We start from the raw sequence: 57,671 nt of genomic DNA, 5'->3' as shown, positions 1-57,671 counted from the left end.
TACCCGGAATACCGCGACTATGCCGGCGTCGACGAAGGCATGACCGGGCTCTCCACCCGCTTCGCCTTCAAGGCCCTGTCCAAGGTGTTCAACTTCGACCACCGCGAAGTCGCCGCCAACCCGGTGCACCTGATGTACGTACTCGAACAGCAGATCGAGGCCGAGCAGTTCCCGCCCGAGACCGAAGCGCGCTACATGGGCTACATCAAGGAGTACCTGGCGCCGCGCTACGCGGAGTTCATCGGCAAGGAAATCCAGACCGCGTATCTCGAAAGCTATTCCGAGTACGGCCAGAACATCTTCGACCGCTACGTGACCTATGCCGACTTCTGGATCCAGGACCAGGAGTTCCGCGATCCGAACACCGGCGAGATCCTCGACCGCTCCGCGCTCAACGACGAACTGGAGAAGATCGAGAAGCCGGCCGGCATCAGTAACCCGAAGGACTTCCGCAACGAAGTCGTGGAACTTCGTGCTACGCGCCCGCGCCAAGAACGACGGCCGCAACCCGAGCTGGACCTCCTACGAGAAGCTGCGCGCGGTGATCGAGAAGAAGATGTTCTCCAATACCGAGGACCTGCTGCCGGTGATCAGCTTCAACACCAAGGCCAGCGCCGACGAGCAGAAGAAGCACCAGGACTTCGTCGACCGCATGATCGAGAAGGGCTACACCGAGAAGCAGGTGCGCCTGCTGTGCGAATGGTATCTGCGCGTACGCAAGTCTTCGTGAATCCGTGCGGATGAGGTGCGCGCCCGTCATGGCGCGCACCCTTGCCGGCTTCGGCCCGAGGAGGAGGCATGGTCCGCATCATCGATCGACGCTTCGACAGCAAGAACAAGAGCACGGTTAACCGCCAGCGCTTCATGCGTCGCTTCAAGCAGCAGATCCGCAAGGCGGTGTCCGGCGCAATCGAGGGCCGTTCGATCCGCGACCTGGAGAACGGCGAGGAAGTCGCCATCCCCGCGCGCGACCTGTCCGAGCCTTCGCTGCATCACGGCCGGGGCGGCATCTGGGAACAGGTCTTCTCCGGCAACGACCAGTTCAGCGCCGGCGACCTCATCAACCGCCCGCTCGGCGGCGGCGCGGGCGGCTCCGGCCAGGGCAAGGCGAGCAACGAAGGCGAGCACGAGGACGATTTCGTCTTCCAGCTCTCGCGCGAGGAATTCCTCGACCTGTTCTTCGAGGATCTCGAACTGCCGCGCCTGGTCCGCACCCAGTTGGCCAAGGTCACCGAATACAAGACCCAGCGCGCCGGCTTCACCGCCGACGGCGTGCCGGCGAACATCAACATCATCCGCTCGATGCGCAGCGCGCTCGGCCGCCGGCTTGCGCTCGGCTCGCCCTACGCCGGCAAGCTGCGTGAACTCCAGCAGCAGCTCGACGAACTCCTGGCCCGCTGCAGCGGCGAAGAAGCCTGCGGGGACAGCGAGGAGGCCCGCGCGCTGCGCGAGGAAATCGCCAGGCTGCGCGAGAAGATCGAGCAGATCCCCTTCATCGAGCGCTTCGACCTGCGCTACAACAACCGCATCCGCGTGCCCTGCCCCACCACGCGGGCGGTGATGTTCTGCCTGATGGACGTCTCCGGCTCGATGAGCGAGGAGCGCAAATCCACCGCCAAGCGCTTTTTCATGCTGCTCTACCTGTTCCTGACGCGCAGCTACGAACATATAGAAGTCGTCTTCATCCGCCATCACACCGTGGCCAAGGAAGTCGACGAGGACGAATTCTTCCACTCGCGCGAATCCGGCGGCACCGTGGTATCCAGCGCGCTGCTGCTGATGCGCGACATCCTGCGCCAGCGCTACGCCAACGGCCAGTGGAACATCTACGGCGCGCAGGCCTCGGACGGCGACAACTGGGACAACGACTCGCCGCTGTGCAGCCAGTTGCTCACCCGCGACATCCTGCCCAGTTGCCAGTACTTCGCTTACATCGAGATCACTGCCGGCGAGCCGCAGAACCTGTGGCGCGAATACGCCCGCATCGCCGACGAACAACCCCACTTCGCGATGCAGCGGATCGAATCGCCGGCCGACATCTACCCGGTGTTCCGCGAACTGTTCAAGAAGACGATCCTATGACGGCCACCACCACCCGCAAGCTCGAACCGCTGCCGCGCGGCTCGGAATGGTCGGTCGAAAGCATCGACCGCTACCACGGCGAAATCGCCCGCGTCGCCGCCCACTACGGGCTCGACACCTATCCGGTGCAGATCGAGATCATCACCGCCGAGCAGATGATGGACGCCTACGCCTCGGTCGGCATGCCGGTCAACTACCACCACTGGTCCTTCGGCAAGCACTTCCTCGCCACCGAGAAGGGCTACCGCCGCGGCCAGATGGGGCTGGCCTACGAAATCGTCATCAACTCCAACCCCTGCATCGCCTACCTGATGGAGGAAAACACCCTGACGATGCAGGGCCTGGTGATCGCCCATGCCGCCTACGGCCACAACAGCTTCTTCAAGGGCAACTACCTGTTCCGCACCTGGACCAACGCCGACGCCATCATCGACTACCTGATCTTCGCGCGGAACTACATCGGCGAATGCGAGGAGCGCCACGGCGAGGAGGAGGTCGAAACCCTGCTCGACGCCTGCCACGCGCTGATGAACCTCGGCGTGGACCGCTACAAGCGCCCGCCCAAGCTCTCGCTCGCCAAGGAAAAGCTCCGCCAGCAGGACCGCGAGAACTATCTGCAGAGCCAGGTCAATGAACTCTGGCGCACGCTGCCGGCGCACGACATCCATGCCCGCGCCGAATCGCCGAGCCGCTTCCCGCTCGAACCCGAGGAGAACCTGCTCTATTTCGTCGAAAAGAACGCCCCGCTGCTCGAACCCTGGCAGCGCGAGATCGTGCGCATCGTGCGCAAGATCGCGCAGTACTTCTTCCCCCAGCGCCAGACCCAGGTCATGAACGAAGGCTGGGCCACCTTCTGGCACTACACCCTGCTCAACCACCTGTACGACGAAGGCCTGCTCGCCGACAGCTTCATGCTCGAGTTCCTGCAGTCGCACACCAACGTGGTGTACCAGCCGCCCTACAACGCCGCCTGGTACAACGGCATCAACCCCTACGCGCTCGGTTTCGCGATGTGGCAGGACATCCGCCGCATCTGCGAGCACCCGGACGACGAGGACCGCCGCTGGTTCCCGGAGATCGCCGGCAGCGACTGGCTCGAGACCTTCGACTTCGCGATGCGCAACTTCAAGGACGAGAGCTTCATCGCCCAATACCTGTCGCCCAAGGTCATGCGCAACTTCCGCATGTTCGCGGTGCTCGACGACGACCGCCAGAACAAGCTGAAGGTCTCGGCCATCCATGACGACGAAGGTTTCCGCCACGTGCGCGACGTCCTCTCCGACCACTACAACCTCGGCGCCCGGGAACCCAACGTCCAGGTCTGGAACGTCGATCTGCGCGGCGACCGCTCGCTGACGCTGCGCCACCAGCAGCACAGCCGCCGCCCGCTGGGCGACTCCACCGGCGAAGTCATGAAGCACCTGGCCCGCCTGTGGGGTTTCACCGTCCGCCTGGAGACGGTCGGGGCAGAGGGCCAGATCGAACTGCACACCGAGATACGCAGCGACAAGCGCCGCATCGGCGACGCCGGCTGAAGCTCGCCCGCTTGCGACTTTTCGCCGTCGGGCTTGTTTATCTCGGCCTCATTGACAATAATGATTCTCATTACTTGAAAATGACCGCGCAACGGCCACATGCCACCTCACCTCGACCGCAAACAGCGCTGGCTCTGGGCCGCGATCCGCATCCGCTGCGCCCTGCAGCCGGACGAGCCGCGCCTGATCCCGCACTACCTCGCCGAAGCCGACGCCCTGGTACGCCGCATGCGGCTGTCGCCCTGGGAAGCCGCATGGCGCGCAGCCGAGCTGCTGGCCGGTACCGCCGCGGACCGCGCCCTGCCCGGCCACTGGCGCCACCTGTGCCTGGATCATCTGCATCAGCCGCTGGCTCGACTGGCCTGCTGCGCCTTCACTCCTCAACAGCAGGCGCGGCTGGCCGCGCTGCGCTGGCGCGTCGCCAACCTGGACCTGTCCTCATCCATGCAGCTCGACGGCCCGGACTCGCCTTTTGCCTGAAAAGCCTTTCTCCAGCTCATCCGCTCGAGGCGGCGCCGGCGCGCGCCCGCCTTCCACCTCACCAACAGGAGCCTCCTCCATGAGCACACGCCAGGAATACGACACTTTCGGCCCGATCGACGTCCCCGCCGACCGCCTGTGGGGCGCGCAGACCCAGCGCTCGCTGATCAACTTCGCCATCTCCACCGAGCGCCAGCCCACCGAACTCATCCACGCCCTCGCCCTGGTCAAGCGCGCCGCCGCGCGGGTCAATCACGGCCTGGGCCTGCTGCCCGCGGAAAAGGCCGACGCCATCATCGCCGCCGCCGACGAAGTGCTCGCCGGCAAGCACCCGGACGAATTCCCGCTCGCCGTCTGGCAGACCGGCTCGGGCACGCAGACCAACATGAACGTCAACGAAGTGCTCGCCAACCGCGCCAGCGAACTGCTCGGCGGCGAACGCGGCGAAGCGCGCCTCGTCCACCCCAACGACGACGTCAACCGCAGCCAGTCGAGCAACGACGTCTTCCCCACCGCGATGCACGTCGCCGCCACGCTGGCGATCGTCCAGAAACTGCTGCCGGCGCTGGCCCGGCTGCGCGCCACACTGGAAGACAAGTCCCGCGCCTTCGCTGACATCGTCAAGATCGGCCGCACCCACCTGCAGGACGCCACGCCGCTCACCTTGGGGCAGGAAATCTCCGGCTGGGCCGCGCAACTCGCCCACGGCGAGCGCCACCTGCGTGCCGCCTTGCCCCACCTGAGCGAACTGGCGCTGGGCGGCACCGCGGTCGGCACCGGGCTGAACGCGCCCAAGGGCTACGCCGAAGCCGTCGCCGCCGAGATCGCCCGCCTCGGCGGCCAGGAATTCGTCACCGCGCCCAGCAAGTTCGAGGCGCTGGCCAGTTGCGACGCGCTGGTGCACGCCCATGGCGCACTCAAGACCCTCGCCGCCAGCCTGATGAAGATCGCCAACGACGTACGCTGGCTCGCCAGCGGCCCGCGCAGCGGCCTGGGCGAAATCTCGATCCCGGAAAACGAGCCCGGCTCCTCGATCATGCCGGGCAAGGTCAATCCGACCCAGAGCGAAGCGCTGACCATGCTCGCCGCCCAGGTCATGGGCAACGACGTCGCCATCAACATCGGCGGCGCCTCGGGCAACTTCGAGCTCAACGTCTTCCGCCCGATGGTCATCCACAACTTCCTGCAGAGCGTGCGCCTGCTCGCCGACGGCATGAACAGCTTCAACGACCATTGCGCCGCCGGCATCGAGCCGAACCGCGCCCGCATCACCGAACTGGTCGAGCGCTCGCTGATGCTGGTCACCGCGCTGAATCCGCACATCGGCTACGACAAGGCTGCGCAGATCGCCAAGAAGGCGCACAAGGAAGGCAGCAGCCTGCGCGAGGCCGCACTGGCGCTGGGCCATGTCTCGGCGGAAGACTTCGACCGCTGGATCGACCCGGCGAAGATGGTCGGCTGAGCGCAAAGACCCGAACGGCCGGCCGCAAATGCGCGCCGGCCGCCCCGACGACGCAAGGCGTGCCGAGCGCCGCTCATCCACACGAAGGATCCGATGTAAAACCATCATGCCTCATCCACGTCACGACCATCCCTGGATCGCGTTTCCCGCCTGTTTCCGCTCGGCCTGAGCCGTGCGGCAGCGGCAGGCCGGTCGATGTCCCGACCGGCCTCGATGGACGCATTCATGGAGACGCAGATGAAGGCAACGCACGGTTTTCCGCGTACCCGGCAACGGGCCTGCACCCTCGGCCTGCTGGCCGCGGCATTCGCCCCCCACGCCCTGGCGCAAGACGAGAGCCCCCCCACGACGGCGGCCGAGCTGCCGGAAGTACGGGTGACGGCGACCCGCATCGACTCGGACATCGACAGCATCGCCGGCACCGTGACGGTGATCGACAGCGAACACATCCAGCGCAACCAGGCCCACGACCTCGAAAGCCTGTTCCGCTACGAACCCGGCGTGTCGGTGCGCGTGGCGCCCTATCGCCCCGGCGCCGCCCTCGGCACCACCGGCCGCGCCGGCAACGAAGGCATCAACATCCGCGGCATGGAAGGCAACCGCGTGCTGCTGCAGACCGACGGCGTGCGCCTGCCGGCCAGCTTCACCCACGGCGCCCAGTTCTCCGGGCGCGGCGACTACCTGGACGTGGAAGGCTACAGGACGGTGGACGTGATGCGCGGCCCCGCCTCCACGCTGTACGGCAGCGACGGCCTGGGCGGCGCGGTGTCCTTCCGCACCAAGGACGTGGACGACCTGCTCACGCTGGGCAAATCGCAGGAATTCGGCCTGAAGGCCGGCTACGCTTCGGTCAACGACGGCTGGCTGCTGTCGCCCTCGTTCGCCGCGCGCGGCGAACGATTCGAAGGCATGGTGCTGGGCGCTTTCCGCAGCTACGGCGAACCCGGGAACATGGGCGGCAATTCCGCCCGGGACGCCAGCCGCGACAAACCCAACCCGCAGGACAACGATTCGTCCTATCTGCTCGCCAAGCTGGGCTGGCAGGCCGACGCCCGCCACCGTTTCGGCCTCACTTACGAACGCCTGCGCCGCGACATCGACGGCGACGTGTATAGCGGGCGCACCGCCACGGTATCGGATCTCGGCACCCGCGACCGTGTCGAACGGGACCTGCTGCGCCTGAACTGGCGCTTCGACGACGCCAGCCACCGCTGGGTGCAGAACGCGCGCGTCAGCGTGCACTACCAGGACAGCAGCAACCGCCAGTTCTCCGACGAGCGCCGCCCCACGCTGGGCGACCGCACGCGCGACGCCTGGTACGAAGAGCGCCTGCTCGGCCTCAGCGCCCAGTTCGAAAGCCGGATCGGCGACCGCCACCGGCTGAGCTACGGCATCGACATCGACCAGATGGAGATCACCAACCTGCGCAACGGCACACCGGCTGCCGGCACCTTCCCCGAGAAGGCCTTCCCCGACACCGACTACCGCATCATCGGCGCCTTCGTCCAGGACGAGATCACTGCCGGCAGCCTGCTGATCATTCCCGGCCTGCGCGTGGACCACTTCGTGCTCGACCCGAAGCGCAACGATCCGCTGTACAAGGGCCTGAGCCCGGAGAAACTGTCCGACACCGAGCTGTCGCCCAAGCTCGGGCTGATCTGGCAAGCCCATCCGGCGCTGATGCCCTATGCGCAGTATGCGCACGGCTTCCGTGCGCCCACGCCGTACGACGTGAACAACGGCTTCGTCAATCTCAGCAGCCCCTTCTTCGCCTATCAGACCATCAGCAATCCCGACCTGAAGCCGGAAACCAGCCGCTCGGTGGAAATCGGCCTGCGCGGCCGAGTCCAGGGCCTGGCCTACGCCCTCAGCCTGTACCGCAACATCTACCGCGACTTCATCGAGAACGCCACCGTCGGCGGCACGGGCATACCCTCGGACCCGCTCATCTACCAGTACGTCAACCGTTCGCGGGCCCGCATCCACGGCTTCGAACTGAGCACCGAGTGGGCGATCGACAGGCACTGGACGCTCGCTGCGAGCTATGCCCGCAGCCAGGGCAAGAGCCGGCAGGACGACGACTGGGTGGCGCTCGAAACCATCGACCCGGCCAGGGCGGTGATCGGCCTGCAATACGCCGAACCCGGCCGCTACGCCCTCGAAGCCGTGCTGACCGCCGTCGAACGCAAGAAGCGCGCACACGACGACACTGCCTACCGCCCCTCGGGCTTCGCCGTGCTCGATCTCACCGGCCACTACCAGTTGAACCGCCATGCACGCATCGACGTCGGCCTGTTCAACGTCTTCGACCGCAAGTATTTCCACTGGGCCGACACCCGCTCGCTGAGCTCGACGAGCAGCGTCATCGACGCCTACAGCCAGCCCGGACGCAACTTTGCCGCCAGCTTCAGCTATCGCTTCTGACCCGCTGCCCCCGCTTCGGCGGGGGACACTGACACCAACGCCCAGCACGCGCCGGACAGGGCAACGTCCGGAGGCATGGCGTACCGCGCATGGTCACCAATGCGGGAAGTTGCGGTGTGCGGCTTGTGTCTCATCAAACGCCAGCCTGTATATCCTCCCGTCACCGGTCAAGTGCTTCCCTGGCACGGCGCAGTTCGTCGCGTGCCTCGGCAAGCTTGGCCTCGCGCTCGGCGATCTTGTCCGCGCCCTTACCTTCCGCGTGTGCCTCAGCCAGTTCGCGCTGGCGCTCGGCGACTTTCTCCGCTGCCTCGGCAGCATCTCTCTCACGCGCCTGCAGCAGCGCGCTCCGGCGTGCAGTTGGCCTCCACCGCAGCAAGCGCTCTTTCCAGCCCTGCCAGGCGGTCGCGGTTGCCATGCGCACGGGCATGCTCCATCTGGCTTTCGATCTCACGGCTCTTTTCCAGGCATGGATCGCTCTCCGCTGCGATCGATGTCGCAGGTGCGAAAGCAGCGATAACGACCAGCAGCATCGGGATGGTTTTTCGTTTCATGGCTTCATTTCCTGTGTCAGGCTCGAGTTTGGAATCGTCGCATGCAAACCTGCGGATCGGGAACGAACACCTTGCCCCGCAAGTTGGCACATCTGTATCAAATGCCCATAAAATGATAAGAATTATCATTAACAAATCGTCCGGTGCCCCTCACGTGTCGTCCCCAAGCCCCTCCGTTGCCGAAGCCCTCACGCACTACCGTGAACTGCGCCGCTTCCTGACCCGCAAGCTCGGCAACGGCACCGACGCCGACGACATTGCCCAGAGCAGCTTCGAACAGCTCCTGCTCAGCGTGCAGCGCAAGCTCGACGTCGCCATCGAGTCGCCGCGCGCCCTGCTGTTCCGCATCGCCCACAACCTCTGCATCGACCACCATCGCCGCCAGCAGACTGCCAGCAACTGGGCAACGCAACATGGCGCGGCCCAGGCTCGCCAGGCCGCGCCCGCAGCCGACTACGTGGTCGCCCAGCGCCAAGTCATAGAGCGGGTCGTTGCTCAACTGATGAGCCTGCCGCGGGTTCGGCGCGAGGTGTTCATCCTGTTCCGCGCCTATGGCATGAGCCGGGCCGAAATCGCCGCCCAGCTCGGCATCCAGGAAAGCACCGTGGCCAAGCACGTGGTTCGCGCCGCGCTCGACTGCAGCCGTGTCTTCGCCGAACTGCAGGCAGAACTGCTGGAGCATGTCGAGCCGGCCGGCGGCTATGTGGACTTCGATCAGCAGCCATCGGGGCGGGACGCCTGATGCATGCCCGTGCGGACGAACGCCTGGTCGAGAAAGCGCTGCGCCTGATCGCCAAGGCCGCGGTGGAGCGGCCCGATGCGGCGGCCCGCGCCGAAGCCGAGCTTGCACGCTGGCGGGTCCGCTCTCCGGCCAATGCCGCAGCGGCAAGCGAAGCCTGGCAACGCTGGCAGATGCTCGGCAACCTGGCGCCCGAGCTGCGGGAACACTTCGCCCCGGCGACCTCGGGAAATCCCTCGCCGCGCCGGCGCCAGATGCTCGCCTTGTTGCTGACTGGAGGCGGCGCCGGCGTTTTCGGCGGCGGCGCCTGGCTGTACCGGCAGCAGACCGTGCAATTCGCCCGGCAATACCGCAGCGACGGCTTCGACACCTTGCTTGCCGAACTGCCCGATGGCCCGGACGGCACCCCCGGCAGCCGACTCCAGCTTGCGCCCGGCACCGTGCTCCACGCCAGCTTCAGCCGTGCTGCGCGCCATGTCGAACTGGCCGGAGGCGAAGCGTATTTCGCCCTTGCCCGCGACGCTGGCCGTCCTTTCCGCATCGACACGCCGGCGGGCCGCATCGAAGTGCTCGGCACCGCCTTCAACGTCGCTGCCCGAGGTGGAGTGCTGGAGATCGCCGTCGAGCACGGCCACGTCCGCTTCACGCCGCGTGCTGAAGGCCTTGCCCGGCTGCCCATGTTCGGCCCGCCGGCCATCGACTTGCGCGGCGGCGAGGCGCTGAAGGTGAGCAATGGCCGTCCCGAAACCATCCGTCCGATCCGGCCCGAGCAGGTCGCTGCCTGGCGCGACGGCTGGCTGCTCTTCGACGACGTGCCGCTGGCCGATGCCTTGCCCGCCATCAACGCCTACCGCCGGCAGCCCATCGTGCTCGCCGACGCCCGCACCGCCGCGCTGCGCCTGAGCGGCCGCTTCCGCGCCGAGGATCAGCGCAGCCTCGTCCAGGCGCTGCCCGCCATCCTCCCGCTGCGTGCGGAAGTGCTCGACGATGGCAGCATCCGTCTGGCGGCACGCTGACCCCGAAACGCAGCGACGAATCGAAAATCGCTTCGCCCCTGTCTCCGTTTTTCTCTCCCGAACGTCTCCTGCCCTGAAGCGCGCTTCCTGGTCGAAGCACGCATGTCCACGAACAGGAGCCGACATGTCGTATCGCAAGCCGAGCAGCTTCCGCCTGCTGCCCATCACCGCTGCTCTGTGCGGCACTTTTGCCTTCGTCATCGAGCCAGCGCCGGCTCTGGCCCAGCACGCCGTGCAAGAGGCGGCACGAGGCTTCGACGTCGAACTGGCTGCCCAACCGCTGGGCAGCGCGCTGAACGAACTCTCGCGCCAGACCGGCGTACAGATCTTCGCCGACGGCGCATTGCTCGGCGGCCGCCAGGCGCCCGCAGTCTCCGGCCGGATGAACGTCGAGCAGGCCCTGAGCCGCCTCCTCGCCGGCAGCGGCCTGAGTGCCCGGACCAGTGGCGGTAACGGTTTCGCCATCACGCCGACCCCGGAAGCACCCACGCGGGAAGCAGTGCTGCCTGCCGTCACCATCTCCGGCAAGGCATTCGGCTCCACCACCGAAGGCACCGGCTCCTACACCACCTGGTCCACCAGCAGCTCCACGCGGTTGAACCTGACGCCGCAGGAAACCCCGCAGGCGGTCACGGTGCTGACCCGGCAGCGGCTGGAGGATCAGCGGCTGGACACCCTGGTCGACGTACTCAACGCCACGGCTGGCATCTTCGTCCAGCAAAACACGGTCGGGCAGGATAGCCCCAACATCTATGCGCGCGGTTCCAGCGTGGGCAACTTCCAGATCGACGGCGTGCCGACCTCCACCAGCATGAGTCCCTTCCTCGCCAATACGGCCGCCTACGACCGCGTGGAAGTGGTGCGCGGCGCCACGGGGGTCATGAACGGCCTCGGCACGCCGGCGGCCACGGTCAACCTGATCCGCAAGCGGCCGACCGCCGACACGCGGCGCACGCTCACGCTGCAGGCCGGCAGTTGGGACCGCCATGGCGCCGGGGCCGACGTATCCGGCGCCATGAACGAAAGCGGCACGGCGCGCCTGCGCCTGGTCGGCGACTACAAGCAACAGGGCGCCTGGGTGGATCGCTTCAAACAGGAGAGCCTCGCACTCTACGGCATCGGCGAGTTCGACCTGAGCGAACACACGCTGCTCACCGTCGGCTTCAACCATCTGCGGCAAGATACCGACTCCGCCATCGTCAGCCGGCCACTCTATTTCAGCAATGGCCAGCGCATCCCGCTGTCGCGCTCGGGCAATACCAGCCAGAAGTGGCGCTACTACAAACACGACATGGATGGCATCTTCGCCTCGCTGGAGCACCGCTTCGGCGCCGGGTGGGTCGGCAAGGTGGAGTACAGCCATACTCGCTATGACTACGATGGCCTGCTCGCGAGCTTCCTCGGCGAGGCCGACCCGGCAACCGGCGCTGGCATGACGGTGCGCCCGAACCGCTGGAAACACCAACACAAGCAGGACAACGTCGATGCCTATGTTTCCGGCGTGTTTCCACTGTTCGGCCGCGACCACGAGTTGATTGCCGGCGTCACGCTGTCGAAACTGAAGTCGGAAGGCCCGGCCTACACCCTGGATGCGGGCTACCCTGTTTCGACCACCGTCCATGAGTGGGCGAATGCACCGGCTCCGACGTTTGAAAAGACCGGCAGCTCCCGTGGAGAAGAGCGCAACTACGGCGCATTCGTCAACGCCCGCTTCACGCTCAGCGATGCCACCAGCGTGCTGCTGGGCGGGCGCACGACCCGCTGGACGCGCGATTACGACGAAACCACCGTGCTGTGGGGAGATTACGCCACCCGCGAGCGCAAGAGCACCTTCGTCCCGTATGCCGGCATCGTGCATGCGCTGAACGGCACCTGGTCGGTCTATGCCAGCTACACCAAGATATTTCGCCCGCAGGATTCCTGGCTCAGCGACTACATCCCCACGGCGCTGAAACCGGAGGAAGGGGTCAGCTACGAGGCGGGGGTCAAGGCCGGTTTCCATGACGGGCGCCTGACGGCCAGCCTGTCGGTATTCCGCAACGAAGTGACAACCTTGCCGTCTGGAACAATGACGCGTTCACCTACGACCTGCTGGGCAATACCCGCGCTCGTGGGGTCGAACTGGAGTTCAACGGCGAACTGGCGCCGGACTGGCAGCTTTCGGCAGGCTACACCTATGCGACCACCGAAGATGGCGACGGCGAACGCGTGCTCACCTACGTTCCCCGGCAGACACTGAAGCTGTTCACCAGCTACCGCCTGCCCGGCGCATGGGAGAAACTCACGCTGGGCGGCGGCATCCAATGGCAGAACGCCACGACCAGCGGCAGCGGGATCAACCATGAACAAGGCAGTTTCGCCCTGGTCAGCCTGATGGCGCGCTACCAGATCGACCGAACCCTGTCCGTTTCCCTCAACCTGAACAATGCGCTGGACAAGCACTACTTCAGCAGTATTACGAGCAACAACGGCACTTACGGCGCCCCGCGCAACTTCATGGCCTCGCTGAGGTACAGTTTCTGACCCACCAGCCGGACCCAGCACACCGGCGCGGTGCCGAGCCGCTCCGGTGTTCAGTGCCTCGGCACGACCTTCACAGACAACTGAAAGGAACCGTAGTGACATCTCATTGGATGTCACTAATGATCAACGGCAGGCATGGCATCATGCGTTCGACTCGACGCTCGTTCACGCTGCACCGCAGCGCGCCTTACAATTCCGCCTTTACCTGACGGCGCGCCCATCATGTTCCTGTCCGCCCTACCCATCTATCCCGTCGCCGGCATCCGCGAAATCGAAGGCAAGCTCATCCCCAGCGCGCGGCCGCCGCTGATGGAGCGAGCCGGCCGCGCCGCCGCGGAAGACGCGGTCCGCCTGATCATGGACCGCCCGGGGCCGATCCTGATCGCCTGCGGGCCGGGCAACAACGGCGGTGACGGTTTCGTCATGGCCCGCCAACTGGCCCAGGCCGGGCGCGAAGTGCAGGTCGCCTTCGCCGCCGACGCCCAGAATCTGCCCGCCGAAGCCGCCAAGGCTTACGCGGACTATCTCGCGGCGGGCGGCCAGATCATTTCCGACCTGCCGGCGGCGCCGGCTCAGGGCTGGGCGCTGGTGGTGGATGCCATCTTCGGCATCGGCCTCAAGCGCAGCATCGAAGGCCGTTACGCGGGCTGGATCCAGACCCTCAACGCCCAGCCGTCGCCGCGCATGGCGCTCGACGTGCCCAGCGGCCTCGATGCCGACACCGGCCAGCCGCTCGGCACGACCTTCCGCGCCACCCACACGACCACCTTCATTTCGCTCAAGCCCGGCCTGCTGACCAACGACGGCCCCGACTACTGCGGCGACATCAGCGTGCAGCGGCTGGACATCGACGCGCCGGCCTGGCTGCCCGCCGCCGGCCATGCGATCACGCCCGCGCTGTTCCGCAGCCTGCTGGTGCGCCGGCCGCGCAACAGCCACAAGGGCCTGTACGGTGATGCCGGCATCCTCGGCGGCAATGCCGGCATGGTCGGCGCGGCGCTGCTGGCCGGGCGTGCGGCGCAATGGCTGGGCACCGGCCGGGTCTATGTCGGCCTGCTCGACCCCAACGGCCCGGCGGTCGACTTCTCGCACCCCGAACTCATGCTGCGCCGCGCCGCGCAACTACCCGAGCGCTTGAGCGCGCTGGCCGTGGGGCCGGGCCTGGGCACCGATACCAACGCTGCCGCGCAGTTGGCCACCGCCCTCGCCCACGACATTCCGCTGGTGCTGGACGCCGACGCACTGAACCTGATCGGCACCGACACCGCGCTGCAGAACCAGCTTGCCGCACGCAGGATGCCGACCGTGCTGACGCCGCATCCGGCCGAAGCCGGCCGCATGCTGGGCATCGGCACCGCGGCCGTCCAGTCCGACCGCCTGCAGGCTGCGCTCGACATCGCCCGCCGCTACAATGCGCTGACCGTGCTGAAAGGCTGCGGCTCGATCATCGCCGCGCCCGACGGGCGCTGGTTCATCAACACCAGCGGCCACCCCGGCATGGCCAGCGCCGGCATGGGCGACGTGCTCACCGGCCTCGTCGCCGGCCTGCTCGCCCAGGGCTGGCCCGCCGAATCGGCACTGATCGCGGCCGTCCACCTGCATGGCGCCGCGGCGGATCGCCTGGCACGCGAAGGCACCGGCCCGATCGGCCTGAGCGCCGGCGAAACCATCGTCGCCGCCCGCGGCGTCTTCAACGGCTGGCTCATCGAAGCGCAGCAGGATGCAAACCGCGACGGCCAGCGCGACTCCCGCCCGTTGATCACGCTGGGCAAGCATTGATCCCGGGGCCGCCCCCCGGTCTGTCCGCAGCGGGCGCGATGCTAGAATCGCGCCTCCTGCCACCTGTCCGCTCACCCTCATGCTCTCTGAACAGCTTCGCGTCGAAATCCAGCGCAACATCGCCGCCTCCCTGGCCGAAGACATCGGCACCGGCGACCTGACGGCGCGCCTGATCGCGCCCGACACCGAGGCCCGCGGCCGCGTCATCACCCGCGAGGACGCGGTGATCTGCGGCACCGCCTGGTTCGACGCCGCCTTCGCCGCGCTCAGCCCGGCGGCGGTGGTCGACTGGCACGTCCACGACGGCGACGTAGTCAAGGCCGGCGACGTGCTGTGCGACATCATCGCCCGCGCACGGGTACTGCTGACCGCCGAGCGCACGGCGCTGAACTTCCTGCAACTGCTGTCCGGCACCGCCACGGTGACACGCCGCTTCGTCGATGCCGTCGCCGGCACCAAGGCCAGGATCGTCGACACCCGCAAGACGCTGCCCGGCCTGCGCCTGGCACAGAAGTACGCGGTCGCGATCGGCGGCGGCACCAACCACCGCGTCGGCCTCTACGACGGCATCCTGATCAAGGAGAACCACATCATCGCCGCCGGCGGCATCCGTGAAGTGGTCGAGCAGGCGCGCCTCATCGCGCCGTCCAACGTCTTCATCGAAGTCGAGGTCGAGAACCTCGACGAACTGAAGGAAGCGCTGGATGCGGGCGTGAAGATGGTGCTGCTCGACAACATGAGCCTGGACGACATGCGCGAAGCCGTCGCGATCAACGCCAGCCGCGCCGCTGCCGACCGCGCCGAACTCGAAGCTTCCGGCGGCGTCAGCCTGGAGCGGGTGCGCGCCATCGCCGAAACCGGCGTCGACCGCATCTCGATCGGCACCCTGACCAAGGACGTGCGCGCGCTCGACCTGTCGCTGCGCCACGTCGAGGCCCAGGCCTGAGCGCCGCCCGATGGCCGACGGCGCCAGCGCTTCCCTGCCGCCCTGGCCGATGGTGCCGGCCTGCTACGGCTGGCTGTCGCTCGACGCCCGCGGCCGCTGGCGGCTGAAAGGCGAAACGATCTCCCATCCCGGGCTGATCGCTTTCCTGAACGCCCATTACACCCATGACGCAGAAGGCCGCTGGCTGGTGAACAACGGCCCACAACGAGTGTATGTCGCGCTGGAAAGCGCACCCTGGGTGCTGCGCCTGCAGCCTGACGGCAGCTTCGTCACCCACACCGGGCGCAGCGTCACGGCGATCGGCCCGCTGCTGCTCGACGCCGAAGGACGGTTGTTCCTCGCCACCGACGCCGGCCCCGCCGCGCTGGACGACCGCGACCTGGCGATGCTGCTGGCCGAGGTCCTCGATCCGGCAGGCGGCACCGCCGACGAAGAAGCCTTGTCGGCGCTGATGTCGGGCGCATCCACGCTGGACGCCGCCGCGCCCCGACTGCAATGGAAGGGCCTGGAGCTTCAGGCGCTGGCAGCCGCCGACCAGCAGACAGCTGCCGCCCGCCTCGGCTTCATCCGGAATCCGCAGCCCGAATCGGCTTGAAGCCTGCCCGGTACCGGCTGCGGCCCGAACACCGCGGAGCCAGGGCTCCGCGGCACCGGCCGCCTCAGACGCGCGCGGTGATGAAACGCTTCACCGCATCCACGTCCGGCGCCATCACCTCGACGCGCTGCGGCAGCTTCTCGATGCCTTCGAGGTCGGCCGGGCGCTCGGGCTCGCGGCCCAGCGCCTCGACGATGGTTTCGGCGAACTTGACCGGCAGCGCGGTTTCCAGCACCAGCACCGGCACGCCGGCCGGCACTTCGGCGGCACGCTCCCAGGCCACCTTGACGGCATCGGCGGTGTGGGTGTCGATCATCACGCCGTACTGCTCGTAAACCTTGCGGATGGTCGCCAGGCGGTCGGCGTGGCTGCTGGCGCCCGAGATGAAGCCGAAGTCGCCGATGCGGGCGAATTCGGCCGAGGCCGACAGATCGAAGGGACGGCCGGCATCGACTTCCGTCCACAGCGCGGCGACCTTCTGCGGCTCGCGCCCGACCAGGTCGAAGACGAAGCGCTCGAAGTTGGAGGCCTTGGAGATGTCCATCGACGGGCTGGAGGTGACGTGGGTCTCGGCGGCCTTGCGCGGGCGGTAGACGCCGGTGCGGAAGAATTCGTCGAGCACGTCGTTCTCGTTGGTGGCGAGGATCAGCTTCGCCACCGGCAGGCCCATCTGGCGGGCGATGTGGCCGGCGCAGATGTTGCCGAAGTTGCCCGAGGGCACGCAGAACGCGACCTGCTCGTCATTGCTCTTCGTCGCGGCGAAATAGCCCTTGAAGTAATAGACGATCTGCGCCGCGACACGCGCCCAGTTGATCGAATTGACCGCACCGATCTTGTGCTTCGCCTTGAAGGCATGGTCGTTCGACACCGCCTTCACGATGTCCTGGGCGTCGTCGAACATACCGGTGACGGCGATGTTGAAGATGTTGTCGTCCTGCAGCGAATACATCTGCGCGCGCTGGAAGGCGCTCATCTTGCCGTGCGGCGACAGCATGAACACGCGTACACCGCGCTTGCCGCGCATCGCGTATTCCGCCGCCGAGCCGGTGTCGCCCGAGGTCGCACCGAGGATGTTGATCGTCTCGCCGCGCTTGGCCAGCACGTACTCGAACAGGTTGCCGAGCAACTGCATCGCCATGTCCTTGAAGGCCAGCGTCGGGCCGTTGGACAGCTCCAATAGACCGAGGGGACGAGAATGAGTGCCCTCCTCCAGCCAATGCACCGGCGTGATGTCGCCGGCCTTGTCGCCCTCGCGCACGTGGCAGTAGACCTCGGCGGTGTAGGTCTTGTCGCAGATCGCCTTCAGGTCGGCCGGCGGGATGTCGGTGACGAACTTCGACAGGATGGCGAAAGCCAGCTCGGCGTAGGAGAGATTGCGCCAGGCATCGAGTTCGGCGCGCGTCACCCGGGGATAGGTCTCGGGCAGGTACAGCCCGCCATCGGGTGCGAGGCCGCCGAGCAGGATGTCGCAGAACTCGGGGTTGGCGGACTGGCCGGCGTGGCCTCGGGTGGAGATGTATTTCACGGAGGAGATCCTCGGAGACTGGGCTGGAATCGGGTCGGACGAAGCGTCCGGATGCAAATGTGCGATTTTAACGAATGCCGCGGCAGCCGACATACCGTTCCATGGTCTGCAGGCGGCTACAATTCCTGCGCCTCACGACAAAAACCGGAGAACACCATGAGTTTCGGCAACATCATCGGCCAGATCCTGCAGCAAGGCATGGCCAGCCAGAGCCGTTCGCGGCTGGATCACACCCTCGGCTCGTCCGGGCTGGGCGGCGTCGGCGGCCTGGGCGACCTGCTCGGCACGGTTCTGGGCGCGGGCGGCGGTGGCCGCGGCGCGGCGGGCGGCGGACTGGCGGACGTGCTGGGCAGCGTGCTTGGCGGTGGCCAGGGCGCAGCGCGGGGCGGTGCCGGCAACCTGGGCGATCTGCTCGGCGGCCTGCTGGGTGGCGGCTCGGCCGGCCGGGGCGGCGCCGGCGGCGGTCTTGGCGACGTGCTCGGTGGCATGCTGGGCGGTGGTAACCGCGGTGGTGCCAGCCGTGCCGGTTCGAGCAACCCGCTCGGCGGTACCGGCATGGCCATCCTCGCCACGCTGGCGATGGCGGCACTGAAGAACTGGCAGGGTTCGCGTTCGGCAGCCGCTGGCCTCACGGCCGACGTGGCCGCGCCCTCCCAGGCCGAAGCGGCCATGGTCGCGACGATGACTTCGCCCGAAACCGAACAGCTCGTGCTGCGCGCAATGATTTCGGCGGCCAAGGCCGATGGCGAGGTGGACGAGAGCGAGATCCAGCGCATCGTCGGCAAGATCAGCGAAGACGGCGTCACTGCGGAGGAAAACAGTATGTCGCCGCCGAACTGCACCGCCCGCTGGACCTGGAGGCCTTGATCGCAGCCGTGCCCAACCAGGCGGTCGCGGCACAGGTCTACGGCGCATCGCTGCTAGCCATCGACGTCGACACCGAGGCCGAAGTGGCCTATCTGCGCCAGCTCGCACGCGGGCTGGGGCTGGATGCCGAAACCGTCGGCCGCCTGCACCAGCTCACCGGCGTGCAGGTCTGACCCGGGCCTGCACCAGGCAAAGACCCGCCAACGCGTCACATGAGGGCATCGGCCGACGCTGGCCGATGCCCTCATCGCCTTCTGGAACAAGCACTTGCTCGCCATGCTGCGAACCATCGAATCCATCGTCCGCTTCGTGCCGGACATCGAAGCCGCCGCGGCATGGTATGCGGAGCTGCTGGGCTGCGAGCTTCGCCGCGAAAACCCGCAGTACGCATTCATTCATGCGAACGGTGTCACCATCGGCTTCCATCCGGCTGACTCGAAATGTCCGGGCGGCATCGGCGGCACCACCGTGTACTGGGAAGTCCCGGACATCGAGGCCGCAATCCGCCAGTTGGAGCACAGGGGCGCCGTCATGCACCGCGGCCCGATCACCACCGACTTCGGTGCCCGCGCTGCGATACTGCTCGATCCCTTCGGCTGCACCATCGGCCTCAACCAGGGCAGCGCCCGCTCGCGCGCCCTGATCCGAGGCGACTGAACGGCCGTGCGCCTCAGTCGGTTTCGAGCCGGAAGCCGATCTTCAGCGTGACCTGGAAATGCGCGACCTTGCCATCGACGACATGGCCGCGGGTTTCCACCACTTCGAACCAGTCGATGTGGCGGACGGACCTGCGCCGCGGCCTCGATGGCATTGCGAATGGCGGCATCGGTGCCGTCGCTGGACGAACCGACGACTTCGACGAGCTTATAGACGTGATCGGACATGTCTGCCTCCTGTTGTTGAACCGATATCCTTCAAGCAGCTTTCTCAGTCCCTCTCTTCGCCGTCACGCTCCTGACGCGCCTCGAAGCCCCGCACCGAGGAGCGATAGGCACGAACACCGAGCACGGCGACCGCAACGAGAATGCCGATGAAGACGATGAGCTTGAATGCCATGAAAGCCGATCCTGTTTGCCGCCGGCACGCCCCTCGCGCCGGACGGCTGCCGCGCATACGCCCAGTGTAGCCGCGAGTCCGCGTCGGCGCTCGCCGCACGCCCCCGCTTTCAGCCGGCATTCGCCTCCAGCCAGGCCGCCCTTTCGAGCCAGCGGCTGGCCTTGTCCGCAGCAAGTCCGGGCGCCGCCGCGATGCGGCGCAGTGCCGCAGGGTCGGGCCGGTGCGCAATCACGGTGTCCCAGTATTCGGCCAGCGTCAGCCAGGGGTTGGGCCGTTCCAGCAGTTCGATGCCATCGCCGGCGCGCAGGCGGCCTTCGCGCAGCACCCGGTAGTACCAGCCGGTGACGCCCGCGGCCTCGACGAAGCGCGAGGCGTCCTTCACTTTCAGCCGCAGGTCGATCTTCCAGCACGGCGAGCGCGGCTGGCTGACCTGGACCTGCACCTCGCCGATTCGCAGCACGTCGCCGATGCAGATGTCGTGCTCGGTCAAGCCGCGCGTGCTGAGGTTCTCGCCCAGCACGCCCGGTCCGACCATCGCTGCGCATTGCGGCCATTCCTCGGCCAGCAGCGCGTAGTGCTCGGCAGGGTAATGGTGCAGCGCCTTGTCCGGCCCACCGTGGTGGCGCAGGTCGGCCTGCTCGTCTCCCGCCAGTCCGGTCGGACCCAGTTGCACCGGGCCGTCGACCGCCGACTTGAAGATTCCGCTGGCCTCGCCCTCGGGCAGCATCAGGCGCACGCGCCCGACGAAGACCTGATCGACGGTACTTTTCATCACCGCACCTGCCATTGCTTTTCCATACCCCGGGACGAAAGCCGTCAGCTTACCCGAGCTTTCCGGAGAGGAGGTCCAGACCAAGCAGCTGTATCGGTTTCTCCGCCCGGCAACAGGAAGGGACGGATCACTGAAACGAGAGTCGCTGGCCTTGCAGACGATGGAGAATACAAATGAAGAAACGGTCCGTCAGTGAAAAGCCGTGGCCGCGAGCATCGCACGCGGCCACTCGATCACTCGTCCCAATACGAACGGGATTATGGATAGAAGGGGAACAGAAGCGGCAAAAGTGCCATGCTTACGATCGTCGACACCAGAATGAGCGGCAAACCTGCTCTGGCATAATCCTTGAAAGTGTATCCCCCCGGGCCAAGAACCATGACATTAGCGGGCATACCGATCGGAGTCGCATAGGCAAGCGAACCACCGATCACGATCGCCATCAAGACAGCCCTCGGGTCGGCACCGATGGTGGTCGAGATCGACATGCCGATCGGTACCAGCAATGCTGTCGTCGCGGTGTTGGACATGAAGTTCGTCAGTCCGACGGCAAGCAGGAAGATGACGAGCATGATCACGAACATTGGAGTATCCGGACCGATCAGGTTCAGGACGGATTGAGCAGCAACCGTTCCAGCCCCTGTCGTTTCCATCGCCGTCGCCAAGGACAGGATTCCGCCGAAGAGAACGATCGTCTGGGCATCAATGGACCTGTAGGCCTGCTTTTCGCTGATGACGCCGGACACTATCAGGATGATCGCTCCGATCACGCTGGTGATATGCAGAGGTATGCCGATCTGCTTTTCGAAGACCATGCCCACTACCGTACATATCAGTATGATCAGAGAGCCGTTCTTCTTCCATTGCGGCACGGAGCTGGCGGCTTCCTGCAGGTGGCTGGCATCGGCTTCGCTGGATTTATGATTCGGCAAAAGTCCGAACCCGATCGTAGCCATGAATACAGTGCCGGCCAGCAGCATCGGAAGACCAACATAGCCATATTCAAAGAAACCGAAGCGCAGATCGATCGTCTCCAGCGCTGCCTGAGCGATCATGTTGCCGGGTGCGCCGATCAGGCTCAGGTTGCCTCCCATCGCAGCGGCAAAAACGATCGGCATCAGCAAGCGCGATCGGGCGAAACCCGATTTCGCGGCAATCCCGATCACGACAGGAATCAACACGGCAGCTGTACCGGTATTGGACAGCAGTCCCGACATGAGGCCGGTGATCAGCATGATCGCCACTATCAATTGGCGTTCCGTTTTTGCGAAACGTGTCACCAAACCGCCGATCGTACTTGCCATGCCGGTTTGAAACAGGGCGCCGCCGATAATGAACATGCCGACGAACAGGATGACGTTGCTATTGACAAAGCCTGCAAAGGCTTCCTTCGGATTCAGAACACCGGTCAATGCCAAGCCGAGGCAGACGATCATGGCCGTCACGGCAAGCGGGATCTTCTCCCACACGAACATGACAATGGCAAATACGAGGAAAAGCAAGGTTATTGTCGATGCGCTCATCGAACTCTCCCAGATATTCAATTTGTATACTGGATTGCATCGCTCCGTTGAGACGTGACTGGGGCGATGGAGGGGCATTCCATTGCCACCGCTTCGGGATGAGTGCGGACACCACCCGATGCGGTGGAGCAGCTACGCAAGCTGCGTTATCGGTCAGCCCGGCTTCCGAAAGGCCGCGCGGCCGCGATAGACGGCCTCCGCACCCAATTCGGCCTCGATGAACAAGAGGCGGTTGTATTTGGCCACGCGATCACTGCGGCATAAGGAGCCCGTCTTGATCTGAGTGGCGGCCGTGCATACCGCCAGGTCGGCAATGGTCGTATCCTCCGTCTCCCCGGAGCGATGGGAGATGACGGCGCTGTAGCCAGACGCCTCGGCCGTGGAGATGGCGGCGAGCGTCTCGCTCAGCGTGCCGATCTGATTGAGTTTGATGAGAATGGAATTAGCCACGCCGGCATCGATGCCCTGCTTCAGGATGGCCGCATTGGTCACGAACAGGTCATCGCCCACCAACTGGATTCGATCACCGAGGCGCTCGGTCAGGTTTTTCCAGCCGGCCCAGTCGTCCTCGGCCATACCATCCTCGATGGTAATGATGGGATATTGGTCCACCAGCCGCGCCAGGTAGTCGACAAAGGCGGCACGATCGAAGCTGCGCCCTTCGCCGGCCAATAGATAGCGCCCATCCCGGTAGAATTCGGAGCTCGCCAGATCGAGGCCGAGGAAGACATCCACGCCCGGTTTGTAGCCAGCGTGTTCGATGGCTTCCATGACGACCTCGAGAGCGGCCTCGTTGGACGGCAAGTCAGGCGCGAAACCGCCTTCATCGCCCACCGCAGTGGCAAGGCTGCGCGCTTTGAGGATGCCCTTCAGGGCATGGAAGACCTCCGCGCCCCAGCGCAAGGCCTCGGCAAAGCTGGGAGCGCCCACGGGCAGGATCATGAACTCCTGCACGTCCACATTGTTGCTGGCATGAGCTCCGCCATTGACGATGTTCATCATCGGTACCGGCAGATGGAGAGCAGCCTCCGGCCCATTCAGGAAACGGTAGAGAGGTTGGCCGGCCGCAGCCGCTGCCGCCTTGGCCGCGGCCAGGGACACGGCCAAGATCGCATTCGCGCCCAGGCGGGACTTGTCCGAGCTGCCGTCGAGTTCGATGAGACGGCGATCGGTTTCGGCCTGGTCAGCCGCCTCGCGGCCGAGAAGGGCGCTGCGGATCTCGCCATTCACGTGGGAAACCGCGCGAGTCACGCCCTTGCCCAGATAGCGGCGCGGATCGCCATCGCGCAGTTCCAGAGCCTCTCGAGATCCGGTTGAAGCACCTGATGGAGCAGCGGCATAACCGCGGCTGCCGTCGGCCAGCATCACCTCGGCCAACACAGTGGGATTACCGCGGGAATCGAGTATTTCGAAGCCGCGCACTTGCTGTATTACTGACATGTTGTTTCCTCCAATTATTTTTTGCTTGGAAGCCCTGCTCGAACCTGGGCCTCTGAATGGATTCAGACGATTTGCGCGATGCGTAGGAGATTGGTTGCGCCCGGAACACCGAAGGGCATCCCGGCCGCGATGACCACCGTCTGGCCAGGCTGGCCGAGGCCTTCCTTGCGCGCGGTGTCGCAGGCCAGGTCGCTCATTTCCGACACGTCGGCCACGTCATGGCAGAGCACCGCATGGACGCCCCACGCCAGCGCCAGCCGGCGTGCCGTCGCCAGCCGCGGCGTCATGCCGATCACCGGCGCCCGGGGCCGCTCCCGCGCCACACGCAGGGCCGAATAGCCGGAGCTGGTATAAGCCACGGCGGCGACCACCGGCAGCAGACCGGCGACGTAGCTCACCGCCGCGCCGATGGTTTCGGCCATATCGACCCCGTCCTGTTGAAGGGGCGCGCGCGATGCGTCGATCGCCTCCCGGTAGTGGGGATCGGCCTCGGTGCGGGCGATGATGCGGTCCATCATGCGCACCGCTTCCACCGGATACTGCCCGGAGGCCGACTCGGCGGAGAGCATCACCGCATCGGCGCCGTCGTAGATGGCGGTGGCGACATCCGAGGCCTCGGCGCGCGTCGGCACCGGCGCACCGACCATGGATTCGAGCATCTGGGTGGCCACGATCACCGGCTTGCCAGCCTTGCGGCAAGTGCGCACGATGCGCTTCTGGATCGCCGGCACCTGCTCCGGCGGCATTTCCACACCCAGATCGCCGCGCGCCACCATGATGGCGTCGCTTGCTGCGACGATGGCCTCCAGGCTGCCGATGGCGGCCGGCTTCTCCAGCTTGGCGACGATGCCCGCACGCCCCTGGACGATCGCCTTGATTTCCACGATGTCCTCCGGACGCTGCACGAAGGACAGGGCGATCCAGTCGACGCCCAGATTCAGCGCGTATTCGAGATCTTCCCGATCCTTGGCGGTCAGCGCAGAAAGGGGAAGCACCACGCCCGGCACATTGACGCCCTTGCGATCCGAGAGCCCGCCGCCCGCGATGACGCGGGTCTCGGCGAAATCAGGGCCGCAGCGCTCCACCCGCAAGCGGATGCGGCCATCGTCGAGGAGCAGTTCCGCCCCCTCTTCCAGGGCATGGAAAATTTCCGGATGCGGCAGTGCCACACGGCTCTCGTCACCTGCGCGCTCGCGCTCGAGGTCGAGCCGGAAGGTTTCGTCCTCCACTAGCCGTACCGGCCCGGCGGCGAACGTGCCCACCCGCAGCTTGGGCCCCTGGAGATCCGCCAGCACGGCGACCGGGCGGCCGATCTCGCGCTCGACGGCCCGAATCGTTTCGAAGCGTACCTTGTGGTCGGCATGGCTGCCGTGACTGAAATTGAGACGGAAGACGTCGGCCCCCGCTTCGAACAGGGCACGGATGGTGTCCCGGTCGGAGCTTGCAGGTCCGAGGGTGGCGACGAGCTTGGCATTACGTTGTCGATGCATGATCAGCCCTTCAGAAGAGTCGTGATTGCGCCATCCATCGTCGGGACGGCGCGGAATTCGGCATTCGTCCGGCGCTGCCGCCGCCCAGGCCGCAGCCTGCCGATCGCATCGGCGATGGCATGTCACATGCCCGAGCATGCAGGCGCGCTTATGGAATGAGCCCGGTGTCGGCAGCGACACCGGGCGGGCTCGAATCAGGCATCCTCGGCCAGGAAGCCGCAGACGGCGCGGGTCACTTCGGCAGTGGTCGCGGTACCGCCCAGATCGCGCGTATGCAGGGCCGGATCGGCGGTGACCCGCTCGACGGCGCGCATCACGCGAGCGGCAGCCTCGGTCTCGCCCAGGTGCTCCAGCAACATCACCACCGACCAGAAGGTGCCCACCGGATTGGCGAGGCCCTTGCCCATGATGTCGAAGGCGGAACCGTGGATGGGTTCGAACATCGAGGGGTAGCGGCGCTCGGGGTCGATGTTGCCGGTCGGGGCGATGCCGAGGCTGCCGGCCAGCGCAGCGGCGAGGTCGCTCAGGATGTCGGCGTGGAGGTTGGTGGCGACGATGGTGTCGAGGGAGGCCGGGCGATTCACCATGCGGGCGGTCGCCGCATCCACCAGTTCCTTGTCCCAGGTGACATCCGGGAACTCCCTGGCGATCTCGTGGGCGATTTCGTCCCACATGACCATGGCATGGCGCTGGGCATTGCTCTTGGTAACGACGGTCAGGAGCTTGCGCGGACGCGATTGCGCCAGCCTGAAGGCAAAGCGCAATACACGCTCGCAGCCGACCCGGGTCAGTACCGACACGTCGGTGGCCGCCTCGATCGGGTGTCCCTGATGCACCCGGCCGCCAACACCCGAATACTCGCCCTCGGAGTTCTCGCGCACGATGACCCAGTTCGGATCCTCGGGCCGGCAGCGCTTCAGCGGTGCATCGATACCCGGCAGAATGCGGGTCGGGCGCACGTTCGCATACTGATCGAAGCCTTGGCACATTTTCAGGCGCAGGCCCCACAGGGTGATGTGGTCAGGGATGTCCGGATCACCCGCCGAGCCGAAAAGAATTGCGTCCTTGTCGCGCAGCACCTCCAAACCATCTGCGGGCATCATCACACCATGCTCGCGATAGTAATCACCGCCCCAGTCGAAATTTTCGAACTCGAACCGGAAAGTCCGGCTCGATGCTGCGAGCGCGGCAAGAATCTGCTGTCCTGCGGGCACGACTTCCTTGCCGATACCGTCGCCGGGGATCGTGGCAATTTTGTAGGTCTTCATGTGACTGCCTCCTGCTTTCATGTGGTTGATGGGCAGGGACAAATCTAAGGGCTGGACCCCCACCCGATTCGGGCGTAGGGTCAAACCATCATTCACTTGAAGTTAAGGATGAGAGGGAGATGAGCATCGGTATCCAGCTGGCGGAGCTTGGTTTCTTTGCCGCAGTCGCCACCAGCTGCAGCCTGAGCGCGGCCGCCCGCGAACTCGGAATCAGTACGCCGGCCGTGAGCAAACGGCTTGCCCAGATCGAGGCCCGCGTCGGCGTTCCGCTGATCAACCGGACCACCCGCCGCCTGAGCCTGAGTCCCGAAGGGGAAGTCCTTCTCGAGCATGCTCGCCGCATCCTCGGCGAGCTGGACGTATTGAACGAAACGCTGGCAGGCTCGAAAGGCACGCCCAAAGGACTGCTGCGCGTCAATGCAACGCTCGGTTTCGGCCGCTTGCACGTCGCCCCCGTCATTTCCCGGTATGTGGCGCACCACCCCGAAGTCGATGTGCAGCTCCAGCTTTCGGTAAACCCACCCGCCCTCACCGACGACCAGTTCGACGTCTGTGTGCGCTTTGGCGAGCCGGGCGATGCACGCGTCGTTGCCCGGCGCCTGGCCCCCAATCGCCGCCTTTTATGCGCAGCCCCCGCATACATTGCGGCACATGGCGAGCCGAGGACGCCCGACGAGCTGCGGTTCCACAACTGCATCACCATCCGCCAGGGGGACGATGCCTACGGCAGCTGGCGGCTGAAGGCATCGGACCGTCCCGACAGAGAGGCCGAAGTGATCAAGGTCCGGGGCAATCTCGCCACCAACGACGGGGAGATCGCAGTGCAGTGGGCCCTCGATGGGCGCGGCATCCTGATGCGGGCCGAATGGGACATCATCCGCTATCTGCAGAGCGGCAGGCTGGTGCGCGTCCTGCCGCAATACCGGGCGCTCGATGCCGATATCTACGCGGTCTATCCGAAGCGCCACCAGTTATCGACCCGCATCCGCATCTTTGTCGATTATCTGCTCGAGGCATTCGAGCATCTCAACGCAGACAAGGATTCAGGCGCCTTCTAGCCGAACGGAGCAGCCGTACCCCCTCCTCCGAAGACATGCTCGCCCAGGCTGATAAAGGTGCGAAGCAGGAGTGGCGCGATCACTAGGAAATTTTCTTATACCCACGTCAGCAGCAAGGAAATAAGCTCCCCGGCAAGTCGAATTGTCATGAGCCAAAGGGAGCTTTCCATGAATACGCGAGCGATCCTGCGAACTGCCGGCATCGGCTGTTCGCTGTTGCTGGCCTCCGTTGCCGCATCGGCCGGCGCGGCACAGGCCGATGCGGTCAAGCGCGGCGAATACATTGCCCGCATGGGCGACTGCGTCGCCTGTCATACCGCGCCCGACGGCAGGCCGATGGCCGGCGGGCTGGCGCTGGAGACGCCGTTCGGCACCCTGTATTCCACCAACATCACGCCCGATGAGAAGACCGGCATCGGCCGATACACCTTCGAGCAGTTCGACCGCGCGATGCGCAGGGGTGTGGCCGCCGACGGCCACAACCTGTATCCCGCCATGCCCTACCCGTCCTACGCCAGGATGACCGAAACGGACATGCGCGACTTGTACGCCTACATGATGAAAGGCGTCGAGCCTGTGGAGCAGGCGAACAAGGAAAGCGGTATGCAGTGGCCCTACAACATGCGCTGGGGCCTGTCGCTGTGGAACGCCTTCTTCCTCGACGACGAGGTGTTCGCACCCGACCCGAAGCAGTCCGAGCAGTGGAACCGCGGCGCCTACATCGTGCAGAGCCTGGGCCATTGCGGCGCCTGCCACACGCCGCGCGGCTTCGCCTTCCAGGAAAAGACCATGGGCGACCGGGGCGGCAAGGGCGAGCTCTTCCTTGCCGGCGAAACCGTCGAAGGCTGGCGCGCACTGAGCCTGCGCAATCTGTGGACGCCCGAGGACACCGCCGAGATGCTCAAGACCGGCCGCAACAAGCACGGCACGGTGTCGGGCAACATGGTGGATGTGGTGCAGCACAGCACCCAGTACATGACCGACGAAGACCTGCTCGCGATGGGCGTCTACCTGAAGTCGCTGCCCCCCGGCAAGGATGAGCTGCCGATGGAGGTCGCCCAGGGCCCGGCGCCCGCCATCGTCCCGCTGCCGACCGGCATGGGCGCGGCGCCTGACGACGACGTGCCGACCAGCATCTTCACCACCCGCGGCGGCCTGGGCTATCTGCAGTTCTGCGCCGACTGCCACCGTGCCAACGGCAACGGCGTGCCCGATGTGTTCCCGCCGCTGGCCGGCAACCACACGCTGCAATCGCAGGATCCGGCGACGCTGGTGCACATCATGCTGACCGGCTGGCGCGCGCCGATGACCGAAAGCCATTCGCGGCCGCTGTACATGCCGGCCTTCGCGCAACTGGGCGACGAGGAAATCGCCGATATCCTGAACTTCACCCGCCGCAGCTGGGGCCGCGGCGATGCGCGTGAAGTCCTCGCCAGCGAGGTCGGCAACGCGCGCAAGCACCTTGGCGCCAAGGGCATCAACGAGCGGCCGTTCGAGACGCCCCGCCTGGCCGACATGCTCAAGGAGCCGGACGCGGAACAGCTCGTGCTGGGCGCGCGTCTGAACATCGACACTGCGCGCATGCTGCCCAACCATGTAGGCGACAAGCTGAACTGCGCAAGCTGCCACCTGAACGCCGGCACCGTTGCCGACGGTTCGCCCTACGTCGGCGTGTCGGCCTTCTTCCCGAGCTATGGCGCCCGCGCCGGCCGCGAAATCACGCTGGAAGAACGTATCAACGGCTGCTTCCTGCGCTCGATGAACGGCAAGGCGCTGCCCAAGGAAGGCGAGGAAATGAAGGCGATGGTGGCCTTCTTCGACTGGATGAAGGGCGAAACCAAGCCCGAGGACAGGGTGGAAGGCCGCGGCGTCGGCAAGGTGGACAAGAACATCGTGCCCAACTCCGAGAACGGCAAGCGGATCTACGCCGAGCAGTGCGCAATCTGCCACGGCGAGAACGGCGAAGGCGTCAGGGATGCGAAGGGCAACATGGTCTACCCGCCGCTGTGGGGGGACGAGTCCTTCAACATCGGCGCCGGCATGGCGCGCACCTACACTGCGGCCGCCTTCGTCAAGCGCAACATGCCGATCGCCTTCGGCACGCACTTCCCGCTGGGCCAGGGCGGCCTGAGCGACCAGGAGGCAGTGGATGTCTCCGAGTACTTCAGCCACATGCCACGCCCGGATTTCCCGCCGAAGGTCAACGACTGGCCCAAGGGCGGCAAGCCTTCGGATGCCCGCTATTGACGAGGGTTCGAGCGCTTCTCCCGCGTGAACCGGGCCGGCGGAAACGCCGGCCTTTTTCCGCCCGACGGAGAGCGAAAGCGTTCAATCCAGCGCTGCGGGATCCGCGCGCAGGAATAGCCGTGCCAGCTCTGCCGCGGACGAAATACCGGCCTTTTCCATCACATGCTGGCGATGGATATGCACCGTCTTCTCGCTGATGCCGAGTTCGGCGGCGATGAGCTTGTTGGGCAGGCCGCGCGCGACCAGGTGGGCGACTTCCTGCTCGCGCGGCGACAAGTGGGCGAGCGCGGCACGGGCGACATCGCGCCGCCGCGCGTCGTCGAGCATCGCCGCGCAACGCTCGATGGCCTTGGCAACGGCGTCGACGATCGCCTGGTCGTCGAAGGGCTTTTCGATGAAATCGCAGGCACCGCATTTCATCGCCTGTACCGCCATCGACACGTCGGCATGCCCGGTCATGAACAGAATCGGCGCCTCGAAGCCGCGCTCGCGCAGCACCTGCTGCAGTTCCAGCCCGCTCATCGCCGGCATGCGGATGTCGAGCAGCAGGCAGCAAGGCCGACCGGGGCCGCTGCGCTTGCCGATCTCGTCTAGGAAGTCTTCCGCCGAGCCGAACAGCCGCACCGGCCAGCCTTCGGCGTCGAGCAGGAAGCGCAGCGAGCGACACAGCGCGGGATCATCGTCCACCACGTAGACGACGGCATTTTCAGTTTGCAGCGACATGGCAAGGCAGGGAGAAGGTGAAGCGCATGCCGGACGGTACATTGCTTTCGGCCCACAAGCGACCGCCATGCGCTTCGACGATGGTCTTGCAGATCGGCAGCCCCAGGCCGAGGCCGTCCGGCTTGGTGGTGAAGAAAGGCTCGAACAGATGGGATTGCTGTTCCGCCGACAGCCCGCAGCCTTGGTCGATGACATGGACCAGCAGGCGCTTGTCGGCGGTTTCCAGATGAATGGTGAGCGCCTGGCGTTCCGGCGGCAGATCGCGGCCGGCGTCGATCGCGTTCTTCACCAGATTCAGCAACACCTGCTGGATCTGCGGCGCGTCGGCCAGCACTTCGCAGCCGCGCGGCAGATCGTTTTCGCAGACGATCGTCGGCGCATGCAGCAGCATGCCTTCGATCAGCTTGCGGGTGCCGTCGACCAGGGCCGGCATATCCACCGGCTCGCGCACCGCGCTGCGCTTGCGGGCGAAGTCGCGGATGCGGCGCATGATGTCGCCGGCCCGTTCGGCTTCGCTGCCGATTTCGCCGCAGGCCTCGACCACCGCCGCGTCGTTCAGGCGGCCGTCGGCATGGCGGCGCAGCAGGCTGCGGGCATAGTTGCCGATGGTGGTCAGCGGCTGGTTGATCTCGTGCGCCAGGCTGCCGGACAGCTCGCCGAGGATGGACAGACGGGACAGGTGCTCCATCTGTTCCTGGTGGCTACGCACCCTCGCCTCGGCCTCCTCGCGGGCGCGCAGCGAGGCACGCAATTCGGCGGTACGGCGCTGCACCAGGTGCTCGACCCGCACCGTATGCACGCCCCAGGCGGTCAGCACCAGGGCCAGTACCAGCAAGGCGGGCCAGAAGCGGCGCAGCAGGCCTGCCAGCGTGACGTCGCGCAGATGGGCATAAGGACCGGTGCGCAGTTCGCGGTACAGCTCATGCACCGACTGGTAGTCGGCCGGCACCGTCCACGCCATGCCGGTGTCGGCCGGCATCGCCAGCAGCGCCTGCGCCACCTGCTTGGACAGGCCGTGGCCGATGCTGCGCGTCACCGCGATCGGCCAGTCCGGGTACAGCGGCGTCGTCAGGCCGCAGGGAAAGGCCGCGACGGCGGGATCTTCCTGCGGCGATCGCCCAGCACGCGGAAGTCTTCCAGGCGCAGCACGCCGCGTGCCGCCGCCTGCTCGATGAAGCAGCTGCGCACCACGCCGGCATCGGCCTCACCGCGCTGCACGGCCGTGACGATGCGCATCATCGGCACGCCGAGGAAACGGATTTCCTGCAGGCTCGATTCCGCGTCGATGCCTTGCGCCAGCATTTCCCGCACCACCAGCAGATAGCCGCCGAAAGCGTCCGGCGCCATCGCCGCCAGGCGCTTGCCGCGCAGGTCGCCGAGCGTCTGCAGGTCGCTACGGTCGCTGCGCACGATCAGCGCGGAACCTGTTCCCCTGTCGGGCGACAGCGCCTGCGGTGAATCCAGCGTGGCGATCCGGCTGAGGCCGAATTCGTTCTCCATCGCCACGTAGTAGCCGGGATTGGTGACGACCAGATCGACGCGCTGCTCGCGGATCGCCTCACGCAGGCTGTCGGCATCGAAATGTTCGAGATTGAAGCGGTAGCCGGGGACGCGTTCGTTCAGGAAACGGGCCAGCGGCGCCCAGTCGAGCGCCGCCGCCAGTTCGCCCTGGTAGGCGAGGACACCGATGGCGACGTCCTGACGGCTACTGCCGCTTGCGGCCTGCGCCGGGCCGGAAAGCAGGCCGAGAGCGGGAAGGATCAGCAAACAGAACCGCATGGCCCGCTGCAGCAAGGCCGGCCCGCGGCGTCCGGCTGACACGCACCGCCCGAACAGGCCCATCCTGCCAGTGTCGCGCCCGTGCCCCACCGATCAGAGATCCGGTGTCGAGCGCTCGGACACGCCGAAAGCCACGCCCCCGCCCCCGCCGCCCATTCCCATGCCGCCTCCGCCGCCCCGACCGCCGCCAGCACCGCTGCGGCCACCCGTGCCCGAGGGCCGCGCAGGGCCCTGGGCCGGAATCGCCGCATCGGCCGGGACAGGCGCCAGATCCAGTGCCTGGCGGATGAAATCGCGCAGCGAGACGACCAGTTCGTCGGTATGGACGTGCTCGCCGGCGACCAACTGGCGGCTCGCCGCCGCGGCCAGGCGCACCTGTTCCTCGGTGCCGAGCAGGATGATGTCGGACAGCGCCGCTTCCACTGCGTCGCGGATCCGCCGGGCGCGCTCGAATTGGAGGCCTGCTGCGCGGCGTCCTCGCCGCCGGCCGGGTTGTCGGCCTCGCGGCGAAGATCGCGCATATGGGTGGGATCGACGGTGAGCGTGCCGGTGAAGGAGCCGCCCAGCGTCTTGTAGGCGGCGATCAGCGTCTTCAGGCGTTCGTTGATCTGCCTGTTCACCCGTTCCCGGCGCTGCTGGATCGAGAACATCATGATCAGCCGGATGCCCATGCTGATCAGCGTGAACAAGGCCAGGCCGATGACGGTCAGCAGCAGGTCCGGCCAGGAAGTGAAGTCGAAGAAGCGCACTTGGGTTCCGGGAGGGTCGAGTTCCGGTCGAAGGATAGCGGAAATCCACGCCGGGACCGGGCACGTCCCGCGCGTGCGCTGCTGCAGCGCTGCAGCCGGGCAGCAAAAAGGCCGCAGCGGGAGCCGCGGCCTTTTCCCCTTTTCGTCCATGCAGTCCCGGACGAAAACTTACTGCAGCGCTTCCATCCTCAGGCGCGTGACCTGCCCCCGCACCACCGGCAGCGCCTCGATACGGCCGATGGCGGCATTGGCGTTGCGCTCGACGGTCCGGTGCGTGAGCATGATGATGTCGGTCTGCGATTCGCCTTCGGCGGCTTCCCGCTGCAGCAGGGCCTCGATCGAGATGCCGCTGTCGGCCAGGATGCGGGTGATGTCGGCGAGCACGCCGGGCTTGTCGTCGACCCGCATGCGCAGGTAATACGAAGTGACGACGTCCCCGATCGGCAGCACCGGCACGTCGCGCACCTGGTCGGGCTGGAAGGCCAGGTGAGGCACGCGGTGCTCGGGATCGGAAGTGTGCAGGCGGGTGACGTCGACCAGGTCGGCGATGACGGCCGAGGCAGTCGGCTCGGCGCCCGCGCCCTTGCCGTAGTACAGCGTAGCACCGACCGCATCGCCCTGCACCAGCACTGCGTTCATCGCACCTTCGACGTTGGCGATCAGGCGTTTGGCCGGGATCAGCGTCGGATGCACGCGCAGTTCGACGCCCTGCTCACGGCGGCGGGCGATGCCGAGCAGCTTGATGCGGTAGCCGAGCTGTTCGGCATAGGCGATATCGACCGGATCCAGTTTGGTGATGCCTTCGACGTAGGCCTTGTCGAACTGCATCGGGATGCCGAAGGCGATCGCGCTCATGATCGTCGCCTTGTGCGCGGCGTCCACGCCTTCGATGTCGAAGGTCGGATCGGCTTCGGCGTAGCCCAGCGCCTGTGCTTCCTTCAGTACCTCGGCAAAGGCAGGCCCTTGTCGCGCATTTCGGACAGGATGAAGTTGGTGGTGCCGTTGATGATGCCGGCCAGCCATTCGATGCGGTTGGCGGTGAGGCCTTCGCGCAGCGCCTTGATGATCGGGATGCCGCCGGCCACCGCGGCCTCGAAGGCCACCATGACGCCCCTCGCTTGCGCCGCGGCGAAGATCTCGTTGCCATGCACGGCGAGCAGCGCCTTGTTGGCGGTGACGACGTGCTTGCCGTTCTCGATCGCCTTCAGCACCAGCTCCCTGGCCACGCCGTAGCCGCCGATCAGCTCGATGACGATGTCGATTTCCGGATCGCCGACGACCGCGAAGGCGTCGTCGGTCAGCCTGACTTCGCCGCCGGTGACCTTGCGCGCAAGTTCCAGGTTCTTGTCGGCCACCGCGGTGATGCGGATCGGGCGGCCCGCGCGGCGGGAAATTTCCTCGGCGTTGCGCTTCAGGACGGTGAAGGTGCCGCCGCCGACGGTACCGATGCCCAGCAGGCCAACATTGATCGGTTTCATGCAGTGTGTTCCGTGGTGTGTGAAGTGTGTCGGGTGGAAGAGTCCGCCGGCTGGCCGGCGCGGTGCGCCGGCCGGCTGTCAGGCGCCGTGGCGCTTGCGGTAGTTTTCGAGGAAGCGCGCCAGGCGGCCGATGGCCTCGCGCAGGTCGTCCTCGTGCGGCAGGAAGACCATGCGGAAATGCTGGTTGTCCGGGTAGTTGAAGCCCGAGCCCTGCACCAGCATCACGCGGGTGGCGCGCAGTACTTCCATGAAGAACTGGCGGTCGTCCTCGATCGGATAGACCTTGGGATCGAGCCGCGGGAACATGTACAGCGCCGCCTGCGGCTTGACGCAGGTCACGCCCGGGATCGCCGTGATCAGCTCGTAGGCGATGTCGCGCTGGCGGCACAGCCGCCCGCCGGGTTTGACCAGGTCGTTGATGCTCTGGTAGCCGCCCAGCGCGGTCTGGATGGCCCACTGGCCCGGCACGTTGGAGCCGAGCTTGAGGTTGGCCAGCATGTTCAGGCCTTCGATGTAGTCCTTGGCGTCGTCCTTCGGCCCGGAAATCACCATCCAGCCGGCGCGGTAGCCGCAGGAGCGGTAGGCCTTGGACAGCGAGTTGAAGGTCAGCGTCAGCACGTCGTTGGACAGGCTGGCCATCGACGTGAACTTGACGCCGTCGTACAGCACCTTGTCGTAGACCTCGTCGACCATCAGCACCAGGCCGTGCTCGCGGGCGATCCGGACGATGCCTTGCAGCACGTCGTCGGGATAGATCACGCCGGTGGGATTGTTGGGGTTGATGACGACGATGCCGCGGGTGCGCGGGGTGATGCGCGCGCGCATGTCGTCGAGGTCGGGCAGCCAGCCCTTGTCCTCGCTGCAGCGATAATGCACCGGCGTGGCGCCGGCGAGGCTGGCCGATGCGGTCCACAGCGGATAGTCCGGCGTCGGCACCAGCAGTTCGTCGCCATCGTTGAGCAGCGCGTTGGTCGCCATCACGATCAGTTCGCTGGCGCCGTTGCCCAGGTAGATGTCCTCGAGGGTCACGCCCTCGATGCCGAGTTGCTGGGTGTAGTGCATCACCGCCTTGCGCGCGGCGAAAATGCCCTTGCTGTCCGAATAGCCCGCCGAATCCGGCAGGTTGCGGATCATGTCCTGCTGGATTTCCTCGGGCGCATCGAAGCCGAACGGCGCCATGTTGCCGATGTTCAGCTTGATGATCTTCTGGCCTTCGTCCTCCATCTGCTTGGCCGCATCCACGATGGGTCCGCGCACGTCGTACAGCACGTTGTTCAGCTTGACCGACTTGCGGATCGGACGCGCGACGGCCGCGCCCGCCTCGGCCCTGGCAGCCGGTTCCGGGTTGGGCATTGCGAGCTCGACTGTCTTCTCCGCTTTCATGACTGGCCTTTTCGTACAGGGGAGGGAAGGAACGGCAGGGAAGAAACCCGGGGCTTACCCCTTGCCGCAAAAGATTGTTATCTTAGCCGCGCTGCCGCACTGCGGCAATTTCCCGGCGCGCACACGAGGCTGCAATGAGGGCCGCATCGAATACCCCATCGAGGCAATGACAAGCGACGAACGATGAAACTCCATCAGGACAGCAACGACAAGTTCAACGTCGTCACCGGCTATGGCGACGACCACGTGATGGTCAACAAGGAGCGCCACGACGGCAACCTGATCGTGACCGCGGACGGCATCCACACCGGCTGGGCGCCCGCCGCCCGCGGCGATCTGGCCGCATTGACGGCCGACGACCTGGCGGCGGTGGCCGAACTGCGGCCCGAGATCCTCATCGTCGGCACCGGCCGGCGCCAGCGCTTTCCGTCCCCCGCCCTGCTCCGCCCGTTGATCGAGGCGCGCATCGGCTTCGAGTTCATGGACCTGCCGGCAGCCTGCCGCACCTACAACATCCTGGTCAGCGAAGGCCGCTCGGTGGCGGTCGCACTGCTGTTCGAGGCCGCGGACTGAAACGGCCTACGGATCGATCCAGTTTTCCAGTCGAAGCCCGGGAACACGCTGGAACTCACGCAGGTTATTGCTCACCAGCGTCAGCCCCCGGCTCCGGGCATGCCCGGCGATGTGAAGATCATTGACGCCGATGGGCTGGCCCTGCCGCTCCAATACGGCGCGGATCTTGCCGTAGTGAGCCGCGGCAGCTTCGTCATAGGCCAGAACCTGAAGGCGGCTGCTGAAATCCTGCACAGCGAGGAAATTGCGTGCCGGATCGCTGCTTTTTTCCACCCCATGCATCAGTTCGGCCAGCGTGATGCTGGAAATGGCCATGCGGCCGTGGTGGCGGTTGAAACTGGCGAGCGCGGCGATCGGCCGGCGTTTGATGACGTAGATCGCAATGTTGGTGTCGAGCAGATGGCTGAGCAGCGCGGGCGCATTCATAGCCCCTCGCGCTCCGGCTGCGATTGATCCGCCCGCTCGCTGATGAAATCGTCGCTGACCGTATGGCTACCGAGAAAGAAGCTGTCCCAGGCCGACTCGGCTGGCGCGATGATGCGTTCGTTGCCGACCACGCGCACGCTCACTTTCTTGACCTCGGCCGGGAAGCGGGCTTCGGCAGGCAGGCGCACGGCCTGTGTGCGGTTGTTGGTAAAAACGGTCGTGGTGGTCATGATCGCTCCTCCTTCACCTGCGATATACATCGACTATATACACTGACCACGAGACGGACAAGGATCGCATCGCGCTCGGCCAGCGGCCCGCATGGCCGGACGACCGGCTGCCGACGGACGATTGCGGGCGAAACCTTGCTCCGCTACCCTGCGTCGAAACCTATGCGCGCATGGCGAGGCCACTCCGGCCTGCAGCCATGCACGGAATGCCTCGCTTTCCGCCGCTCCCGACGCTCGAAGAACATACGGAGAACTGCATGAGCCTTGCCCCCGATTTCACCCTGCCCGCCACCGGCGGCCGCAACGTCACGCTGTCCGAACTACGCGGCCGCAAGCTGGTGATCTATTTCTATCCCAAGGACAACACCCCCGGCTGCACCAACGAAACCAAGGATTTCGGCGCCCTGCACGGCGAATTCGCCGCCGCCGGCTGCGAGGTGTTCGGCATCAGCCGCGACAGCATCAAGAGCCACGAGAACTTCAAGGCCAAGCTCGAGCTGCCCTTCGATCTCGTCTCCGATCCGGACGAAGTGGCCTGCGAAGCCTTCGCCGTGATGAAGCTGAAGAACATGTACGGCAAGCAGGTGCGCGGCATCGAGCGCAGCACTTTCGTGATCGACGCCGACGGCCGGATCGCCCGCGAATGGCGCGGCGTCAAGGTGCCCGGCCACGCCGCGGAAGTGCTTGCCGTCGTGCAGTCGCTCTGATCCCCACCGTCGACGCGCGCTCGCCCCGCGCGCCTTTCCTTCACCTTCCGAGCCCCGATCATGCCCCCGACCGCCAAGAACAAGGCACCGAAAGCGCAGGCCAAGATCCCCAAAACCGTTGCGACCGCTTCCGCCAAGCGCGGCAAGACGGTGAAGAAAAGCGCCTGCAAGCACGACTGCAAGCTCTTCGTGCTGGACACCAACGTGCTGATGCACGACCCCACCAGCCTGTACCGCTTCGAGGAGCACGACCTCTACGTGCCGATCATGACGCTGGAGGAGCTGGACAACAACAAGAAGGGCACGACCGAAGTCGCGCGCAACACCCGCCAGGCCAGCCGCATGCTGGACGAGATCGTCAACACCTCTCCCGACGGCATCGACGAAGGCATCGCGCTCGACCTGCCGTCGCACGGGCTCGCCACCGGCCGGCTCTTCCTGCAGACCGAAGCGATCGATGCCGCGCTGCCCGCCGCCCTGCCCACCGCGCGCGGCGACAACCAGATCCTGGCCGTCGTCACCTACCTGGCCGAGCGCCATCCCGAGCGTGAAGTCATCCTGGTGTCGAAGGACATCAACATGCGCATCAAGGCCCGCGCGCTCGGGCTGGCGGCGCAGGATTACTTCAACGACAAGGTGCTCGAGGACACCGACCTGCTGTATTCCGGCACGCGCGAGCTGCCGGCCGACTTCTGGGAGACCCACGGCCGCGGCATGGAATCGTGGAAGGAAGAAGGCCACACCTATTACCGCGTGGGCGGCCCGCTGGCGCCCGACCTGCTGGTCAACGAGTTCGTCTACGAGACCAGTGGCGACAATCCGCTGCAGGCCTGGGTCAAGGAACGCGACGGCGGCAAGGTGCTGCTCGAGACCGTGGTGGACTACGGCCACCAGAAGAACAACGTGTGGGGCATCACCGCGCGCAACCGCGAGCAGAACTTCGCGCTGAACCTGCTGATGAACCCGGACATCGACTTCGTCACCCTGCTCGGCCAGGCCGGCACCGGCAAGACCCTGCTGACGCTGGCCGCCGGCCTGACCCAGGTGCTGGAAAGCAAGCGCTACTCCGAGATCATCATGACCCGCGTGACGGTGTCGGTGGGCGAGGACATCGGCTTCCTGCCCGGCACCGAGGAAGAGAAGATGGCGCCGTGGATGGGCGCGCTCGAGGACAACCTCGACGTGCTCAACGGCACCGCCGGCGAAGGCGGCGACTGGGGTCGCGCCGCCACGCGCGACCTGATCCGCAGCCGGATCAAGATCAAGAGCCTGAACTTCATGCGCGGTCGCACCTTCCTGAACAAGTTCCTGATCATCGACGAGGCGCAGAACCTGACGCCCAAGCAGATGAAGACGCTGATCACCCGCGCCGGGCCCGGCACCAAGGTGGTGTGCATGGGCAACATCGCCCAGATCGACACGCCCTACCTCACCGAAGGTTCGTCGGGCCTGACCTTCGTCGTCGATCGCTTCAAGGGCTGGGCGCATTCGGGCCACATCACGCTGCAGCGCGGCGAGCGCTCGCGCCTGGCCGACTACGCTGCCGACGTGCTGTAAGTTTTCGCCGGCACGCTTTTCGTCCCCACTCTCCGCGCGCAAACCGCTGCCGACGGGCGGCCGCTTGCGCGCGGACAAGCCATTGTTCCGGCGGCCCCCTATAATCGGCGCATCCGACCGACGACAGAACCGTCATGACCGCCATCGCCGCCGACCTGCTGGTGGGAGCCAGCACGGACTTCCTGCGCCGCTTCGCGCCCTTCGACCGCATGGAAGCCGAGGCCCTCGCCTTCCTCGCCGAGCGCGCCGCACTCGCCTTCCACCCGCGCGGCAGTGAGATCCTGACGCCCGAGATGGGCGTGCCGCGCCATTTCCACATCATCCAGCGCGGCAAGATCCAGGCGCGCCAGGTGGCCTCTTCCGCCCTGAGCGAATACGCCAGCCTGCCGCTCGGCCCGGGCGAGTGCTTCCCGATCGGCGCGATTTCCGCCCGGCGTCCGTCGACCAATGCCTATGTGGCGGTCGAGGACAGCTTCTGCTTCCAGATCGACGCGGACGACTTCCTGCAGTTGATGGAAATGAGCCCGGCCTTCCACCTGTTCTGCACACAGTACATCGCCAGCCTGCTCAACCAGTCGCGCGAGCAGTTGCAGGCCGCCTTCGCCCAGCGTGCGGCCGAGCAGCAGACGATGACGACCACGCTGGGCCAGCTCATCAAGCGCGAGCCCGTCTGCTTCTCTCCCGACACGCCGTTGCGCGAGGTGCTCGAGCAGATGGATGCACAGCACATCGGCTGCGCCGTGATGACCGACGACGAGCGCCGCCCCGTCGGCATCCTGACCCAGAGCGATCTGCTGCCGCGCGTGATCCTCCCCGCCCTCGATCTCGGCAACCCGGTCGGCGAACTGATGACGGCCAACCCCCATCAACTCGCCACCACCGCTTCGGCCTACGACGCCGCGCTGGCGATGGCCACCTACGGCATACGCCACATCCTGACGGTGGACGCCGAAGGCCGGATCAAGGGCGTCGTCTCCGAGCGCGACCTGTTCTCGCTGCAACGCATCGGCCTGCGGCAGATTCGCGCGGGCATCGACAATGCGATGAACATCGAGTCCCTGCAGCGCGCCAGCAAGGACATCCGCCAGCTCGCCCTCAACCTCATCGCCCAGGGCATCGCGGCGGAACAGCTCACCCAGTTCATCTCGACGCTCAACGATGCGCTGACGCGCCGCATCATCCAGCTCGCGCTCGAAAACCACGACCTGACCGGCATCAACTTCGGCTGGATGGCGTTCGGCTCCGAGGGCCGGCACGAACAGACGCTCTCCACCGACCAGGACAACGGCATCATCTGGCAATGCGCCGAGTGGGAAAATCCGGTATCGATCCGCAGCAGGCTGATCGCCTTCGCCAAGGAGGTCAATGCCAACCTGGCCCTCTGCGGCTTCCCGCTGTGCAAGGGCAACATCATGGCGAGCAATCCGGAACTGTGCCTGACGCTCGACGAATGGAAGTCGCGCTTCGGCGCCTGGATCCGCGAACCCGACCCCGAAGCCCTGCTCAACGCCTCGATCTTCTTCGATTTCCGCGTGCTGTACGGCAACGAACGCCTCGGCGACCAGCTCCGCAGCTGGCTCAACAAGACCGTGCGCGGCAATTCCGCCTTTCTGCGCATGATGGCGGTCAATGCACTGTCGGTGACGCCGCCGATCGGCCGCCTGCGCGACTTCGTGGTCGAGGAAAGCGGCTGCATCGACCTGAAGAAATCGGGCGCGCGGCTGTTCGTCGACGTCGCCCGCATCATCGCCCTGCGCATCGGCATCGATTCCAGCAACACCGCCCAGCGCCTGCGCCAGGCCAGCGGCAAGATGGGCGTCTCCGCCGACGAAGTGTCGGGTATCATCGACGGCTTCCACTTCATCCAGTTGCTGCGCCTACGCTCCCAGCACCTCGAGACCGAGCACGGTGCGCCGGACGACAACCAGGTCGATCCCGACACCCTCAACGAACTCGACCGCCGCATCCTGAAGGAAGCTTTCCGCCAGGCGCGCAAGCTGCAGATCCGGATCAAGCTCGACTACCAGCTATGAGCAAATGGCTGAGCCGCTTTCTCGCCCCGTCGCCGACCGAAGCACCGCTCTCGGACGAAGGCGCGCTGGCCCTGCAGCGCTGGACCGAACTGGCCCCGGCCGATACCGGCACGGCACATTTCGAGACCCGCTACGTGGTGCTCAACACCGAGGCCACCGGTCTGGATCTCGACAAGGACCGGCTGATCGCCGTCGCGGCACTGGCCGTGGATGGCGGCCTGCTCGACCCGCAGGACAGCTACTACGGTCCCTTGGCCCCCAACCCCGCCTCCACCCTCGCCGAACTGCTCGGGGTGGCCGGCAAGGCGCCGCTGGTCGTATTCAACGCCGCGCTCAACCGCAGCTTGCTCGAACACGCTTTCGGCGAACATCTGGGGATCGAGCCGGACGATTTGTGGATCGATCTCTACTTCCTGCTGCCCACGCTGTTTCCGGAGCGCATCGACCGCCCGGCAAAGCTCGCCGCCTGGATGGAGAGCTTCGGCATCGAGACCTTCCAGCGCCACCACGCTCTCGGCGACGCCTGGGCCATTGCCCAGTTGTTCCTCGCCGCACAGGCCCGGGCTGCCGAACAGGGTGCGCATACGCCACGCGCACTCGCGGACCTCGAGCGCAACCAGCGGCAGTATCGCAATCGGCTGTAAACGGAAGCTGTCCGGCGACCGTACAGGCTGCCCGCAGCACATGCCAGCCGCTTGTTTACAAGCCTGTTACATTTGCGTATATTCCGCCGAATGCAAATTCGCCCACTCCTCCTCGTGCTGACGCTCGCCCTCTCGGGAATCCAGGCCACGCACGCGGACGAGCCCAGGCAGCGGGTGGCGATGAGCGTGGCGAGCAGCGAATCCCCGAGCAACGGCGACGTGGGCAACGACTACGTTTCGGCTGCCGAACAGCTCGTCGATCAGGCGCTTACCTATCTCGGCGTACGCTACCGCTTCGGCGGCACCTCGCCTGAAACCGGCCTCGACTGCAGCGGCCTGGTACTGAACGTCTTCCGCAACGCGATCGGCTTCGATCTGCCGCGCACTGCCGCCGAGATGTCCCGGCTGGGCGACAAGATCGGCCGCCAGGAACTGAAACCGGGCGACCTCGTCTTCTTCAACACGATGCGCCGCGCCTTCTCCCACGTCGGCATCTACCTCGGCGACGGCAAGTTCGTGCACGCACCGTCCAGCGGCGGCAAGGTACGCGTCGAGGCGCTTTCGAGCAGCTACTGGTCCAAGCGCTTCAACGGCGCCCGCCGCCTGATCGACGAAGACAGCAGCGCCACCGCCGACAGCTTCGCCGCCATCCGCTGATCCGTCACCTGCGTCGACGATCCGTCGCCAGCGGTCCATCAAGAACGTGAAAGGCGCTGGTTTGCCGCAAACAAGCGGCAAACCAGCGCCTTCGTCGTCTGCGGCAACGGATTACGGACCCGGTGCCGTTCCTGCGCCAGCGCTCAGTGCTTCTGCCGACACTTCTTTGCCACGGTATACGTCGAACACTTCTCCGCCATGCGCTGGCCCAACGCCTGCTGCAGCGCGCAGGTCGAGCGTCTGCAGCACACGAACATCACGCCTTCGCGGTTGGCCGCCTCGCGGAAGCGCTGCATGACGTTGTGGCCGATGAAATCGGTGAACAGGATCACCATGCCGATTCCCGCCGGCAGGGAGCTGCTGCGGCGCTGGTGGGTGGTGTCCCGGCCGCTGACGTGGCCGGCGATGCGAATGCCGAAATTCGACAGAATGTCGGGAATGTTGCCAAGACGATCTGCGCCAACGAGAAGTGCGTCCATGTCCGTATCCGATAGTTGCGAATGATTATCACTATTAAGACATGAAATGAGCGCCTTTGCAACTGCGAACTCTTCTCGTTTAATATCCAGACCTCAACGACAGCCACGGAAGACCTCCAACATGATGAAGAAAGCCACCGTCATCGCCCTGCTCTCCACGTTCGCCATTGCAGCGCCGAGTGCGTACGCGGCTGACACCGAACTGAACATCTACTCCGCCCGCCACTACCAGACCGACGAAGCCCTGTACGGCAACTTCACCAAACAGACCGGCATCAAGGTCAACCGCATCGAAGCCAAGGAAGACGAACTGCTGGAACGCATCCGCAACGAAGGCGCCAACAGTCCGGCGGACATCTTCATCACCGTGGACATCTCGCGCCTGGCCAACGCCGACAAGATGGGCATCTTCACGCCGGTGAAGTCGGCGGTGCTGGAAGAGCGGATTCCGGCCAATCTGCGCACCGAGCGCTGGTTCTCGTTCTCGCAGCGCGCGCGCATCATCGTCTACAACCCCGAGCTGGTTCAGGCCGAGCAGGTCCAGACCTACGAGCAGCTCGCCGACCCGGCGCTGAAAGGCAAGGTGTGCACCCGCTCGGGCAGCCACCCCTACAACCTGTCGCTGGGCGCCGCGCTGATCAAGCACAACGGCGAAGAAGCCACCGCCAAGTGGGCGAGCAGCGTGGTCGACAACTTCGCCCGCGCACCCAAGGGCGGCGACACCGACCAGATCAAGGCCGTCGCAGCCGGCGAATGCGGCGTCACCATCGCCAACAGCTACTACCTCGCCCGCCTGATGAATTCGCCGCGCCCGGCGGATCAGGAAGTGGTCGCCAAGGTCAAGGCGGTGTGGCCGAACCAGCAGAGCTGGGGTACCCACGTCAACGTTTCCGGCGCCGGCATGCTGAAGACTGCGCCGAACAAGGAAGCCGCGGTCAAGTTCCTCGAATACCTGGCCTCCGACGAAGCCCAGGCCTACTTCGCCAACGGCAACAACGAATGGCCGGTGGTCCCTTCGGTCAAGGTCGAAAACGCCGCGCTCGACAAGCTGGGCGAGTTCAAGGCGGATTCGATCCAGATCGGCGAACTGGCCGACACCGTCGCCGAAGCCCAGAAAATCTACGATCGCGCCGGTTATCGCTGACAGCCGGGACCAGCGAACAAGCCCTGGTCATCAGGGCCTTGGCTGGCAAACGGGCTTCGTGTCTTCGGACGCGGAGCCCGTTTCTTTTGTACCGCCCGCCCCACTGCCACGCGCCGGCCCCGCCAGCACCGCACGATTGCGGCCAGTGCGCTTGGCCTCGTAGAGCGCCTCGTCGGCGCGGGTGAAGATTTCGTCGAAGCCTTCGTCTTCCGGATCGAGCATGGCCACGCCGATGCTGACGGAAAAGCGCAAGGGCCTGCCATCCACGACGGCCGGGTTCGACTCGATCAGTTCCCGAACACGCCCGGCCGCGCGCAGCGCGCCCGTATCGCCCTCGATACAGGGCAACAGGACGCCGAACTCCTCGCCGCCCAGGCGGGCGAACACGTCGGCCTCGCGCAGATGCAGAGAAATCAGCCCGGAAAAATGCCGCAACACCTCATCGCCAGCCGCATGCCCGTGCGTATCGTTGATGCGCTTGAAGTGATCGAGATCGAGCAGCAACAGGCAGGCCTGCGAGCCGTGGCGGCGTACCCGGCCCAGTTCGCCATTGACCATCTCGGCGAAATTGCGCCGGTTCCACAGCCCGGTCAGCGGATCGCTGGTCGCCAGCAGCAGCAGGCTCTCCTCCAGCGCCTTGCGCGAACTGATGTCCTGGTGCAGGCCGACGGCCCGCAGGGGCTTGCCTTCGTCGTCGCGTTCCAGCACGCGTCCGGAATCCTGCACCCACACCCAGCGGCCGTCGGCGTGGCGGAGACGGTATTCAGCGGCGTAGGACTCGGTTTCTCCCCGCAGATGGGGTCCCAGCGCGGACTGGATGCCGCTCCAGTCGTCCGGATGCACGAGCACCTCCCAGGACGACACGTCCGGCGCAAGCTCCTCGTGCCTCCGCCCCAGCATGGATGCCGACAAGGGACTGAAGCTCATTCTGCCGGACGGGATGTCCCAGTCCCATACCCCCAGTGAAGCACTCTCCAGCGCCATCAGCAGGGCGCGCTCGTCCATCAGCGCCATGTGCGGCTCCCTACGTGGAGCGCCAGGGGCGGGCGAATCGGCGCAAGCCCGAGCACTTCGCCGGCCGTGCGGACCAGCGGAGCGGGAGCATGAATGGGCTTCGTTGCTATCTGCATGTTTTCGCATCATCGGAAAATGACAGGCGCGCCGCGCCGGCAAAGCGCCGGGCCGGCAGAACAACTTGCCCGCGCGATTATCCTCGATGCGAATTGGCCGGGAAAGGCGACGGCATCACGTTTCTGCCCGTCTTTGCAAGCAGCGCGGACGGCTCCGCACGAAGTCCGTTCAATCCTTCCGCCTGCTGGTCTTCAGGATCTGGCGCGACAGGATGATCATCGGCAGCAGGCCGACGACGACGATGGTCAGCGCCGCGGTCGATGCCTCGGTCAGGCGCTCGTCGGCCGCCAGCGTATGCGCCTGCGTCGCCAGGGTGTCGAAGTTGAACGGCCGGATCACCAGCGTGGCCGGCAGCTCCTTCATCACATCGACGAACACCAGCAGCGCCGCCGACAGCAGGCTGCCGCGCAGGATCGGCACATGCACCCGGCGCAGCGTCGCCCACTTGCCGAAGCCCAGGCTGCGCGCCGCATCGTCCATGCTCGGCGTGATCTTGCCCAGGCTGGATTCGACCGCATGCAGCGCCACCGCCAGGAAGCGGGCGAGATAGGCATAGACCAGCGCGGCGATGCCGCCGGTCAGGATCAGGCCCGGATTGACGTCGAAGACCGCCTGCCAGGCCTGCGCCAGCCAGGCGTCGAGCCGCGTCACCGGGATCAGCACACCGACCGCGATCACCGAGCCCGGCACCGCGTAGCCGAGGCCGACGATGCGGTTCAAGGCCGCCGGCAGTGACGACCGGGCGAGCCGCGCCGCATAGGCCAGCACCACCGCCAGCACCACCGCCAGCACTGCCGTCACCGCCGCCAGCACGAAGCTGTTGCGCGCCAGCTGCAGGAAGCGCGGGCCGAACTGGGCATCGCCTTCGACGAAAGCCATCTGCAGCAGCAGCCCGGCCGGCAGCAGGAAACCCAGCAGCAGCGGCATGAAGCAGGCGAAGCTCGCCAGCAGCCCCCAGCCCGGCGACAGCCGCTTGCGTGCCGGCGCGCCCTGCTGGCGCGAGGTGTTGTTGAAGCGCGCCCGCCCCCGGCTGGCGAACTCCAGGCTCAGCACGATGACGACGAAGGCCAGCAGCGCGGCGGCGAGCTGGGCCGCGGCGACGCGGTCGCCGAGCGAGAACCAGGCGCGGTAGATGCCGGTGGTGAAGGTCTGCACGCCGAAGTACGACACCGTGCCGAAGTCGGCCAGGGTTTCCATCAGCGCCAGCGCGGTGCCGGCCACCACCGCCGGCCGCGCCAGCGGCAGCGACACGCGCAGGAAGCAGGCCCAGGGCCCGAGCCCCAGCGAACGCCCCGCCTCCAGCATGCCGCCGGCGCGCTCGAGGAAGGCCGCACGAACCAGGATGTAGGCGTAGGGATAGAGCACGAACATGAACATCGTCACCGCGCCGCCGACGGTGCGCACATCCGGAAACCAGTAGTCGCCCGCGCGCCAGCCGAACAGTTCGCGCAGCCCGGTCTGCACCGGCCCGACGAACTGCAGAAAGTCGACCTCCACGTAGGCCATCACGTAGGCCGGCACCGCCATCGGCAGGATCAGCGCCCACTCGTAGAAACGCCGCCCGGGGAAATCCAGCATCGTCGTCAGCCAGGCGGTGGTCACGCCGATCGACGCCACGCCGAGGCCGACGCCGACACACATCACCACGGTGTTGAAGACGAATTCGCCCAGTACCGTTTCGCTCAGATGCGTCCAGGTCTCGCTGGTCCCCCCGGTGAAGACGTTGGAGAACACCGACAGCACAGGTGCGGCGATCAGGGCCGCGATGATCACCGCGGCCACGGTCAAAGATGACCAGCGCAGGCCCGTGGCGGCCTGCCCTCCCTTGTTGTTCATTCGGATTCCGTCGTTGTTGTTGGACCCAGACTGCCGCCGTCTGGCCCCTTGCAGAAGAGGAGAATTATAATTGATCGCATTTGCTGCGCGCCGCAATGCAATAATCCTTCCTCTCCACAGCCCGACGACCCCACATGGCCCATCTCCAGCTCACCGACATCGACCTCGCTTTCGGCTCTCACCGGATCGTCCAGAAGCTGTCCTTCAGCCTGGAAAAAGGCCGGATCGGCTGCCTGCTGGGGCCTTCCGGCTGCGGCAAGACCACCGTGCTGCGCTGCATCGCCGGTTTCGAGCGCGTGGCGGCGGGCGAGATCCGCTCGATGGCCGGGTGGTCAGCACCGCCGGCGAGCATCTCCCCCCGAGCAGCGGCGCATCGGCATGGTGTTCCAGGACTACGCGCTGTTTCCCCACCTGACGGTGGCGGACAACATCGCCTTCGGCCTGCGCAAGGAAGACGTCGAAGCGCGCAAGGCCCGTGTCGCCGAACTGCTGAAACTGGTCGGCCTCAGCGACCAGGGCCGCAAGTATCCGCACGAAATGTCCGGCGGCCAGCAGCAGCGCGTCGCGCTCGCCCGCGCGCTGGCGCCCCGGCCCAGCCTGCTGCTGCTCGACGAACCGTTCTCGAACCTCGACGTCGAACTGCGCGAGCGCCTGTCGCACGAAGTGCGCGACATCATCAAGGCCACCGGCACCACCGCCATCCTGGTCACCCACGACCAGCACGAAGCCTTCGCCGTCGCCGACGAGATCGGCATCATGCACGAAGGCCGCATCCAGCAATGGGACACGCCCTACAACCTCTACCACGAGCCAGCCAACCGCTTCGTCGCCGACTTCATCGGCCAGGGCGTGTTCGTCGACGGGCAGATGCTGGACGAACGCCGCGTCCGCATCGAGCTCGGTGTGCTCGACAGCCATGTCCCGCTGTCCTGCGGCGACCGCAAGACGTGCAGGCCCGACGAGGCGGTCGACGTGCTGCTGCGCCCGGACGACGTGGTCCACGACGATGCCAGCCCGCTGAAGGCCGAAGTCCTGCACAAGGCCTTCCGCGGCGCCGACATCCTCTACACCCTGCGCCTGGCGAGCGGCGCCCGGGTGCTGTCGCTGGTGCCGAGCCACCACAACCACGCGATCGGCGAACGGATCGGCATCCGCCTGGATGCCGACCACGTCATCACCTTCCAGGACTCGCCGGCGGCCGAGGCAGCTGCCTGAGCGCGGCATGATTCCCTGGCTGGACGGCCCACCCGGCTTTCCGCCGGTCGAGCATGCGCTCCGCGAACCGAACGGCCTGCTCGCCGCCGGCGGCGGCCTGAGCCCGGAATGGCTGCTCGCCGCCTACCGGCAAGGCATCTTCCCCTGGTTCAACCCCGGCGAACCCATCCTGTGGTGGAGCCCAGACCCGCGCCTGGTGCTCGCCCCGGAACGGATCCACATCAGCCATTCCCTGCGCAAGGTCCTGCGCCGCCGCCATTTCGAGGTCCGCTTCGACACCCGCTTCGGCGCCGTCATCGACGCCTGTGCCGCAGCGCGCGCGCCCGGCCTCGGTACCTGGATCACGCCGGAGATCCGTGCCGCCTACTGTGCGATGCATGAACTCGGCCACGCCCACAGCGTCGAAACCTGGCGCGACGGCCGTCTGGTGGGCGGCCTGTACGGTATGGCGCTGGGGCGGGTCTTCTTCGGCGAATCGATGTTCTCGATCGAATCGAACGCCTCGAAGGTCGCGCTCGCCCACCTCGCCCGCTTCCTGCACATGCGAGGCTATGTCATGATCGACTGCCAGATGACGACGACGCACCTGCTGTCGATGGGCGCGGCCGAGATTCCACGCCGGCAGTTCAGCGACATCCTCGCCAAGCACGCATCGGCCGGCGCGGCGGCAGCCCGATGGCCGGCGGACGCCGCGCGGTACATCGACTGGGGCTAGACACACGGCCGGGAGCGAAGATGCAGAAAGACTACCCCTACGCCCTGATACAGTTCTACGCCACCGCGCCCTACGCCTGTTCCTACCTGGCGGGCCGCAATGCGCGTTCGCAGGTTGCCACCCCCGGCCACCTGATCGACACCCAGGTGTATGGCGAGCTGGTGCGGCGCGGCTTTCGCCGCAGCGGCGTGTTCACCTACCGGCCGCATTGCGATACCTGCCACGCCTGCGTGCCGGTGCGCATCCCGGTGCAGGATTTCCGCCCCGACCGCAGCCAGCGGCGCGCCTGGACGCACCACGCCGGACTGCGGGCCGTGGAACGGCCGCTGGCCTTCGTCGAGGAGCACTACCGCCTGTACCAGCGCTACCAGGCCACCCGCCACGCCGGCGGCGGCATGGACCTGGACAACCGCGAGCAATACACCCACTTCCTGCTGCAGACCCACGTCGATACGCGGCTGGTGGAATTCCACGACGGCGACGCCCTGTGCATGGTCAGCATCATCGACCGCCTGGAAGACGGCCTGTCCAGCGTCTACACCTTCTACGAGCCGGAGCTGGCCAAGGGCTCGCTCGGCACCTACGGTATCCTCTGGCAGATCGAAGCCTGCCGCCGCATGGGCCTGCCCTACGTCTATCTCGGCTACTGGATCGGTGAAAGCCCGAAGATGGCCTACAAGGCACGCTTCCACCCACTGCAGGCGCTGCACGCCGGCCAGTGGGTGGCGATGGAAACCGTAAGCGGCCGCGGCGAGCCGCCTTCACGGCCGCAGACTCCCGACGCGGATACCGGCCCCTCGTCGCACACACCTCCCGGTACGCCCGGCGCCATCGCCTGACACGCAGCGAATCGCTACAATCCGCCGATGCTCTACGACATCGCCCGCCCCCTGCTGTTCTCGCTCGACGCCGAGACCGCCCACGAATTCACCATCCATGCCCTGAACCTCGCCGGCCGCGTACTGCCCGCCGGCCAGCCCGAGCCGGCCGAGCCGGTCGAAGTCATGGGCCTGAGCTTCCCGAACCGCATCGGCCTTGCCGCCGGCCTCGACAAGAACGGCGAAGCCATCGACGGCCTCGCCCGCATGGGCTTCGGCTTCATCGAGATCGGTACCATCACGCCCCGCCCGCAGCCCGGCAACCCGCGCCCGCGCATGTTCCGCCTACCCGAAGTGCAAGGCGTCATCAACCGCATGGGCTTCAACAACCACGGCGTGGACGTGCTGATCGCCCACGTCAAGGCGGCCAGGTTCCGCGGCATCCTCGGCATCAACATCGGCAAGAACTTCGACACCCCGATCGAGAACGCCGCCGACGACTACCTCGCCTGCCTCGACAAGGTCTATGCGCTGGCGAGCTACGTCACCGTCAACATCTCCTCGCCCAACACCAAGAACCTGCGCCAGCTCCAGGGCGAATCCGAACTCGACGACCTGCTCGGCCGCCTCAAGGCGGCGCAGACCCGGCTGGCCGACACCCACGGCCGCTACGTGCCACTGACGCTGAAGATCGCCCCCGACCTGAACGAAGCCCAGGTCATCAACATCGCCGATGCATTGCGCCGCCACCGCATCGACGGCGTCATCGCCACCAACACCACCATCGCGCGCGACAAGGTGCAGGGCATCCGCTACGGCGAGCAGCAAGGCGGACTGTCCGGCGCACCGGTGTTCGAGGCCTCGACCGCCGTCGTCCGCCAGCTCGCCGCGGCGCTTGCCGGCGAACTGCCGATCATCGCCGCCGGCGGCGTGCTCAACGGCAGCAACGCGCTCGCCAAGCTCGAAGCAGGCGCCAGCCTGGTGCAGGTCTATAGCGGCCTGGTCTATCGCGGTCCGGCGCTGGTGCGCGAGTGCGTGCGTGCCACGCGCAACTGGAAAGCGCCCGCGGCATAAAAGGGTGTACTGATACGGTATTTCCCTGACAGTTGACCACGTTGGGGGGTGGTCATACGGCCCCGAGCCGGGTTATGAAACGGGTACCCCTACCTGTTCATGGCCTGGAGAAGGACGCATGGCCACCGAAGAGAAAATAGCATGTCGCAAGCTCAGTCTTCTAGACTTGGCGCAGGAGCTTCACTACGTGAGCAAGGCCTGCAAGGTAATGGGCTACAGCCGTCAGCAGTTCTATGAGATTCGGTGCGCTCTCATGTGTTCAAGCAGGCTGAACCCTGTCCGCACCGCTACAGCTATACCGATTGCTTCGAGCTAGAGGTGGCCACTATATTTCACTTGTATATCGACGACACTGTACTATTTTGAAGTAACGTCATGCCGGTAGACACATAAAAAAGTGTTGGCATTGGCAGTAAGAGAGCTAAGGAAGGAGACTAGCGTTTAGCGCGCTTGTACGTGGGGAGCTTCATACATAGTTGCGTGGAGGCACCTCAAACCTCCTCATTAGTGGGGCATTCCACTGTCTGTTGACTGCTGAGGAGGGACTCATCGTGCCCCATACGCTAAGAGCTGGTTCACTCAGACTCCTCATTAAAGCCGCGCTACTATCCCTAGCCGTTATCGTCGCTGGCTGCGGGGCCACGCGGCCAAATGGGCCATCACCCTCCAGCAAGAACATCATCAGTGGCACACGTGTCGCATTTAAGGACAAATGTGTCCGTGCCGAAAATTATACGATCACGACCGCCGAGGGCTCCGAGGGTAAGGAATCCGGCTTCCTGCTGCAACTGACTACTGCCCTTGTGCCTTCAGTTTTAAACAAGCTCGTCGACTTCGCCGGCGCCTATGCAGAGAAAGTCGGCAAGGAATATGCAGCCACGTCCACCGCCGCCACGTCTGCCACGCTAGCCGACGATAAGATCCGCGGCTGCATCATTTACGTGGTAGGGACCTTTGGAAACGAGGAGGCAACAGCAGACGGCGGCTGGTCCGCAGTCCAGTTGAATGTGTTTGGCTTAGCGCGCCGGCCCGATGTGTATGCAGAATTTGTACTACACAGTGTCGATGGTGACGGCAAGTATGCTGCCATTACACCGGTATTCCTAGATTTCAGCGCTGCACATGCCAAGCGTACCAGCAATGATGGCATAAAAGACTTGGCGTTCGTTATCGAACTAGGAGTTCCCAGTAACACGATAGCTGCAACCGCGGGGGCTACATTTGGTCCAGCACCGCCAGCTGCTGTGCCAGCTGGCGGTGCTCCAGTAGTCCCCCTGCGGCTGCAGCCAAAACCGGTAATGAAACTTTCAGCAAGAATAGCGCTAACAAGTCGAATACGCTGGCATTCTACTCAATTTCGTTCGGCAAGGTTCCAATCGGGTCGACGCTAAAAGAGCGGGCACTTCAGGGTATGCGCACCCAGTCCCAGCTACTAGAGCGCAGTAACCGCCATCTAAACGTGGCTGTGACCGCTATTGAATTAGAGAATGGCGGAGATATTCTGCTCAAGCTGTCATCTTTTTTGGAGGAGAACCAGAAAACGATTATAGATACCGCACAGCCTTGGGTGCTGCGGCGGCTAGGCACCGACGCGACCCAAGGTGAGAAGAAATAATCATGAACTCCGTCTTAAAACCTCTTTTCTCTGCACTACTTGCAGTAGTTGGAGTCATTCCGGCAGGGGCATGGTCACAGGAATCCGTATTCACTGAGTTACTTTGGGAAAGTTCTGAGGCTTCCACTGCCGGCATTCAGGTTCAGATCACAAATCTATACGATACATTGTATGAACTGAGGCAAGGAGGAGCCCAACTCCAGACGCGCAAGACAATTTTGGTTAACGAATCCGGCGCTAGCATCCTCGATTTATTAAAAAGGGAGCAGCTCTATGTGGGGAGTGGAGAAAACTTTCCACATTCGCTGTATCTACTGTTGTGTGAGCTTAATGCTGATAAATGCACGATGCGTGAAAGTCGGAGCGGCGAACCTAGCGCGCAGTGGAATAAAGTGGCCGATGTTGAGATCGTGATTCCCGATCTGCGGCTAGAGCCGGTACCCCAAGTGCAGAGCTACAATAAAAAGCGTGGCGACCGCATCAGCACTATCGTGGTCAAGGAACGCAGAGGCTGCGAAATCTTCGATGCGCAGTGTGAGGCACGCGTGCGGCACCTCAATCCAACTGGCACCAAGCTTGAGCCCAGTTACGAGGGCGTCATCTTAGTTCCTTCTATGGGTTATGGCGCCCGTGTGCCGTTGGTGACGTCAGCCAGCAAAGACATTGCGCAAGGTGCCATTGTTTCAAAATATGGTGTAAGCGAGGAATCAGCCAAACGTTTCATCGACAATGTAATGGCTACGCCAGCGTCGGCGGTCCAGCTTTACACCACCCATAGCGAGAAAACAGTAATCGGGAAGACCTACTTGGCCGAAGTGCTACAGATCATTCGCTATAGGCCTCAGGAAAATAGCCGTGATCGGCGTCTGACCATCGGCTTAGTGGATTCTTCACCCGATTTGCATCACTGCGCCCTGGATCTACGGGTCATTGTGGAAAGAAATAAGGTACTTGAAATCGATGGAACGAGTAGCCGTCCCTGGACTTGGCCAAGGGATGAGGTGGCGATAAATTCCTGCGGCGGCATGTCGAATCTACCGGTATCTGATGAAGAGCACGGCACTCACCTACTTGGCCTTTGGTTCTCAGCGAAGGCCTCTCCCGTTGGAGCCGGAATGTTGCCACGTGGAGATGATGTTGTATTTGCATTCGGCGCTATCCATCATGCGAAAATAACAGTTCAGCCGGCACACTATACGCACATTGGCAGCATACTAAATATAATGGCCCAACAAGTATCTGTCATCAATTTAAGCTGGGGTCTTTCTACCTCTGTGGCGCTCGCCGACCAAGCGCCGTTCATGCCGAGAACGGACACTGATAGTATCGGAGTGGCCATCAAGAAATATGTTAAGGAAAAAACAGACATTCCGGTAATTTTCGTGGCGGCTGCGGGGAACGACAATCGCAATCTGGATATTGGCACTTGCGACATTACTCCTGCCTGCGCTCCGGAAGAGCGACGCAATGTCTTAACCGTGGCTGCATTAACGAACGACAAAGACGATCCTGACGTAGTGTCAAATTTTGGCCGTAAAGTACATATCGGCGTGCCGGCAGTCAATTTAGTAAGTACTCTGCGGCAACATATGATCGGCAGTGACTCGGGTTCATCACAAGCAACTGCTATCGCGTCAGCTGCATTGGCCATGCTAGCGTACTCCACCGGCCTCAAACCGGAGCAAGCACTCACTCGGCTGATCTACACTTCGGACCTCACGCCGAAGTTGCAGGAGGGCGATGGAAAACTTTTTGGTGGCCGGCTAAATTACGAGCGAGCTTCAAAAATTAATTCAGTGCATCTAGATTGCAATGGCGTTGAAAAACTGGTTAACAAAATTTCCATTGGGAATAACAATCCCTATGTTCACATTATTCCCTCACCGGAAATTTACCACCCCATAGGGGATTTCAAGAATAATACGCTAAGGATTCATGTAAACAACATCAGGCGACTGGTGCGCAAGCATGGCACAGATGCAGATCGCACACACACCATCTTTTATATCGAGAACGGCAAGATTGAGAGGATAGATGGTGTGTTGGTTCGTGAATCAGAGAATATCGACGTAACCACCAGTAGCGACTTCAGTTGCGACAAACTGAAGGACATCCGTGATTATACGGCACGGGTACCGGAGAACAACAATTGAAAATATACAACTGGGTCTGTGCGACGACCATTTTTGGCGTAACCATTACCGCGGATGCACAGCCGCTCCCTGCGTCTGTGGGAACCGTTATCCAGCATACGATAGATACAATTTCCATTGATGATCCTTCTGGTATATCATGGAAAACACAATTGAGTCGGTTTGGCGCTAAGGCCCTTTTACTGACCCTTGAGGATATCGAACTACCCTCAGGTGCAGAAGTAGTGATCCGCTGGGATGGAGGGAAGATTCGCATGGTTGATGCTAGTCGTCATGCGATCCCAATGATAGGTGTTTCGCAGGCAGAGCTTGAGATTCGGGGAGTTCCGCCCGGTTATCCTATACGCCTGAAGTACGAGCTTGCCGCAGTCCTTCCTCGTGGCAGACCTTTTAGCTTTCGAGATCCACCTCGTTTCGAGGAGGTTACTTCAATCGAGACAGGTGCGATCCACAAGGCATCACACAGTGTGGCTGCCGTATTCTGGCAAGAAGACGGCCGTTGGCAGGTCTGCACCGGATTTATGGTTTCAACTCGGCACCTCCTCACCAATCACCACTGCATCGGACGGCCGGATCAGTGCGAACGAACATTAGTTATTTTCGGCTATCGGATGATCAACGGTGTTATTGACCCTGGGACATCTTACACTTGCAAAGCAGTGGTTAGCATGGACAAGCTAAAGGAGCTCGACCTCTCCGTGATTGAGCTAGTTGTCCCGGCGGCCGTGCCGCCACCGCCGCCCTTGGAACTGGCTACAGGAACTCCACGTCTTGGCCAGCCGCTTGTTGTTCTGCAGCACCCTCAGGGCTCCCCGATGAAGGTTGTGCGTCTCGGATGCGATGTTCGGTTGTGGCCGGTGGACTCACCTACAGCCTATCGGAAGGTAGGACCTTGCGCACCAGTGCGATACGGCAGAAGGTAGTTCGGGGTCACCGGTGTTGGACGAGTCAGGGCAGGTAATTGCGATTCACCACTGGGGTTATGGAGGACAGAGGTTCCCGGATTTGAATCGTGCAATTGGTCTCACATCCGAGGTGCGCTATCTGATTTCCAGTCTTTCGACTGGAAAATAACCATCTTGGGTCGTGTTGTCACTGAGAGTCAGTAATCGGCTTCTGGTTGATGACGTTTGTTGCTACGTGGTGCGCACAAGGTACGCTTGGCAGATACTGCCCACGCACTTCTTGTACTTGCAGAACGTCTATACAAGGCGAATCCGAACTCAACGACCCGCTCGCGCAGACCCGGCTGGCCGACACTCACAGCCGCTACGTGCCGCTGACGCTGAAGATCGCCCCCGACCTGGACGAAGCCCAGGTCATCAACATCGCCGACGCGCTGCGCCGCCACCGCATCGACGGCGTCATCGCCACCAACACCACCATCGCGCGCGACAAGGTGCAGGGCATCCGCTACGGCGAGCAGCAGGGCGGATTGTCCGGCGCACCGGTGTTCGAGGCCTCGACCGCCGTCGTCCGCCAGCTCGCCGCGGCGCTTGCCGGCGAACTGCCGATCATCGCCGCCGGCGGCGTGCTCAACGGCAGCAACGCGCTCGCCAAGCTCGAAGCAGGCGCCAGCCTGGTGCAGGTCTATAGCGGCCTGGTCTATCGCGGTCCGGCGCTGGTGCGCGAGTGCGTGCATGCCACGCGCAACTGGAAAGCGCCCGCGGCCTGAACCCGGCCTTCGCAGCCGGCTCAGAAGCTCGAGCCCGGCTGCTTCAGGAACTCGATTTCCTCGGTGCTGGACTTCCGCCCCAGGATGGCATTGCGATGCGGATAACGCCCGAAGCGGTCGATGATGGCCTTGTGGCGCAGTTCATAATCATGACTGTCCTGCGACGCCCAACGCCTGAACAAGGGTTCGGCCTCGACATGGATCAGTTGCGACTCGCTGTGCATCCAGGGCATCAGCAGGAAGGCACGTTCGGCAGGCCCGAGCGCGTCCAGCGCACCGCCCGCAACCGCCTCCTGCGCCAGCACGAGGGCCATGCCGTCCTGCGCAGCGCGCGGCGTGCCGCGATGGATGTTGCGTGAGAACTGGTCGAGCACGATGATCTCGGCCAGGCGGCCGCGGGCACTGCCGCGCCAGCCATGGCATTCGCCTTTCGCAGCGCTCTCCAGCAGAACCGCATAGCGCTCGCGCAGCAAGGCATCGAAGGCCGGATCGACCTTCCACCATTGGGCCGGCTGGATGTCCTCGAACCAGAAACGCAGGATTTCCTCGTGCATGCTTGTCTCCTCGTTGTAAGCCACGCGGCGCGGAAACCTGGCCTGCAGGCAGCCACGCCGCGACCCTCCTTGCCGCTAACCGCCCTGTCTATTCGGCACTCGGCTGCAGCGGCGGCCCATCCGCCGCCTCTTCGTCGTCGGCCGGCTGGCCGGCAGTCAGGCAGGCCGCCAGCGCGGTGGCGATGCCATCGGCCATGCGGGCGATGCGCGCGGGATCGCGCAGCAGCAGTTCCTCGTCGCGGTTCTTGATCACGCCGGCTTCGAACAGCACGGCGGGCATCGTCGCATGGCGCAGCACCGCCAGGCCGTCGTAATAATGCACGGCGTGCAGGGTCCGCATAGGCGCGGCGGCGGCCATTCTTGTGCGTGGGTTCGAAGCCCATGTGCTGCAGGCGCGCGCCGATGATGCGGGCGCACAGGATGCTGCGCGCGGTATCCGGGTTGTCGCGCGAGACGAACAGCGAATGGCCGGCGAAATCGTCGTTGTAGTCCAGCGCCTGCCCCTGCCACTGCCAGGGCTGCAGTTCGAAGGCGTTGACCGAGTCGTGGTGGATCGACAGCAGGAAGGCGGCTCCCTCGGCCGCCTGCGGCCTGGCCTTCAGGCTGGGAATGAGGCCGTCCTCGTTGATCAGGCGCGCGGACCAGCCCCGCGCCTGCAGCGCCGCCGTCACCTCGCGTGCCAGGTCGAGGTTGAATTCGAGCTCGCTGCGCCCCCCGCGCGCTCGTCGCCCCCGGCGCCGCCAGCGTGTGTCCCACGTCCACGGCGATTTCGCCGCGTGGCTGCGCAATCGCCGGCAAGGCCAGCATCGCGAGCAGCGCCATGCAAACGCGATGCGCTGCGGATGCTGCCTTGTTCATCTCCATCCTCGTTCTCCAGCCCAGTCGCCGCGCGCATTCCGGCTGCCCGGTTAATCTTGATTCAAATCATGGTTGGGGAGCACCCCG

At 65.0% G+C, this 57,671-nt stretch carries 47 protein-coding genes and 8 pseudogenes (1 of these 55 only partly in view); 32 read left to right on the top strand and 23 right to left on the bottom strand.

Annotation, left to right across the window (positions count from 1 at the left end):
- The 6 genes and pseudogenes from AAFL97_RS09000 to AAFL97_RS08975 all read left to right on the top strand — a co-directional run.
- Window positions 1-730, top strand: a pseudogene (locus AAFL97_RS09000) (PrkA family serine protein kinase) (it extends 1,194 nt beyond the left edge of the window).
- A 68-nt stretch (window positions 731-798) separates the two neighbouring features.
- Entirely contained in the window at window positions 799-2,082 is a 1,284-nt protein-coding gene (locus AAFL97_RS08995) for a YeaH/YhbH family protein (protein WP_263459378.1), read from the top strand.
- Window positions 2,079-3,617 carry a SpoVR family protein gene (locus AAFL97_RS08990; protein WP_341644617.1) on the top strand — a complete coding sequence of 513 codons (1,539 nt, stop codon included), beginning with the start codon at window positions 2,079-2,081 and terminating at the stop codon, window positions 3,615-3,617. Before AAFL97_RS08995 ends, AAFL97_RS08990 begins: the two co-directional genes overlap by 4 nt.
- Window positions 3,618-3,716: 99 nt before the next feature.
- A complete protein-coding gene (locus AAFL97_RS08985) occupies window positions 3,717-4,097 on the top strand; it encodes a hypothetical protein (RefSeq protein ID WP_341644616.1) in 381 nt (126 codons plus the stop codon).
- Window positions 4,098-4,176: 79 nt separating this feature from the next.
- Complete coding sequence (gene fumC, locus AAFL97_RS08980; RefSeq protein WP_341644615.1) at window positions 4,177-5,559, top strand: class II fumarate hydratase; 1,383 nt, start codon at window positions 4,177-4,179, stop codon at window positions 5,557-5,559.
- 237 nt (window positions 5,560-5,796) lie between these two features.
- Window positions 5,797-7,983: a TonB-dependent hemoglobin/transferrin/lactoferrin family receptor gene (locus AAFL97_RS08975; RefSeq protein ID WP_341644614.1), complete on the top strand. Its 2,187-nt coding sequence runs from the start codon at window positions 5,797-5,799 to the stop codon at window positions 7,981-7,983.
- A gap of 160 nt (window positions 7,984-8,143) precedes the next feature.
- Here AAFL97_RS08975 and AAFL97_RS24605 read toward each other — a convergent pair whose 3' ends face one another.
- Entirely contained in the window at window positions 8,144-8,398 is a 255-nt protein-coding gene (locus AAFL97_RS24605) for a DUF1090 family protein (RefSeq protein WP_445954479.1), read from the bottom strand.
- Window positions 8,307-8,663 carry a DUF1090 family protein gene (locus tag AAFL97_RS08970; protein WP_341644613.1) on the bottom strand — a complete coding sequence of 119 codons (357 nt, stop codon included), beginning with the start codon at window positions 8,661-8,663 and terminating at the stop codon, window positions 8,307-8,309. The genes AAFL97_RS24605 and AAFL97_RS08970 overlap by 92 nt, the downstream gene beginning before the upstream one ends.
- Before the next feature lie 25 nt (window positions 8,664-8,688).
- Between AAFL97_RS08970 and AAFL97_RS08965 the strand changes: the two genes are divergently transcribed.
- From AAFL97_RS08965 to AAFL97_RS08935, 6 genes and pseudogenes are all read left to right on the top strand, one after another.
- Window positions 8,689-9,276, top strand: a complete 588-nt coding sequence (locus AAFL97_RS08965; RefSeq protein ID WP_341644612.1) for an RNA polymerase sigma factor — start codon at window positions 8,689-8,691, stop codon at window positions 9,274-9,276.
- On the top strand, window positions 9,276-10,289 hold the full coding sequence (locus tag AAFL97_RS08960; RefSeq protein ID WP_341644611.1) for a FecR family protein: 1,014 nt from the start codon (window positions 9,276-9,278) through the stop codon (window positions 10,287-10,289). The genes AAFL97_RS08965 and AAFL97_RS08960 overlap by 1 nt, the downstream gene beginning before the upstream one ends.
- Window positions 10,261-12,812, top strand: a pseudogene (locus AAFL97_RS08955) (TonB-dependent siderophore receptor). The gene AAFL97_RS08960 and the pseudogene AAFL97_RS08955 overlap by 29 nt, the downstream one beginning before the upstream one ends.
- Window positions 12,813-13,034: 222 nt before the next feature.
- Complete coding sequence (locus AAFL97_RS08945) at window positions 13,035-14,591, top strand: NAD(P)H-hydrate dehydratase (RefSeq protein WP_341644610.1); 1,557 nt, start codon at window positions 13,035-13,037, stop codon at window positions 14,589-14,591.
- 79 nt (window positions 14,592-14,670) lie between these two features.
- Window positions 14,671-15,537: a carboxylating nicotinate-nucleotide diphosphorylase gene (gene nadC, locus AAFL97_RS08940; RefSeq protein WP_341644609.1), complete on the top strand. Its 867-nt coding sequence runs from the start codon at window positions 14,671-14,673 to the stop codon at window positions 15,535-15,537.
- Window positions 15,538-15,547: 10 nt separating this feature from the next.
- Window positions 15,548-16,132 (top strand): DUF2946 family protein, encoded by a 585-nt coding sequence (locus AAFL97_RS08935; protein ID WP_341644608.1) that lies wholly within the window; start codon window positions 15,548-15,550, stop codon window positions 16,130-16,132.
- 64 nt (window positions 16,133-16,196) lie between these two features.
- Here AAFL97_RS08935 and thrC read toward each other — a convergent pair whose 3' ends face one another.
- A complete protein-coding gene (thrC, locus tag AAFL97_RS08930; protein ID WP_341644607.1) occupies window positions 16,197-17,657 on the bottom strand; it encodes a threonine synthase in 1,461 nt (486 codons plus the stop codon).
- 51 nt (window positions 17,658-17,708) lie between these two features.
- Between thrC and AAFL97_RS08925 the strand changes: the two are divergent.
- Together AAFL97_RS08925 and AAFL97_RS08915 are read left to right on the top strand one after the other, a co-directional pair.
- A pseudogene (locus AAFL97_RS08925) lies at window positions 17,709-18,697 on the top strand (tellurite resistance TerB family protein).
- A gap of 103 nt (window positions 18,698-18,800) precedes the next feature.
- Window positions 18,801-19,181, top strand: a complete 381-nt coding sequence (locus AAFL97_RS08915; protein WP_341644604.1) for a VOC family protein — start codon at window positions 18,801-18,803, stop codon at window positions 19,179-19,181.
- Window positions 19,182-19,194: 13 nt separating this feature from the next.
- Here AAFL97_RS08915 and AAFL97_RS08910 read toward each other — a convergent pair.
- The 7 genes and pseudogenes from AAFL97_RS08910 to AAFL97_RS08880 form a co-directional block, all read right to left on the bottom strand.
- Window positions 19,195-19,408, bottom strand: a pseudogene (locus tag AAFL97_RS08910) (dodecin).
- A gap of 43 nt (window positions 19,409-19,451) precedes the next feature.
- Window positions 19,452-19,580, bottom strand: coding sequence for a hypothetical protein (locus AAFL97_RS08905; RefSeq protein WP_341644603.1), 129 nt, complete (start codon window positions 19,578-19,580; stop codon window positions 19,452-19,454).
- A gap of 109 nt (window positions 19,581-19,689) precedes the next feature.
- Window positions 19,690-20,352, bottom strand: a complete 663-nt coding sequence (locus tag AAFL97_RS08900; RefSeq protein WP_341644602.1) for an MOSC domain-containing protein — start codon at window positions 20,350-20,352, stop codon at window positions 19,690-19,692.
- Between the two features lie 257 nt (window positions 20,353-20,609).
- The gene (locus AAFL97_RS08895) at window positions 20,610-21,875 is read right to left on the bottom strand and encodes an SLC13 family permease (RefSeq protein ID WP_341644601.1); all 1,266 of its coding nucleotides are present in this window, start codon (window positions 21,873-21,875) and stop codon (window positions 20,610-20,612) included.
- A 153-nt stretch (window positions 21,876-22,028) separates the two neighbouring features.
- Complete coding sequence (gene eno / locus AAFL97_RS08890; RefSeq protein WP_341644600.1) at window positions 22,029-23,315, bottom strand: phosphopyruvate hydratase; 1,287 nt, start codon at window positions 23,313-23,315, stop codon at window positions 22,029-22,031.
- A 62-nt stretch (window positions 23,316-23,377) separates the two neighbouring features.
- Window positions 23,378-24,805 carry a pyruvate kinase gene (gene pyk, locus AAFL97_RS08885; RefSeq protein ID WP_341647124.1) on the bottom strand — a complete coding sequence of 476 codons (1,428 nt, stop codon included), beginning with the start codon at window positions 24,803-24,805 and terminating at the stop codon, window positions 23,378-23,380.
- A 194-nt stretch (window positions 24,806-24,999) separates the two neighbouring features.
- A complete protein-coding gene (locus tag AAFL97_RS08880; RefSeq protein ID WP_341644599.1) occupies window positions 25,000-26,073 on the bottom strand; it encodes a tartrate dehydrogenase in 1,074 nt (357 codons plus the stop codon).
- 119 nt (window positions 26,074-26,192) lie between these two features.
- Between AAFL97_RS08880 and AAFL97_RS08875 the strand changes: the two genes are divergently transcribed.
- Together AAFL97_RS08875 and AAFL97_RS08870 are read left to right on the top strand one after the other, a co-directional pair.
- Entirely contained in the window at window positions 26,193-27,131 is a 939-nt protein-coding gene (locus AAFL97_RS08875) for a LysR family transcriptional regulator (protein ID WP_341644598.1), read from the top strand.
- 168 nt (window positions 27,132-27,299) lie between these two features.
- On the top strand, window positions 27,300-29,378 hold the full coding sequence (locus AAFL97_RS08870; RefSeq protein WP_341644597.1) for a c-type cytochrome: 2,079 nt from the start codon (window positions 27,300-27,302) through the stop codon (window positions 29,376-29,378).
- Window positions 29,379-29,459: 81 nt separating this feature from the next.
- Here the strand turns inward: AAFL97_RS08870 and AAFL97_RS08865 are convergent, their stop codons facing one another.
- The 6 genes and pseudogenes from AAFL97_RS08865 to AAFL97_RS08840 form a co-directional block, all read right to left on the bottom strand.
- Entirely contained in the window at window positions 29,460-30,101 is a 642-nt protein-coding gene (locus tag AAFL97_RS08865) for a response regulator transcription factor (protein ID WP_341644596.1), read from the bottom strand.
- Entirely contained in the window at window positions 30,085-31,137 is a 1,053-nt protein-coding gene (locus AAFL97_RS08860) for a sensor histidine kinase (protein ID WP_341644595.1), read from the bottom strand. The genes AAFL97_RS08865 and AAFL97_RS08860 overlap by 17 nt, the downstream gene beginning before the upstream one ends.
- Window positions 31,138-31,169: 32 nt before the next feature.
- Entirely contained in the window at window positions 31,170-31,880 is a 711-nt protein-coding gene (locus AAFL97_RS08855) for a phosphate/phosphite/phosphonate ABC transporter substrate-binding protein (RefSeq protein ID WP_341644594.1), read from the bottom strand.
- Window positions 31,881-31,973: 93 nt separating this feature from the next.
- Window positions 31,974-32,303 carry a hypothetical protein gene (locus AAFL97_RS08850; protein ID WP_341644593.1) on the bottom strand — a complete coding sequence of 110 codons (330 nt, stop codon included), beginning with the start codon at window positions 32,301-32,303 and terminating at the stop codon, window positions 31,974-31,976.
- A gap of 494 nt (window positions 32,304-32,797) precedes the next feature.
- Window positions 32,798-34,107: pseudogene (locus AAFL97_RS08845) on the bottom strand (homoserine dehydrogenase).
- A 78-nt stretch (window positions 34,108-34,185) separates the two neighbouring features.
- Window positions 34,186-35,490: a pyridoxal phosphate-dependent aminotransferase gene (locus AAFL97_RS08840; protein WP_341644592.1), complete on the bottom strand. Its 1,305-nt coding sequence runs from the start codon at window positions 35,488-35,490 to the stop codon at window positions 34,186-34,188.
- Between the two features lie 183 nt (window positions 35,491-35,673).
- Between AAFL97_RS08840 and AAFL97_RS08835 the strand changes: the two genes are divergently transcribed.
- Window positions 35,674-36,063: an Mth938-like domain-containing protein gene (locus AAFL97_RS08835; RefSeq protein WP_341644591.1), complete on the top strand. Its 390-nt coding sequence runs from the start codon at window positions 35,674-35,676 to the stop codon at window positions 36,061-36,063.
- Between the two features lie 6 nt (window positions 36,064-36,069).
- Here AAFL97_RS08835 and vapC read toward each other — a convergent pair whose 3' ends face one another.
- A complete protein-coding gene (gene vapC / locus AAFL97_RS08830; protein ID WP_341644590.1) occupies window positions 36,070-36,489 on the bottom strand; it encodes a type II toxin-antitoxin system tRNA(fMet)-specific endonuclease VapC in 420 nt (139 codons plus the stop codon).
- A complete protein-coding gene (locus AAFL97_RS08825) occupies window positions 36,486-36,719 on the bottom strand; it encodes an antitoxin (RefSeq protein ID WP_263459349.1) in 234 nt (77 codons plus the stop codon). Before AAFL97_RS08825 ends, vapC begins: the two co-directional genes overlap by 4 nt.
- Before the next feature lie 257 nt (window positions 36,720-36,976).
- Between AAFL97_RS08825 and AAFL97_RS08820 the strand changes: the two genes are divergently transcribed.
- The 5 genes from AAFL97_RS08820 (at window position 36,977) to AAFL97_RS08800 (ending at window position 42,317) form a co-directional block, all read left to right on the top strand.
- The gene (locus AAFL97_RS08820; protein WP_341644589.1) at window positions 36,977-37,426 is read left to right on the top strand and encodes a peroxiredoxin; all 450 of its coding nucleotides are present in this window, start codon (window positions 36,977-36,979) and stop codon (window positions 37,424-37,426) included.
- A 60-nt stretch (window positions 37,427-37,486) separates the two neighbouring features.
- Window positions 37,487-38,983: a PhoH family protein gene (locus AAFL97_RS08815; RefSeq protein ID WP_341644588.1), complete on the top strand. Its 1,497-nt coding sequence runs from the start codon at window positions 37,487-37,489 to the stop codon at window positions 38,981-38,983.
- A gap of 134 nt (window positions 38,984-39,117) precedes the next feature.
- Window positions 39,118-41,016, top strand: a complete 1,899-nt coding sequence (locus tag AAFL97_RS08810) for a DUF294 nucleotidyltransferase-like domain-containing protein (RefSeq protein WP_341644587.1) — start codon at window positions 39,118-39,120, stop codon at window positions 41,014-41,016.
- A complete protein-coding gene (locus AAFL97_RS08805; RefSeq protein WP_341644586.1) occupies window positions 41,013-41,660 on the top strand; it encodes a 3'-5' exonuclease in 648 nt (215 codons plus the stop codon). The genes AAFL97_RS08810 and AAFL97_RS08805 overlap by 4 nt, the downstream gene beginning before the upstream one ends.
- 90 nt (window positions 41,661-41,750) lie before the next feature.
- On the top strand, window positions 41,751-42,317 hold the full coding sequence (locus AAFL97_RS08800; RefSeq protein ID WP_341644585.1) for a C40 family peptidase: 567 nt from the start codon (window positions 41,751-41,753) through the stop codon (window positions 42,315-42,317).
- Window positions 42,318-42,460: 143 nt separating this feature from the next.
- On the opposite strand, the gene AAFL97_RS08795 is transcribed toward AAFL97_RS08800, so the two are convergent.
- Complete coding sequence (locus AAFL97_RS08795; RefSeq protein WP_341644584.1) at window positions 42,461-42,796, bottom strand: DUF2325 domain-containing protein; 336 nt, start codon at window positions 42,794-42,796, stop codon at window positions 42,461-42,463.
- 124 nt (window positions 42,797-42,920) lie between these two features.
- Here AAFL97_RS08795 and AAFL97_RS08790 point away from each other — a divergent pair, with 124 nt between their 5' ends.
- Entirely contained in the window at window positions 42,921-43,940 is a 1,020-nt protein-coding gene (locus AAFL97_RS08790; protein WP_341647123.1) for an extracellular solute-binding protein, read from the top strand.
- A gap of 30 nt (window positions 43,941-43,970) precedes the next feature.
- Here the strand turns inward: AAFL97_RS08790 and AAFL97_RS08785 are convergent, their stop codons facing one another.
- Window positions 43,971-44,954 carry a GGDEF domain-containing protein gene (locus AAFL97_RS08785; RefSeq protein ID WP_341644583.1) on the bottom strand — a complete coding sequence of 328 codons (984 nt, stop codon included), beginning with the start codon at window positions 44,952-44,954 and terminating at the stop codon, window positions 43,971-43,973.
- A gap of 285 nt (window positions 44,955-45,239) precedes the next feature.
- The gene (locus tag AAFL97_RS08780; RefSeq protein WP_341644582.1) at window positions 45,240-46,907 is read right to left on the bottom strand and encodes an ABC transporter permease; all 1,668 of its coding nucleotides are present in this window, start codon (window positions 46,905-46,907) and stop codon (window positions 45,240-45,242) included.
- Between the two features lie 134 nt (window positions 46,908-47,041).
- Between AAFL97_RS08780 and AAFL97_RS08775 the strand changes: the two are divergent.
- The 9 genes and pseudogenes from AAFL97_RS08775 (at window position 47,042) to AAFL97_RS08735 (ending at window position 56,172) form a co-directional block, all read left to right on the top strand.
- Window positions 47,042-48,122 (top strand): annotated as a pseudogene (locus AAFL97_RS08775) (ABC transporter ATP-binding protein).
- 7 nt (window positions 48,123-48,129) lie between these two features.
- Window positions 48,130-48,837, top strand: coding sequence for a leucyl/phenylalanyl-tRNA--protein transferase (aat, locus tag AAFL97_RS08770; RefSeq protein ID WP_341644581.1), 708 nt, complete (start codon window positions 48,130-48,132; stop codon window positions 48,835-48,837).
- A gap of 20 nt (window positions 48,838-48,857) precedes the next feature.
- Window positions 48,858-49,676 (top strand): arginyltransferase, encoded by an 819-nt coding sequence (locus AAFL97_RS08765; protein WP_341644580.1) that lies wholly within the window; start codon window positions 48,858-48,860, stop codon window positions 49,674-49,676.
- A 27-nt stretch (window positions 49,677-49,703) separates the two neighbouring features.
- Entirely contained in the window at window positions 49,704-50,729 is a 1,026-nt protein-coding gene (locus AAFL97_RS08760) for a quinone-dependent dihydroorotate dehydrogenase (protein WP_341644579.1), read from the top strand.
- 118 nt (window positions 50,730-50,847) lie between these two features.
- A pseudogene (locus AAFL97_RS08755) lies at window positions 50,848-50,973 on the top strand (IS481 family transposase); the annotation flags it as partial.
- Window positions 50,974-51,280: 307 nt separating this feature from the next.
- Window positions 51,281-52,120: a hypothetical protein gene (locus AAFL97_RS08750; protein ID WP_341644578.1), complete on the top strand. Its 840-nt coding sequence runs from the start codon at window positions 51,281-51,283 to the stop codon at window positions 52,118-52,120.
- Between the two features lie 226 nt (window positions 52,121-52,346).
- Window positions 52,347-54,497: a S8 family serine peptidase gene (locus AAFL97_RS08745; RefSeq protein WP_341644577.1), complete on the top strand. Its 2,151-nt coding sequence runs from the start codon at window positions 52,347-52,349 to the stop codon at window positions 54,495-54,497.
- Window positions 54,494-55,420 carry a trypsin-like serine peptidase gene (locus AAFL97_RS08740; RefSeq protein ID WP_341644576.1) on the top strand — a complete coding sequence of 309 codons (927 nt, stop codon included), beginning with the start codon at window positions 54,494-54,496 and terminating at the stop codon, window positions 55,418-55,420. The genes AAFL97_RS08745 and AAFL97_RS08740 overlap by 4 nt, the downstream gene beginning before the upstream one ends.
- A 200-nt stretch (window positions 55,421-55,620) precedes the next feature.
- On the top strand, window positions 55,621-56,172 hold the full coding sequence (locus AAFL97_RS08735) for a hypothetical protein (RefSeq protein WP_341644575.1): 552 nt from the start codon (window positions 55,621-55,623) through the stop codon (window positions 56,170-56,172).
- A gap of 20 nt (window positions 56,173-56,192) precedes the next feature.
- Here AAFL97_RS08735 and AAFL97_RS08730 read toward each other — a convergent pair whose 3' ends face one another.
- Window positions 56,193-56,726 (bottom strand): DUF924 family protein, encoded by a 534-nt coding sequence (locus AAFL97_RS08730; protein ID WP_341644574.1) that lies wholly within the window; start codon window positions 56,724-56,726, stop codon window positions 56,193-56,195.
- An 88-nt stretch (window positions 56,727-56,814) separates the two neighbouring features.
- Window positions 56,815-57,548 (bottom strand): annotated as a pseudogene (locus tag AAFL97_RS08725) (N-acetylmuramoyl-L-alanine amidase family protein).
- Window positions 57,549-57,671 lie beyond the last annotated feature (123 nt).

This window comes from Thauera sp. SDU_THAU2 (genome assembly GCF_038260575.1).
Lineage (GTDB): Bacteria > Pseudomonadota > Gammaproteobacteria > Burkholderiales > Rhodocyclaceae > Thauera.
The sequence above is the reverse complement of the archived record's forward strand: the minus strand, read 5'-3'. Positions and strand labels throughout refer to the sequence as shown.

Excerpts from the sequence above, each read along its gene's own strand:
- AAFL97_RS08900 (WP_341644602.1), bottom strand. The coding sequence starts at position 20,352 with ATGAAAAGTACCGTCGATCAGGTCTTCGTCGGGCGCGTGCGCCTGATG.
- AAFL97_RS08975 (WP_341644614.1), top strand. The coding sequence starts at position 5,797 with ATGAAGGCAACGCACGGTTTTCCGCGTACCCGGCAACGGGCCTGCACC.
- AAFL97_RS08840 (WP_341644592.1), bottom strand. The coding sequence starts at position 35,490 with ATGAAAGCGGAGAAGACAGTCGAGCTCGCAATGCCCAACCCGGAACCG.
- AAFL97_RS08855 (WP_341644594.1), bottom strand. The coding sequence starts at position 31,880 with ATGCGGTTCTGTTTGCTGATCCTTCCCGCTCTCGGCCTGCTTTCCGGC.
- AAFL97_RS08780 (WP_341644582.1), bottom strand. The coding sequence starts at position 46,907 with ATGAACAACAAGGGAGGGCAGGCCGCCACGGGCCTGCGCTGGTCATCT.
- aat (WP_341644581.1), top strand. The coding sequence starts at position 48,130 with ATGATTCCCTGGCTGGACGGCCCACCCGGCTTTCCGCCGGTCGAGCAT.
- AAFL97_RS08820 (WP_341644589.1), top strand. The coding sequence starts at position 36,977 with ATGAGCCTTGCCCCCGATTTCACCCTGCCCGCCACCGGCGGCCGCAAC.
- AAFL97_RS08895 (WP_341644601.1), bottom strand. The coding sequence starts at position 21,875 with ATGAGCGCATCGACAATAACCTTGCTTTTCCTCGTATTTGCCATTGTC.
- nadC (WP_341644609.1), top strand. The coding sequence starts at position 14,671 with ATGCTCTCTGAACAGCTTCGCGTCGAAATCCAGCGCAACATCGCCGCC.
- AAFL97_RS08815 (WP_341644588.1), top strand. The coding sequence starts at position 37,487 with ATGCCCCCGACCGCCAAGAACAAGGCACCGAAAGCGCAGGCCAAGATC.
- AAFL97_RS08875 (WP_341644598.1), top strand. The coding sequence starts at position 26,193 with ATGAGCATCGGTATCCAGCTGGCGGAGCTTGGTTTCTTTGCCGCAGTC.
- AAFL97_RS08945 (WP_341644610.1), top strand. The coding sequence starts at position 13,035 with ATGTTCCTGTCCGCCCTACCCATCTATCCCGTCGCCGGCATCCGCGAA.
- AAFL97_RS08880 (WP_341644599.1), bottom strand. The coding sequence starts at position 26,073 with ATGAAGACCTACAAAATTGCCACGATCCCCGGCGACGGTATCGGCAAG.
- AAFL97_RS08790 (WP_341647123.1), top strand. The coding sequence starts at position 42,921 with ATGAAGAAAGCCACCGTCATCGCCCTGCTCTCCACGTTCGCCATTGCA.
- fumC (WP_341644615.1), top strand. The coding sequence starts at position 4,177 with ATGAGCACACGCCAGGAATACGACACTTTCGGCCCGATCGACGTCCCC.
- AAFL97_RS08730 (WP_341644574.1), bottom strand. The coding sequence starts at position 56,726 with ATGCACGAGGAAATCCTGCGTTTCTGGTTCGAGGACATCCAGCCGGCC.
- vapC (WP_341644590.1), bottom strand. The coding sequence starts at position 36,489 with ATGAATGCGCCCGCGCTGCTCAGCCATCTGCTCGACACCAACATTGCG.
- AAFL97_RS08970 (WP_341644613.1), bottom strand. The coding sequence starts at position 8,663 with ATGATAATTCTTATCATTTTATGGGCATTTGATACAGATGTGCCAACT.
- AAFL97_RS08800 (WP_341644585.1), top strand. The coding sequence starts at position 41,751 with ATGCAAATTCGCCCACTCCTCCTCGTGCTGACGCTCGCCCTCTCGGGA.
- AAFL97_RS08795 (WP_341644584.1), bottom strand. The coding sequence starts at position 42,796 with ATGGACGCACTTCTCGTTGGCGCAGATCGTCTTGGCAACATTCCCGAC.
- AAFL97_RS08785 (WP_341644583.1), bottom strand. The coding sequence starts at position 44,954 with ATGGCGCTGATGGACGAGCGCGCCCTGCTGATGGCGCTGGAGAGTGCT.
- AAFL97_RS24605 (WP_445954479.1), bottom strand. The coding sequence starts at position 8,398 with ATGGCAACCGCGACCGCCTGGCAGGGCTGGAAAGAGCGCTTGCTGCGG.
- AAFL97_RS08990 (WP_341644617.1), top strand. The coding sequence starts at position 2,079 with ATGACGGCCACCACCACCCGCAAGCTCGAACCGCTGCCGCGCGGCTCG.
- AAFL97_RS08825 (WP_263459349.1), bottom strand. The coding sequence starts at position 36,719 with ATGACCACCACGACCGTTTTTACCAACAACCGCACACAGGCCGTGCGC.
- AAFL97_RS08865 (WP_341644596.1), bottom strand. The coding sequence starts at position 30,101 with ATGTCGCTGCAAACTGAAAATGCCGTCGTCTACGTGGTGGACGATGAT.
- AAFL97_RS08935 (WP_341644608.1), top strand. The coding sequence starts at position 15,548 with ATGGCCGACGGCGCCAGCGCTTCCCTGCCGCCCTGGCCGATGGTGCCG.
- AAFL97_RS08870 (WP_341644597.1), top strand. The coding sequence starts at position 27,300 with ATGAATACGCGAGCGATCCTGCGAACTGCCGGCATCGGCTGTTCGCTG.
- AAFL97_RS08810 (WP_341644587.1), top strand. The coding sequence starts at position 39,118 with ATGACCGCCATCGCCGCCGACCTGCTGGTGGGAGCCAGCACGGACTTC.
- AAFL97_RS08760 (WP_341644579.1), top strand. The coding sequence starts at position 49,704 with ATGCTCTACGACATCGCCCGCCCCCTGCTGTTCTCGCTCGACGCCGAG.
- AAFL97_RS08915 (WP_341644604.1), top strand. The coding sequence starts at position 18,801 with ATGCTGCGAACCATCGAATCCATCGTCCGCTTCGTGCCGGACATCGAA.
- AAFL97_RS08765 (WP_341644580.1), top strand. The coding sequence starts at position 48,858 with ATGCAGAAAGACTACCCCTACGCCCTGATACAGTTCTACGCCACCGCG.
- AAFL97_RS08805 (WP_341644586.1), top strand. The coding sequence starts at position 41,013 with ATGAGCAAATGGCTGAGCCGCTTTCTCGCCCCGTCGCCGACCGAAGCA.
- AAFL97_RS08835 (WP_341644591.1), top strand. The coding sequence starts at position 35,674 with ATGAAACTCCATCAGGACAGCAACGACAAGTTCAACGTCGTCACCGGC.
- AAFL97_RS08745 (WP_341644577.1), top strand. The coding sequence starts at position 52,347 with ATGAACTCCGTCTTAAAACCTCTTTTCTCTGCACTACTTGCAGTAGTT.
- AAFL97_RS08995 (WP_263459378.1), top strand. The coding sequence starts at position 799 with ATGGTCCGCATCATCGATCGACGCTTCGACAGCAAGAACAAGAGCACG.
- AAFL97_RS08960 (WP_341644611.1), top strand. The coding sequence starts at position 9,276 with ATGCATGCCCGTGCGGACGAACGCCTGGTCGAGAAAGCGCTGCGCCTG.
- pyk (WP_341647124.1), bottom strand. The coding sequence starts at position 24,805 with ATGCATCGACAACGTAATGCCAAGCTCGTCGCCACCCTCGGACCTGCA.
- eno (WP_341644600.1), bottom strand. The coding sequence starts at position 23,315 with ATGTCAGTAATACAGCAAGTGCGCGGCTTCGAAATACTCGATTCCCGC.
- AAFL97_RS08985 (WP_341644616.1), top strand. The coding sequence starts at position 3,717 with ATGCCACCTCACCTCGACCGCAAACAGCGCTGGCTCTGGGCCGCGATC.
- AAFL97_RS08905 (WP_341644603.1), bottom strand. The coding sequence starts at position 19,580 with ATGGCATTCAAGCTCATCGTCTTCATCGGCATTCTCGTTGCGGTCGCC.
- AAFL97_RS08735 (WP_341644575.1), top strand. The coding sequence starts at position 55,621 with ATGACGTTTGTTGCTACGTGGTGCGCACAAGGTACGCTTGGCAGATAC.